This is a genomic window from Sphingomicrobium clamense, from assembly GCF_019264355.1.
Classification (GTDB): Bacteria; Pseudomonadota; Alphaproteobacteria; order Sphingomonadales; family Sphingomonadaceae; genus Sphingomicrobium; species Sphingomicrobium clamense.
Genome location: NZ_JAHVAH010000001.1, coordinates 1,997,175 through 2,054,845 on the forward strand (window position 1 = coordinate 1,997,175; position 57,671 = coordinate 2,054,845).

A 57,671-nucleotide genomic window follows, 5' to 3' on the forward strand; every position below is an offset into this window, starting at 1 on the left:
TTGCGATGGGCGCGATCATGCCCGAGGCACTCGCGGCGCACGAGGAGCTTTCTTCCGACATTCCCGGTCTCGGCCTCCTGTCCGTCACCTCGCCCGACCTGCTCCACCGCGACTGGACCGCCGCGCAGGCGAAGCGCTGGAAGGGCGATCACAGCCCGAGCCACATCGAAACGCTCCTGTCCCGCCTGTCGGGCGATGCCGGCCTCGTCACCCTGTGCGACGCGGCGCCCGCCTCGCTCAGCTGGATGGGCGGCGTGCTCGGCCAGCGGGTCGCGCCGCTCGGTGTCGAGACCTTCGGCCAAACGGGCAGCCTGTCCGAACTTTACGCCGCCTACCGCCTCGATCCCGAGGCGATTACCGAGGCGATGGCGGAAGTGTTGCTCACGGCATCTTAACCCTTTCAAGCTAGCCCCGGATGGATGACACGCGAAGTTACCCCGCTCGACGAGCGCCTCGCTCACGAACTCGACCGTGCCCGCCTCCTGCTGGAGGAAATGGGCGACGAGCTGGCGACCGATATCGAGGTCGTGAACAGCCATTATGTCGCGCTTCAGACGGTCGATATCGTCATGCAGATCGTCGGGCACATCGCCAATGTCGTGCGCGCCGAGGACCAGGTGGATGCGGTCGACAATATCGGCATGCACGAGCTCAAGATGAAGCTGAAGGCCGTGCTGGGCGAGGAAGCTTGTGAGAAGGCCGCCTAGCCCGTAAGGCTCAGCGCATGGCTGGACGTTATTTCGACGAATGGCAGGTGGGGGATACGATCACCCACGCCATCACCCGCACCGTGACCGAGACCGACAATCTCCTGATGTCGACGCTCACCCACAATCCCCAACCGCTGCACCTGGATCACGAGGCTGCCAAGGATACCGAGTTCGGCAAGCCGCTGGTCAACAGCTGCTTCACCTTCTCGCTGATCGTCGGCGTCTCGGTAGGCGACACGACGCTCGGGACGCTGATCGCCAATCTCGGCTATGACGAGGTCAAGTTTCCGGCGCCCGTTTTCGTCGGCGACACGCTGACCTGCGAGACCGAGGTTCTCAATGTTCGCGAGAGCAAGTCGCGCCCGACCGCCGGGATCGTGACGTGGGAGCATCGCGCCAAGAACCAGGACGGCAAGACCGTGTGCACCTTCAAGCGCTCGGCGCTGCTGAAGAAGTTCGACGCATGACCCTTCCCCCGCCCCGCAGCTGGCTGTTCGTGCCCGCCGACAGCGAGAAGAAGATTGGCAAGGCGGTTCAAGGCGATGCCGACGCGATTATCTTCGACCTCGAGGACAGCGTCGCCCCCGACCGCAAGGCCGAGGCGCGCGCGATCCTGAAGGAACTGTCTCGCGAAAGCGGACCGCGCTGGTGGATCCGCGTCAATCCGATCGATTCGGAATATCACCGTGACGACCTCAAGCTATTCGCGAAGTCGGACTTCGAGGGCGTCGTGCTGCCCAAGGCCGAAAGTGGCGAGGACATCCGCCACCTCGGCTATTCCACAGGCGGCATCCCCGTACACGCCATCGTCACCGAGACCCCCGCCAGCCTGTTCGGACTGATGAGCTATGCCGACGACAGCTTCCCGCTCGTCGCGATGAGCTGGGGCGCCGAAGACCTGTCCGCAGCGCTAGGCGCCTCGTCCAAGAGCGACGAGAATGGCGAGCTGAGCTTCACCTACAAGATGGCGCGCTCGTTTTGCCTCGCCGGCGCGGTCCATGCCGGGGCGCAGCCGGTCGATGGCGTCTTCACCGACGTGAAGGATCATGACGGACTTGCCGCCGAGGCTCGCGCCGCCGCGCGCGAAGGCTTCACTGGAAAGCTTGCCATCCACCCTGCGCAAGTTGCGATCATCAACGACGCCTTCACGCCCTCCGACGAAGAGGTCGCGCAAGCCCAGGCCATCGTCGACGCCTTCGCCGCCGAGGCGGGCGCCGGCGTGTTGATGGTCGATGGCAAGATGGTCGACCTTCCGCACCTCAAGCAGGCCGAGCGATTGCTCGTGCGCGCCAACCGCGAGGCTTGACCTAGAGCGAATATTCGCGACCATGCTCCCATGAGTGGGGGGATGAGCGACGCGCCGCTGCAGCGACGGTGGTTGAGGCTGGTTCCGAGCATCGTGCTCGGCGCCGTCATCTGGTTCTCGCCCGTCCCCGACGGCGTCCAGCCCGAAGGCTGGCATACGCTCGCCGTCTTCGCCGCGGTCATCCTCGGCCTGCTGCTCCGGCCTTTCGCGATGTCGACGATCGTCATTGGCGGCATCCTCGTGCTGGTCGTCACCAACACGCTCGGTTCCAAGTCCAAGGACGCGCTGCAGGTCGCCCTGTCGGGCTTCGCCAACACCACCGTCTGGCTGGTCGTCGCGGCGTTCCTGCTCGCGGGTGCGGTCATCAGGACCGGCCTTGGTCGTCGCATTGCGCTCACGCTGGTTCGCAAGTTGGGACGGAGCGAGGTCGGGCTTGCCTACGGTATCGGCGCGGCCGAACTGACGCTGGCACCCGTCATTCCGTCGAACACCGCACGTGGCGGGGGCATCCTCGCACCCATCGTCGACAGCGTCTGCCGCTCGGTCGGCGATGAAGGTAGCGAAGAGCGCGCCCGCGTCTCGCGCTATCTCGTCGCCTGCGGGGCGCATTTCAACCTCATCACCGCCGCGATGTTCCTGACCGCCATGGCCGCCAATCCTTTGGTGTCGGAGGCCGCCGATACGATCGCCGGGATCCAGTTCACCTGGAGCCTGTGGGCGCTGGGCGCGAGCGTGCCGGGCCTGATCGGACTCGCGCTTCTTCCTCAGCTGATGCGCTGGCTGGTCAAGCCGCCCACCATGGATGTCGCCGCCGCCCGAAACACTGCCAGCGACGAGCTGGCCGCGATGGGTCCGATGGCGCGCGAGGAGAAAATCCTCGGACTGACGCTCGCCACGCTACTCCTCCTCTGGGCCACCGCACCGCTGCACGGGCTGCATACCACCGTCGTCGCCTTTGTCGGGATCGCCATCCTGCTCTTCACCGGCGCCCAGCGCTGGAAGGACATGGCGGGCACCTGGGGTGCGTGGGATGCGCTGATCTGGCTTGGCGGGCTGGTCATGATGGCGGACTATATGCGCACGACGGGCGTGATCGACTGGTTCGCCAACGGCGCGGGCAGCTATGCCGAAGGACTTGCCCCGCTGACCGCCGCGCTGATCCTGGCGCTCGTCTATTTCTATTCGATGTACGGATTCTCGATGCTGACCGGGCACATCACCGCCATGGCCGGCGCATTCATCGCCGTTGCGATCGCCGCGGGTGCGCCGCCGCTGCTCACCATCGCGCTGATCGCCTACTTCTCCAACCTGTGCGGTTGCCTTACCCATTATTCGACCGGGCCCGTCGTCATCTATTTCGGGCTCGGCTATTTTACCGTGCCCGACTGGTTCCGCGTCGGCCTCATCGTCTCTTTATTCCACATGGCCGTCTGGCTCGGTGTCGGCCTCATGTGGTGGAAATGGCTAGGTTGGTGGTGAGACTCGACTACCTGATCCTGATCGGCCTCGCGCCGCCCTTGCTCTACTTGGGCGCGCGCACCTTCTCGCCTGCGATCCTGCCGCCGGTGCCGATCCCCTCGCCCGCCTCCTCGACACCCTTCGATCCGATCGACTTTTTCGAAGGCAACACGCAAGGGTCGGGCACGCTCTACGAGCTCGATGGCGATAGCCGCGATCTCAATGTCGCCAGCGTCGGGCGCCGCCTGCCCGACGGCGGGCTTGAAATCACACAGACCATCGCGCTCGAGGGCAGCCCCGAACGCACGCGCACCTGGACCATCCAGCCCGAGCAGGGCGCACGCTACTCGGGCACGCTGACCGATGCGAAATCGGGCGTGGTCGCCATGACCGGCGGTCGGCGCATGGTCATCGCCTACGAGAGCGATGGGCATAACGTCCGCCAGACGCTGACCCAGATCGACCCCAACACGGTGCGCAACCGGCTCGACGTCTATAAGTGGGGGATCAACGTGGCGCGGCTGGACGAAACCATCACGCGCAGTTAACGCATGATATAAGCCCGGTGGCGTTGGTCGGCCTATTCGTTTTCTTGCGAGGAGAAGAATCATGCCCAGCAAGGCCGTCGGTTGGGGCGTCGAGAATGCCAGCGACACCCCCCACCAACTGAATTTCGAACGCCGCGATCTTCGCGACAATGACGTGGCGATCAAGATCAGCCATTGCGGCATCTGCCACTCAGACCTCCACTTCGCACACGACGACTGGGGCATGAGCCATTACCCGATGATCCCCGGGCATGAGATCGTCGGCACCGTCACCGATGTCGGCCCCGACGTGACCCGATATTCGGTCGGCGACCGCGTCGCGATCGGCTGCCTCGTCGACAGCTGCCAGAAATGCGAATTCTGTAAGGGCAACCAGGAGCAATTCTGCGTCGAAGGCTCGACCTTCACCTACGGCGTCCCGGACCGCTACGGCGAGCTGACACAGGGCGGATATTCCGATCATATCGTCTGCCGCGAGGAATTCGTCTGCAAGGTGCCAGACGGCATGGACATGGCGCACGCGGCCCCGCTGCTTTGCGCCGGGATCACGACTTACTCGCCGCTCAGGCGCTGGGGCGTGAAGGAAGGCGATCGAGTCGCGGTCGCGGGGCTCGGCGGACTCGGGCACATGGCGGTCAAGCTGGCGGTCGCGATGGGCGCAGAAGTCACCGTGCTGACCACTTCGCCCGAAAAGGCCGAGGCCGCCACGGCGGTTGGCGCGAGCGACGTGCTCATTTCGACCGACGAGGCCGCGATGGAGGCCGCCATGGGACGCTTCCACTTCATCATCGACACGATCCCCGTCGCGCACGAAATCGACCCCTATGCGGCGCTGCTGAGGCCCAACGGATCGATGGTCATCGTCGGCGCGCTCGAGCCGCTCCCGGGCTTCTCGGGCTTCAACCTGATCTTCGGCAACCGCGCCATTGCGGGCTCTGCGATCGGCGGGCTCGCGGAAACGCAGGAGATGCTCGATTTCTGCGCCGAGCATAACATCTTGCCCGAGATTGAGATCATTACCGGTGAGCAGATTCCGGAGGCGTGGGACACGCTGGCGAAGGGCGACATGCCGCATCGCTACGTCATCGACGTCGCGGGCAGCGAGGCGGTTGCGCAATAGCGCCAACCCGCTAAACCTCTCCGCCAATATCTTTTTCCTGGGGAGGGGAAATCAATGAGCGATACGGCCAAACCCTGGTCGATGGCCAAGGTCGTCACCGCGTCGAGCGCGGGCACTGCCTTCGAATGGTACGACTTTTTTATTTTCGGCGCGCTGGCGTCGACCATCGGGCAGGTGTTTTTCGCCGGCCTTGGTGAAACCGCCGGTGTGCTTGCCGCGCTCGGCCTGTTCGCGGCGGGCTTCGCCTTCCGCCCGCTGGGTGCGATCATCTTCGGCGCGATGGGCGACCGGGTGGGCCGCAAGGCCACTTTCCTAACCACCGTCAGCCTCATGGGCGGCGCGACCTTCGCGATCGGCCTGCTGCCGAGCTATGCGACGGCGGGCATCATCGCTCCCATCCTCCTCATCATCCTGCGCATCTGCCAGGGCGCGGCGCTGGGCGGCGAATATGGCGGCGCGGCGATCTACGTCGCCGAACATGCCGATGACGACAAGCGCGGCGCGGCGACCGGCTGGATCCAGTCGTCTGCCGCCTTCGGCCTGATCGCGGCACTGCTCGTCATCTACTTCACCCGCACCACGGTTGGCGAAGAAGCCTTCCTCGAATGGGGCTGGCGCGTGCCCTTCCTCGTCTCGGTGCTGCTGCTTCTCATCTCGGTGTGGATGCGCCTCAAGCTTTCCGAGAGCCCCGCCTTCCAGAAGCTGCAGGCCGAGGGCGAAGTCACCAAGACCCCGCTTCGCGAAGCCTTTGCCGAGAAGGAAAGCCTCAAGAAGGTACTGACCGCCTTCTTTGCCTTCATGGCCGCTCAGGGAGCGCTTTGGTATTGCGCCTTCTTCTACGTGCAGGTCTTCCTCGAACGAAATCTCGGCGTGCCGGGCGCGGAGGTGAATTGGATCATCCTCATCGTCACGGTCATCTCGGCCCCGCTCTACGTCTTCTTCGGCTGGCTGTCGGACAAGGTGGGCAGGAAGCCGGTCATGCTCGGTGGCATGATCCTCGGCCTCGTCTCCTTCTGGCCGGGTTTCCACGCCATCGCCGACGCCGTGAACCCGCAGCTTGCACGCGCCAGCGCCGAAAACCCGGTAGTGGTCGAGACCGATCTTGCGACCTGCACCTCGCAGTTCAATCCGACCGGCACCGCCGAATTCACCAGCGCCTGCGACCTCGTGTCGAAGGCGGTGATCGACGCCGGCGTGGGATATGAACGTGTCGCGTCCGAGGACGGAATGACCCGCGTCAGCGTCGGCGACTATGTCATCACGCCCGCGAGCGATGGCGCGATTGCCGCCAACGAGCTCGATGCGGCTCTGACGGCGGCGGGCTATCCCGAGGCGGCCAATCCGGACGAAATGGATCATGCCACGCTCTATTTCTGGCTGATCGTCTTCACGGTGGCCGCCACGTCGCTCTACGGCCCGCAGGCCGCAGCACTGGTCGAGATGTTCCCGACCCGCACGCGCTACACCGCGATGAGCCTGCCCTACCACATCGGCACGGGCTGGGTCGGCGGCTTCCTGCCGGTTACCGCCTTCGCGATCGTCGCGGCGACGGGCAATATCTACGCCGGTCTCTGGTATCCGATTTTCTTCGTCGGTCTATCGGTGGTCTGCGCGCTGATCTTCTGGCGCGAAAAGCACGGACAGCCGCTTCACTAGGAGTTGCGATCCTCAGGCTTTCATGGCGGCGGCTGCGCGAGCGGTCGCCGCCACTTTTTTGAGGTCCGCATCGCCCTTTGGCAGGATCCAGCTGCCACCGACGCACAGCACATTGGGATGGTCGAGCCACTCCTGCGCCGTGTCTTCCCTGATGCCGCCCGTCGGGCAAAACTTGATCCCGCCGAACGGCCCGGCGAGCGATTTGAGCGCTGGCAGGCCGCCATTGGCCTCGGCGGGGAAGAACTTGAAATGATCGAGCCCCATGTCGCGCCCGCGCATGATGTCGGTAGCGGTGGCGACACCCGGCAGCAACGGCACGCGCTTGTCTTCGGCGGCGCGGGCAACCCCTTCGGTCAGCCCCGGCGAGACGATGAACTCGGCGCCATAATCCATGGCTTCGTAGAGCATGACCGCGTCGAGCACGGTGCCCGCCCCCACGACCGCGCCCTCGACGCTCGCCATCTTCTCCATGTCCTTGAGCGCGTTCTCGGTGCGTAGCGTGACTTCGAGCACGCGAAGCCCCGCGCCCACCAGCGTTTCGGCCAACTCGACAGGGTCGAAGCTGCCGTCGAGAACCAGCACGGGGATGACGGGCGAGAGGCGCATGACCTCCCCGATCTTGCGGCGGCTCATAGGGATTCCTCCATGGCGTGAAGCATCGCCGACCCGCCCTTTTCGGCATCGTCGGCATGATGGCGGAACAGCGCGAACAATTCGCGCCCGGTCCCCACCGGCTGCGGCGGCGCCTCGGCAGGCTCGCGTGAGTCGAGATCGGCAATGGTCGACAGGCTCCCGGTCGTCGCACACAGCTTGACCACATCGCCATCGCGCAGCCGCGACAGCGGTCCATCGCCGAGCGCCTCGGGACAGCAGTGGATCGCCGCAGGCACCTTGCCCGACGCCCCGCTCATGCGCCCATCGGTGATCAACGCCACGCGATGCCCGCGATCCTGAAGCACGCCGAGCGGCGGGGTCAGCTTGTGGAGTTCGGGCATGCCGTTGGCGCGCGGGCCCTGGAAACGCACGACGACCACGACATCCTTGTCGAGCTCGCCCGCCTCGAAGGCGGTTACCACGTCCTTCTGATCCTCGAACACGCGGCACGGCGCCTCGATGGTCCAGCGCTCTTCGTCGACCGCGCTGGTCTTGAAGCAGGCGCGCCCGAGATTACCGGTGACCAGCCGCATCCCGCCATCAGGCTGGAAGGCGTCGGCGACGCCGCGCAGGATGGTCTCGTCGCCGCTCTTTTCGACCGTCCTCCAGACGATATCGTCGCCATCCTCTTCGGGCGTCGTCATTGCGCCCTCGAAGCTGTCGCTGCCCGCCGACAAGATGTCGCCGTGCAGCAAGCCGTTCTCGATCAGCTCGCGCGCCACGAAGGCGAGCCCGCCGGCATGGTGGAAGTCGTTCACGTCTCCCGATCCGTTGGGATAGACGCGCGCCAGGAGCGGCACGGCTGCGCTCAAATCCGCGAAGTCCTGCCAATCGACGAAGATGCCCGCCGCGCGGGCGATGGCGGGAATATGCAGCGCATGGTTGGTCGATCCGCCCGTTGCGAGCAGCCCGATGATCGCATTGACGATCGCGCGTTCGTCGACACAGTGGCCGAGCATGCGCTTTTCCTCGCCGCTAATCTCGACAAGGCGATGGACGGCAGCCCGGGTCAGTCCGGGCCGCAGGCGGCTGCCCGGGTTGGCGAACGCCGCACCCGGGACGTGAAGCCCCATCAGCTCCATCATCATCTGGTTGGAGTTGGCAGTGCCGTAGAAGGTGCAGGTGCCCTGCCCGTGATAGCTCGCGCTCTCGGCCGCCAGCAGTTCGTCCTTGGTCGCCTTGCCCTCGGCGAAGAGCTGTCGGACCCGCTGCTTTTCCTTGTTCGCGAGCCCTGAAGGCATCGGACCGGCGGGCACGAAAATCGCGGGCAGATGACCGAAGCGCAGCGCACCGATGAGCAGCCCCGGCACGATCTTGTCGCAAATGCCGAGCATCGCGACTCCGTCGAACATGCCGTGGCTCAATGCGATGGCCGTGCCGCCCGCAATGTTGTCGCGGCTGAAAAGCGACAGGTCCATGCCGGGCTGGCCCTGCGTCACTCCGTCACACATGGCGGGTACGCCGCCCGCGACCTGCGCGGTGGCCCCGACTTCGCGCGCGAACAGCTTCATCTGCTCGGGGTAGCGATAATAAGGCGCATGAGCGCTCAGCATGTCGTTATAGGCGGTGACGATCCCGAGGTTGGGCCCTTGGAACGTCCGGATCGCCGTCTTGTCGTCGCCAGCCGCTGCGAAGCCGTGCGCGAAGTTGCCGCAACTCAGTGCCTTGCGGTCGATCCCCCGCGCTGCCTCGTCCGTGACATGGTCGAGATAGCGTTTACGCCCCGGCTTCGACCGCTCGATGACGCGGTCGGTGACGGCGGCGATGCGGGGATCGAGCCTCGGCATGGGTCAGGGCGCCCAGTGCACGTCGATGGGGAATTCGGTCTCGGCCAGCACGCGCCCGATCGGCAGCTTGGACGACTGGCCATCCTCGATCGCGCCTTCCAGGATCTCGCGCTTCTCCTGCCCCGTGATGGTGATGATGATGGTGCGTGCCTGGAGGATCGCCGAACGGGTCAGCGACAGGCGCTCGACTGCTGCCCCTTCGGGCATCGGGTCGGGCTTGATGCCCATCACCAGCTTGCCCTTGGGCGCGTCCATCGCATCGTCCAGATCGGGGCCGGGGAAGAGCGAGGCAGTGTGCCCGTCCGTGCCCATGCCCAGCCAGACGAGATCGGGCGGCCACTTGAGGCTCTTGAGCCGGGCATCGGCGGCGTGACCCGCCATGACATAGTCCTCTGCGCCCTCGGCATAGATCGGATAGACGCGCGCGCCGAGCGGGAGGAAAGTCTGCGCGATCCCCTTGATGTTCGATCGCTCGTCATCGACCGGCACCAGCCGCTCGTCGCCCGGGATGATCGTCACGCGCTTCCACGGCAGCTTCTTCTCGGCGAGCTTCTCGTAGACCGGCTTGGGGGTCGAGCCGCCGGGGAAGGCCAGCAGGCACTCGCCCCGCGCGTCGATCGCGCTTTCGATGATGAAGGCGATATCGCCCGCGACGGCATCGGCCATCTCGTCGACATCGTCATAGTCCCAGAATTCGACTTCAATCATTCCATTCCCTTCTATCGCGCGCGACGAGGCCGATCGCGCTGTCCGGCCCTCGGCTGCCCGCGTCATATGTCTCGGGTGTCATACCGGCCTGTTCCCAAGCCGCCCTGAGCCCGTCAATCCATTCCCACTGCGCCTCGACCTCGTCGCGGCGAACGAACAGCGTGGGATCGCCCTCGACCAGGTCGAGGATCAATCGTTCGTAGGCGATGCGCCGACGATAGTCGGCGAACGCACCCTCCATCGTCACGTCCATCGCCACCTCGCGCAGGCGGATGCCTTTGCGGTCGAGCCCCGGACGCTTGGCCATCATCTTGAGCCGGATATTCTCTTCCGGCTGGATCGAGATCAGCAGCTCGTTCGGATGGGTCGTCGCGCCCGTGCCGGCAAAGATCGAATGCGGCACGCATTTGAACTGGATATGGACCTCGGTCTTGCGGCGCGCCAGCTTCTTGCCGTGACGCAGGTAGAAGGGCACACCCGCCCAGCGCCAATTGTCGACATGCGCCTTGAGCGCCACGAACGTCTCGGTGTCGGACTTTTCGCCCAGCTCTTTCAGGTAACCGTCATACTGACCGAGCACGAATTCGTCCTTCGCCAGTTTCTCGGTCATCGGGCGCAGCGCTTTGAGCGCCTTCACCTTTTCTTCGCGCACCGAGGTCGGGTCGTAATTCGCCGGCGGCTCCATCGCGATCAGCGCCAGAAGCTGCAGCATGTGGTTCTGCAGCATGTCGCGCACCGCACCCGCGCCGTCATAATAGCCCGCGCGATCCTCGAGCCCGACTTCCTCGGCCACCGTAATCTGCACATGGTCGATATGCGACGCGTTCCACAGCGGCTCGAACAACGAATTGGCAAAGCGCAGCGCGAGCAGGTTCTGGACCGTCTCCTTTCCCAGATAATGGTCGATGCGGAAGGTGCGCTCCTCCGGAAAGGCCGTCGCCACCGCATCGTTGATGACCTTGCTCGATTCCAGGTCGGTCCCGAGCGGTTTTTCCAGTGCCAGTCGAACCTTGGGACCTGCGAGTCCCGATGCCTTCAAGTTCTCGATCGTCGGCTTGAACAACGACGGCGCGACCGAGAGGAAGATCGAAAGTCCCTTGTCGAGGTCGATCCGGCTTGCGAGCTCCTGATAGCCGTCGATGGTCGTCGCATCGATCGCCTGGTAGCTCAGCCGCTCGACGAAGCCGTCGGCCGTGTCCTTCGCGTAGAAATCTTCGGGCAGATGCTCGCGCAGCGCTTCATGCGCCTGCTCGCGAAATTGCTCATCGTCCAGCTGGCTGCGCGCGGTGCCGATGATCGTGACGTCTTCGGGCAGCAAGCCGTCGGCATAGAGGCCATAGAGCGAGGGAAGCAGCATGCGGCGCGACAGGTCGCCGGTCGCCCCGAACAGCAGCAGCGTCGAAAAGCGCTCCTTGGTCATGCATTCCCCATTTTGCGTCGCGTGTTGCGCCTTTCATGGCGAAACGTCACGCCCTTGTGAACCTTCACCGCGCCTCGCCGGCCGGTGAATTGTTAGAATATCGCGTATTGGACGTAGCCATACCAAGCGACGTAGGGCCGCCCCTGCGCGTCACGAGCCGGATTGAAGCGCACTTTCTGTTCGACCAGGCGGCAGACCCACGCGTCGATATTGGGATTGATCCCGCGATTGACCTTGCAGTCGGTAGCGCGACCGTCGACCTGGACACGAATGGCGACATAGACCGCCCCGTTCGACGGCCAGGCGCGCCGAATTTCCTTGGGGAAGTCGCGTTGCGTCAGCGTCGTCGACCGGATGACCGAGGGACGCGTGCCGCCGCCTCCACCCTTGCCGTCACCGCCAGCGCCCGCGCCGGTTCCGTCACCCTGTCCGCCGGCGCCCGTGCCTTCGCCTTCCTCGTCCGACGCGCCCTGCGTGGCATCATTGCCTTCATTGGGCGTCGGCGACGCGACGATGGGATTGGGCGTGGGCGTAACGACCACCGGATCGGGTGCGACGACAGGCGTGGCGTCGCTCTCGATATTCTTTTCCGATGCAGCGCCCTCTTCGCGCGGGGCAGCCTGTTCGATCTCGGGGATTTCCTCGATGATCGGCGGCGGCGGCTCGATCGCGACGTCGAACACTTCGATGCTGGCGCGGTCGGGCGGCCCCGTGACCACGGTCTTCGCAGTCATCGCCAATGCGGCCACGGCGACGTGCAGGCCGACGACGATCGCCACCGTGCCTGCCCGCTCTTTCCAGTCGATCTGCTCGCGATACATGAGCGACCAACGCCCGCGGGCGCCGGGGTTTCCTTTTAGTCTCTCGCGCGGATCCGAGCCGCAATCTGCTCGACGATGGACTTAGCCGCGTCTTCAGCGCTCATCGCGACCGTATCGACCCGGATTTCGGGGTTTTCCGGGGCTTCGTACGGGCTGTCGATCCCGGTGAAGTTGGGCAGTTTGCCCGCGCGTGCCTTGGCGTAGAGGCCCTTCACGTCCCGTTCTTCGGCCACTTCGAGCGGCGTATCGACATAGACTTCGACGAATTCGCCGTCGCCCAGCATCCGTCGCACCATCTCGCGCTCCGCACGGAAGGGCGAGATGAAGGCGGTCAGGACAATCAGCCCGGCATCGGTCATCAGCTTGGCGACCTCGCCGATGCGGCGGATATTCTCCACGCGGTCGGCGTCGGTGAAGCCAAGATCCTTGTTGAGCCCGTGGCGCACATTGTCACCGTCGAGTAGGAAGGTGTGACGCCCGCGCGCCGCCAACTCCTTTTCGACTAGGTTGGCGATGGTCGACTTGCCCGAGCCCGACAGGCCCGTGAACCACAACACGAGCGGCTTCTGACCCTTCAATTCGGCATGCGTGTCGCGACCGACATCCAGTTCCTGGTGGTGGATATTGAGCGAACGGCGCAGCGCGAAATGGATCATCCCCGCGGCTACCGTGCGGTTGGTCATCTTGTCGATCAGGATGAAACCGCCAAGCGAGCGGTTGGGCGGCCCGCCCTCTTCGTCCTTGTAGGGCTCGAACGGGATATCGCGGTTGGTCGCGATCTCGACCACGCCGATCTCGTTGAGCTCGAGCGTCTTGGCGGCCAGCTCGTCGAGCGTGTTGACGTCGACGCGATATTTGGGCGGCTGGACGCGCGCGGTGACCGTCTCGGTCCCCGTCTTGAGCCAATAGCCACGCCCCGGCAGCATCGCTTCTTCGTCCATCCACACCAGGCTGGCCTCGAACTGGTCGGCGGCCTGCGGCGGGTCCTTGGCGTCCGCGATCACGTCGCCACGCGAGCAATCGACCTCATCCTCCAGCGTCAGCGTCACCGACTGGCCCGCAATTGCTTCGTCGAGATCGCCGTCCATGGTGACGATCCGCTCGATCCGGCTGGTCTTGCCCGACGGCACGATGCGGACCTCGTCGCCCGGGCGCACGCGGCCACCGGCAATCTGCCCGGCAAAGCCGCGAAAGTCCTGGTTGGGGCGATTGACCCACTGGACCGGCATGCGGAAGGCGCCGCTGGCGGCCTCGTCGCTGTCCGCTTCCAGTTCGACCGTCTCGAGAATTTCGAGCAAATGCGGACCGTCATACCAGTCCATCGCTGCGCTATTTTCGGCGATATTGTCGCCCTTGAGCGCCGACATCGGGATCGCGGTCCAGTCCTCGATGCCGAGGCTGTCTGCGAAATCGCGATAGTCCGCGACGATCTTGAGGAAGGTGTCGCGATCGTCATCGACCGCATCCATCTTGTTGACCGCCACCACCAGCTTGCGAATGCCGACCAGGTTGGTGAGGTAGCTGTGACGCTTGGTCTGCGTGCTCAACCCCTTGCGCGCATCGACCAGCAGCACCGCCAGTTCGGCGGTCGAGGCGCCGGTCACCATGTTGCGCGTATACTGCTCGTGCCCCGGCGTATCCGCGACGATGAACTTGCGCTTCGGCGTCGAGAAATAGCGATAGGCGACGTCGATCGTGATGCCCTGCTCGCGTTCGGCCGACAGGCCGTCGACCAGCAGCGCATAATCGATCTCTTCGCCCTGCGTGCCGACTGCCTTGCTGTCGGACGCCAGGTCGTCGAGCTGGTCGGCATGGATCTGCTTCGTGTCATGGAGCAGGCGGCCGATAAGGGTCGACTTGCCATCGTCCACGCTGCCGCAGGTGATGAAACGCAACAGCGACTTGTCGCGCTGCTTGGCGAGATAAGCATCGATGTCCTGCTCGACCAGCAGCCGCTCTTCGTCGATCGGGCGCGCCATTAGAAGTAGCCCTCCTGCTTCTTCTTCTCCATCGAACCGGCACCCGCATCGCGATCGATCACGCGCCCCTGCCGTTCGCTGGTCGAGGTCAGCAGCATTTCCTGGACGACCTTCTCGATGGTGTCGGCCTCGCTCTCGACCGCACCGGACAGCGGGTAGCAGCCGAGCGTCCTGAAGCGGATCGAGCGCATCTCCGGCTCCTCGCCCTCTTCGAGACGAAAGCGTTCGTCGTCGACCATCAGGAGCAGCCCGTCGCGCTCGACCGTCGGGCGCTGCTGCGCGGTATAGAGCGGCACGATTTCGATGCCTTCCGCCAGGATGTACTGCCAGATGTCGAGCTCGGTCCAGTTGGACAGCGGGAAGACGCGCATGCTCTCGCCCGGCGCTTTCTTCACATTGTAATGCGACCAGAGTTCGGGGCGCTGGGCCTTGGGCTCCCAGCGATGATTTTTGGTGCGGAAGGAGAAGACGCGCTCCTTCGCCCGGCTCTTTTCCTCGTCGCGCCGCGCCCCGCCAAAGGCCGCGTCGAAGCCATATTTGTCGAGTGCCTGCTTGAGCCCTTCGGTCTTCCACATGTCGGTGTGCAAGGGGCCGTGATCGAAGGGGTTGATCTTCTTCTCGACCGCCTCGGGATTGCGGTAAACGAGCAATTCGATCCCGTCCTCGTTGCCGACCTTTTCGCGCAGCGCGTACATGTCCTGGAATTTCCAGGTCGTGTCGACGTGCAGCAGCGGAAAGGGCAACGGGCCGGGATAGAAGGCCTTGCGCGCCACGTGCAGCAGGACCGCGCTATCCTTTCCGATCGAGTAGAGCATCACCGGCTTTTCAGCCTCGGCGACGGTCTCGCGGAAAATCTGGATGGCTTCGGCCTCAAGCCGTTGAAGGTGCGACAAATTACTCATGATGGCGGGCTAGTAATGGGACTGGACTTGCGATCAACCCCAAAAACGAAAAGGGCCCGCCGTAGCGAGCCCTTCCCCTGTTGAACCCCGTCCAGCCCTAGCCACCCAGCGGGAGGCGAAGACGAAGACCGAACCCGTGGGTCGTTTCATGGCCGTTGAAAATCGCGTCGTAATAAGCGCGGAAATCGAGCTTGCCTGCCTTGCCGCCGAAGCTCACGCCCGCCAGCGCGCTGTCCGGGTTGGCTTCGGCCGAGACGATGTCCATGCGGCGATTGGTGCCGAGGAAATAGGTGTCGATGTCGCTGCGACGCCAGCCGATCATGCGACGCCAGCCGAGATTGGCCGAGGCCACTAGCCCGCCAATGTCGGTATTGAAACGCATGCCGAGCGTCGTGAAGAGACGATCGTCGACCGCATCATCGATGCGCAGCGCGGCGCTGCCGCCAGCCTCATCGAAGCCGTCCCATTCGTTGCGGACATAATCGATGTTGGCATAGGGAAGCATGGTCGCAACCCCGACCGCGAAGCGGACACCGGCGTGGGCACCTAGCGTGATCTGTTCGACGTCGATGTCGGCGGTCAGGTCTTGGTCGATCATGCCGAACTCGACCTCGCGGGACGCATCGATATTGTAGCGACCGTAGCTGCCGGTGACCTGGAAATAGGTGTAGCCGTTGTCGAGCGTGCCGTAGCCGCCGATCCGCCAACCGTCATAGTCGGTGTCGAGACCCGCACCGCCCTCCGAACGACCGATGAGATAAGTCAGCGCACCGCCTACGACACCGCTGTCTCCGATCGAGACGTCGGCACCGACCGAACCGCTATATTGCGACGTGTCGATGCGATCTGACTGCATACCGCCGTCATTCTCGTAGCGCGCGCCATCGACCCCTGCGTAGAGACGCAACCCTTCGGCGCAGGCGACTTCATAGCCGTCGAGGTAAGGTACTTCGCACTCGCCGGCGAGGCCGAGCACATCGGGCGCACGCATGCCGATGGGCGTGAAGCTGTAGAAGAGCTGCGCATAGTCCGATCCCGATGCATCGTTGATCGCGTCGGGTTCGGCATCGGTCCCGTCGAGGGCTAGCAGCTGCGCGGCGATGTCGGCAGGCGCGACGGACAGCGCGTCCATGACCTCGCCCTCATTGTCCTGCGCGAGCGCCGCCTGCGGGACGAGACCCGCAAGAGCCGTTGCCGAAAGGCACAGCGCAGCCTTTCTGGAAAGCGAATAAGCCATTAAAACCGTCCCCCTTTTAGCCGGTTCCGCGAGGGGCTGCGGAGCGGCGACTCACCCAAGGATCGTTTAATAATCCTTAACCCGAATAGGCTGTCGAGGTGCATTGATCAATGTTTCCGGCGCAATTGCACAATACAACTCCGCATTTTCACGCGGCTGGTTCTTCGGCAAAGTGGAAGGGAAAAGCTACCGGTCTGCAGGTCTGCAGATCTGCAGTTCTGCAGGATCGCTCGGCATGCGGCGAGCGTAGACGATGGCAGGCCCCGCGCAAGAGCAACGAAAAAGGCCGCCCCGGTCGGAGCGGCCTTTTCAAATGGCGGTGCTATCAGAATAAATCGCACTTTCCTACGTTCCTCTACAGTTCGGGCTGTGAGACCGGGAATTAGCCCATTGGCTGGTGCCACTAGGTGCGGGCAGCCAAGCGGCGCTGTTTGTTAATAGTGCGATCTAACAAAGCCGGGGACGCAATTGTGTAACCACACGCGAATTAGCCTCTGTCGCGTCTATTTGGTGTCCAAACCGCTCAAAGTAGTCGTCAATGCAATCTTTCATTCTCCGAAGCGTCGATGGGTTCAACGCGACGCAATGTCGGTCGCAGTTGTCGACAGTGATTGTAACCATATTGCGCCGAGATAGGGACTTGATAATTCGCGATATTGTATGACCAGAAAGACGCAACCGAGTTCCAATTCCATGAATCTTTTCGTTCTGGCCCGACAGGAATGTCGCGAAGATCTCCAGAAGAATAATTGTTTCCAGAACCTCCTCCCCGCACTCACGCGAAGCCCACTGAAGCTGCAAAAGGTTCTGAATTTGTGAAACGTAGCCGCGACGACTTGAGAGCCTGCTTCTGACTTCGTTCTGACAAGATAGATAGTCACGAACTATTGGATTCTGCACAGCATGCTCCACTGAAGATTAGAATTCCTCTACCTGCTAACCACAGCGCGAGCCGATGCTACTCGACCCGAACCGGCAGGCCGGGTAAATTAGGTGACCCGGCCTGCCTCGAAGAAATTAGAAATTAGAAACGGTCGCATTTCCCGGTCGGGTTCTGGTTTGGATGCGCCCGCCCGTTTGGAAGCAATCGGAGAATAAAGTCTACTTCAGAGTCCGGACAGGTTGCGCGATACGGTCCCGTTTCGGGGGGGCCCTTGTTTTCAGAGTAGGGAGAAGGGGCGGCCATGGCGGTTGTAGGAATCAAGACCGCCGCAATGGTAGCAATAAACTTTTTCATTGATTGTCTCCTGCATGGGCGAGCAGGATAAATATGGTAGAATTTATCAACTGTTGCTGTAACAACCGCAATGGATACTATTGTAGTTAACTCGCTAATTCTGCAGGATTAAATGCATGGCAGTGGGCATGAATGCTAGACTTGGAAGCCTGTTTTGCAATGGCGCTATGGCGAGCCATTAATCGACGATAAAGAGTTCGAAAACAGGTTCCAAATCCTGCAATTAGGAGGCCTTGCGTCGAACTAACTCATCCTGAACCGCGCTCGCATCAAACGTAACACAGATTGTGGCTCCAGTGCGCTCGGATTCTTCGATCCAAATATCGCCACCAAGTGCCTCGACCACAGTCTTCGTTAGCGCCATTCCAACGCCAAGCCCGCCCTCTTTGGACGAGGTGAACAGCTCAAATGGATCGGTTTCACTGCTGAAACCCTTACCATTGTCGCACAACGTCAATTTGACCATGCCTCCAGCAACGGATTGCGCCATAACTTCAATCTGACTCCGCCGCCCATCCGGCGTGGCTTCAATACTGTTCTTAAAAAGATTGAAGAAAATCTGCTTCGCTTGCGACAGCGTTCCTCGCGCGAATCTTGCATCGTTGTCGGCGTGGAATATGATCTCGAATTGGCGATCTTCGTAGAAGTTTTTCAGAAGCTCTTCAGTCGCACGCACTGCTTCGGTGATTTCGAAGTATTGGTCCGCCCCGCCCCAACTTTGAAGCTCGCGCCGAGCGTTCAGGATTATATCCGAAACAAAGCGCATCTGTTCGTGCGAGCGCTCGATAAGCTCATCCGCCTTCGCCAGATCGTTCTGCGACAAGGCTCTTTTTGAAGCCGTGATTAAGCTCTTGGCCGCGCTAAGCGGCTGACTAATTTCGTGTGCTATCGTTGCTGCGAGAGCGCTCATTGCATCGAGCCTGGACATTATTGCCAGTCGTGCGCGCAAGGCGCCTATGCGCTTGTCCCTCGAAATGTCCCTGTCGAGCGCGTGTAAACCAATTAGTTCGCCATCGGATGAAAGTATTGGGCCAATTGTAATCTCTCGATAAACATTCTGGCCTGCATCCTCAAAATTGACTTCGACGCATCGAGGATCTCGAAAAACCTGAACATCGTTCATCGTGAAATGCAAATCGCGCGTGCATCGTTCTCCGAGCTTCTCGGCGAAATCTTTTATAGTGAAGTTCGCACGGGTAGGAAAACCGTATACGTCTCGTAACACCTCGGAAACTTCGAATGTCTTGTTCTCAATGTCGTAATCCCAATCTCCGATCCCGCCCATGATCTGCGATGCTCGCAATCGTGTGATATTCCGTTCCAGCAATCTGAGTTGCGCATGCTGCTTTCGGAAGCTGCGAAGAACGGCTAACGTCGCAATGCCAACAATGCTGGCAGCAAGCGTTAACATCAGCCAAAGAAACCTGGCGCGATCGGAAGCGGCTATTTTCACGCGATCAATCGTGAGACCGCTCGTCGCAAAAACTCCATAATCTGCAATGCGGCGATGGGAGAAGACTGAAAGATCGCCGGTCAGTGCGTTGGGACCTGAGTAGGTCACATTGGGGTCCGCAAGCTGACGCTCCATAACGAGTTTGCCGCTTAAATCCTCCCCACTACTGATCCGATCTCCTGTTTTACGAGCGCGAGTGATACCATCAAGGCCGATTAATGAGATGAGATCGCCGTCAGCAAAGTTGATCTGATCGGCGAAGCTCAGGAAGAAACTTGGAGCAACAAGAATGTAAGTGGTCTTGCCGCTGATTGCGGCTCCATTGCCCCTTCCAAAAACTAAGACTTGCTGACCATTTGCGGCTTCAAATGGTGGTGAGAGAAATCCGTTACCATTTTGCTCGCGAATATAGGCTGAAACATTTTCCGCCGTCGCTGAGTCGAAATCTAAAGTCGAAAAGACTACGCGCGACGATCGGTCCGTCACCAAAAAGCCCCAGATTCCCTCGTCAGCGAACTTGTTTAATTGCGACATTCCGTCGTCGATTTCGGAGCCGGTGCTAAAATCATCTGTTGTGCGCTCGAGATAATCTAAGCTCCGCGAAACGAACGAAGCAAAAACAGTCACACGATCTTGATTACTCAATATAGCCGATTGTAGCTCTGCCTCCCGAGATTCCTCGACACGCGACATCACGATTAAGACAAGGAGAGCCACCGCCGAAATCGCGGCAACAACCGTGAGGATCTGCGGCCATTTTGATAGATTTTTCGCCGGCAATAGATACAGTGAGAATGGCTTCTCGGTCGACATACGTGGAACTCACTCATTCCGTCCGACGCTAAACCCTTCCTCTCCAATCGACACAAAATTTCAGACGGAAGGAGGCTTATCTCACCGATCGGACAATTGTAACCGAGCGACGCGATAATGCACAAATTGGTGTCTCACGTCCAGTGCTCGCCAAGATGTAACTGATTCTAGACCATCTCTGCGACAGCCAAGATCAAAAATGCGACGCCAGAAAAGGCTTTAACCATCGACTTCTGGCAAGTTCTCATCAAAGCTCTGCGTGACAAGCGACTGAGACATACGCACAACGTTGCCACATGCTCTCTACACTCGATTGACATCGTTTTATGGCGCCGAAAACTCCATGGCGAACTGGATCGGAAGAAAATACGAAAGTGACGATTGCGCCCGCATCGCCATCCTTAGCCGATACGACCGAATCGATGGTATCCACAATTTGCAGAAACAGTTCGTCATCAGGAACGGCTGAAAACTCTTAAACAAAATTAACCAAACCGCTTCAAATCACGCTCGCTAAGCCTATTCGTTCGAGAAATTACCGTAAATATACGGTAGCAAAATAGCGGAATGTCCAAAGTGTTCAAATCCAATCATCTTTTCTCCTGAACCCAGGAGACGATCATGAACGCCTATTCCCAATGTTTTCCCGCGACGTCGGAGCTGCGGCCGCAGAACGACGCCCTTCTTTTGCCGAACGAGTTCGATCTCGTCCAAGAGATCGAGGCCCGCCGTCGGCGTAGCAAATTCTTACCAAGCAAGCTTTTCTCCGAACCCAGCTGGGACATGTTGCTCTATCTTGCGCTACGGACCGTTCAGCAGCGTCGCGTTACAACAAGCGAGTTGGTGAATGCTTCGGGAGCGCCCTACACTACCGGACTGCGTCACTTGCAGAGCCTGAGCGACGAAGGGATTGTTGAGATTCGGTGCGACCATTTAGATCGCCGTCGCAAATTTATCTCGATGTCACGCGAGACCTTGGGCCGCATTTCCCTTGCCATTGGATGTGCGCAAGCAGCCTAACCAGGCATCTTATCGGCCAATACGGTCAATTGGACCAGTTCGGCGAAAGAGTTTACGCCTAAGCGCTCCATTCCACGCTTCCGGTACATTTCGACAGTGCGTACGCTCAAGCCGAGATCGAATGCTATTTGCTTGTTGGCCTGACCATCTGCCAAACGATCGACGACCTGGCGCTCCCTTCTTGAAAGAGATGCCAAGGCTCTGTGAGCGTTTATTCTTCTTTGCTCGAAGCTTGTCGTGTCACAAACCGCCTTCATCTCGCGCCGGATGATGTCAATAAGTTCGACTTCATCGAATGGCTTTTCGACAAAGTCCGCGGCCCCGTTCCTTAAAGCCTTTATCGCCGCTTCAAGCTCACCATCGCCGGTTACCATGACCGCCCGGATATCTGGTCGTCTATTAGCGATTTTCGCAAGTACGTCATGTCCATCTCTACCGGGCAGATGGAGATCCACGACGGCCACCCCACGCGGGCACGTACTTAAGTCATGAAGGAATTCTTCGGCCGAGGCGAAGGATCGATAATCCAACTTTTCCGATTCAAGCAACGCACCGATGGCAAGCCGCATGTCTGGGCTATCATCTACGATGTAGACAACAGCACTATCTGTATCGGCGGTTTCAGAGGTCATTTAAAGATAAACGCTCCAACTCTAGCGGCATTGATGACAGTCAATCATCCATCCTCACGAAGCCGAGCACGTCGAATTCTACCGGCAATCTACAAAGAAACAAGTGTGTTGCAAAATTCCCCAACGTTGTTGACGCCATTTTGGACACGTTCGTGACCTTTCATACACAGAGAGAACCCATTCTCAAAGAATGTTAAAGGTGATCATCTGGCTAGGCATATTTCAGCCATCTGGCATAGCGACACAGGCACAGGATGCATCCGGGCCTGGATCAGGATCTGCGTCTGTACAAATCATGAAAGCGGCTAGGATTAATGCTGAGACATTTCATAGTGCCTCTCGAGAGCAGCGAACACATTCGGTCGGCTTAGAGGACGGCAGACTGGTTGAATACCGCCTCATCGAATTTGAATAGCGGCGAGTTCATCCCGTCCGTGCTGGCGAGCGCCAATAAGGACATCAAATTTTACATCGATCAATCCACGCCCGCCAGTCCTGAGATTTGGAGTTCGACGTTTTCAGCACCCTACAAACGACGATCGCACCGCTTTGCAGAGGGCAAATCACAATCTGGAGGGTTCCCGTATCGCAGATCCGAGACTTAGCGGTGAAGAAGTCAAATCGCCGCGAATCTCTTGGCGCTGAGCGACACGCCCCCCCTGCTCCTTATTCAATAAAACATTCGAGCACGCTAGGTTTCACGTCCATTCGATAAGATTGTAAAGTCGATTTGCCTGTCCACTTCCAGATCGGACAAAATCTTGACTTTTCTCTTAGGCATCGATGGTAAAAAGGGTCTCGGATTCAAACCCAACATCTCGTCGAAAGTTCGCGCACACGGAACTACGATTTGCGAGCTCAAATTAGCAGACCGCCCAATTCTTACGTATGGAAACATCATGATCCAATTAGTGTATGTAAGCAGGGCGGCCTTTCCGAAGGACGAGGAGGACCTTGTCCTGAACGCGATCGTGGATACGTCTCGAGTTCGCAATGCAAATGGTAAGGTGACCGGCGGTCTCGTTTACTGTGATGGCTTCTTCGCCGAGCTGTTGGAGGGGGAAACAGGCGCGCTCGAAGAATTGATGAGTTCAATCTCAAAAGATTCCCGACACTGCGATCTGACCGTGCTCGGGTCTGTAGAAAGCCAAGACAGGAAAACGCAAGATTGGCGACTGGCATATTGGGGCAATGCCACGTTTATCAATAAGAAAATCAAGACGCTCGTAGGGTGTACAGATAAAGAATCGCGAACCAGTGGCTTTCATGTCCTGAAGCACTTAATTTCCGATTTGGTGGCGTAGCTCGAGATCTACTTCTAGCGGCCCGCTTTGAAAACTAGATGGTCTGACGTGCGACATCTCCTCGCGTCCGGATGAAAAGGGCGAGCTCCAGCCATGCCTCTCTCGCTGCAGCGCTCCGCGCTGCTTCCGCTTTCGCCAGTGCAAACTCGAATTCCTTCTTCTCGCACGCAATCACTCTAAAGCTCCGAATTGCTATTCATTCACGAAGAAATACGATCTCAGGCATCATGCACCATATCGTATTTCTACTTACAAGCTTTATGCTGACGTGGCACGACGGCCCTACTTCTCAGACGCTCCTATCAGTCACAAACTAAGAAAGGAGCACTGGCACAAACGTGTCCACCTAAGAAGATATAGGGTCTGCCACCAACGGAGTAGGCCAGCTCACCGATTAACACATTGCGTTCATTGGCCCGGAAATTAACTCCGTTTCGGATGCTTTTCTAACGATGACATAGCCGATCCATGAGAGACTTCATGCTGTTTTCAATAGGAGTTACACTTGGCTCGGATTATTATTGCCGACGATGATGAACTTCATATCGGGTTGGTGAGAGCTGCACTCGAACCAGACGGTCACCTATTGGGCGCACTACCCGACGGATCTCAGGTCGTTGACGTCCTCCAAAAGAAGGACCCCGACTTGCTTATCATTGATTGCGCCATGCCTAAGAAATCAGGGATTGTGGCACTCAGAGAGATCCGATCGATCATCGGCAAATCGCTCCCCGTCCTAGTACTCACTGCTCGTAAAAGCGTATCGGACGAGCGCCTGGCATTTTCTGCTGGAGCAGACGATTATCTCCGCAAGCCATTCCATCCAGAAGAGTTGGCCTTCAGGGTCAATGAACTTCTTAAAGCGGCCAAGCATCGCAAATCAGCGTGATGACGTGCGGGCGCATATCGATTTAAAATCAGGGGCCCCACGTCTTATCTTAAGTATGAAACGAAGCGCCTCAGGTTAGCGCGAATCCATTTCTAATTCGACATCGAACGGTCGATCTTGCATGACTTTATCTATGTAGAATCCTTGGATGCCATCACATGCGGCCGCCACGGCGATCTCATATTGGCTTTCGGTCTCAATGCATTCAGCTACGCATTGCATTGCCATCGAATGAGTGAGAGCGACAACCCCGTGAAGCAACTCACGGTCGTGTGACGAATTTGTAACATTGGTCACAAATGATCCGTCGAGTTTCACAGTGTCGAATTGAATTTCCCGGAGGTAATTCAGCGATGAATTCCCGGCTCCGAAATCGTCCAAAGCAAGTCGGCACCCTACCTCTTTCAGACGCGCCAAATGATCCCTTGCTACATCGAAATTTTTCAAAAATGCTGTCTCGGTAACCTCGACTTGAACCCTTTCAGGCGAAAGGCCACCCCGGTCTAATTGAGCAATAAGCCATTGCGACATCCGAGGATCGCACAACTGCCGGGCGCTAATGTTCAGAGATAGTATTTGATCATTCGGCCAGAGAATTGCTGTCCTACATGCTCTCCGCAGGATCTCTTCGGTCAAGAAATCGATTGTGCCTAACTGCTCAGCGAGAGGAATAAACTCGGACGGCTGCACTTCGCCTAGTTGACTATCGTTCCACCTCGCCAGCGCCTCAAATCCGCTAATACGCTGCGTCCGACAGCACCAAATGGGCTGAAAGTGAACGTCGAGATCGCCCCTGATGTCAGCACTTGAAAGCTTGTGTTCGATTAGCGTTCGGCGAACCTCGCATTCCATCAGTGCTTCATCGAAGAAGCAGGACACTTGCAATGGGTCCGATTTCGCTCGGTAGAGGGCGATATCAGCACGCCGAAGCAACTCTTTGGATGTCAAATGGCGGTCATCCAAGAGAACGGTTCCGCTACACGCTTCAATCTTGAGAGCTCGCCCTTTCCAATTCAGTTGGACTCCGAGTGCCTTTTCAATGGCTCCTGAGAGATTTTCCATGACGACACTTTGGTCGGATAATATAGCGAACTCATCGCCTCCCATACGCGCGACGAAACCATTAGGAAACTGCGCAGTAAGTTGGTTGGCCGCTAGTCGTAGCATTTCGTCGCCCGCCTCATGTCCGAAAACATCGTTAATGGGCTTAAAACCGTCCAGATCAACCAACGTCAAAGCAGCATATTGGGTTCTTTTTTCGTCTGATAAACTGAGTTCCAGTTCTTCGATTAAGGCGCGGCGATTTGCGACCTTCGTCAAGAAGTCTGTTTTCGCAAGCTTGGTCGCTTTTCGTTCAGCAGCTCGGGCTCTACGACGCTCATTGCGCTCGGAAAGACGAACTCGCATGTGACGGTGCAGGTGTAAGTATTGCTCGAAAAGCATGCGAGCGACGGCGGCCAGGACGATTGTTAAGCTCAAGCCAGCCCATTGGAGCATCTTGTCAGCTGAAAGAATGAGGTTAAGGGCTATCGGTAGACCGAGTATTGACAGGGGCATCAGAGCTGCCACGGGCATACAGTGCAATCCGTAGGCGCACCCAATCGCTGCTAGAGTTCCGAAAAGGATCACAAACTCTCGGGCATCCTGAACCGTTAGGAAAAGATACTGGCCCCATATTGAGAATAAGAACGAGATAACTGTCGCTAGGTAGCACGTTTTCTTTAGTTCCTGCCTCATTATCGCGGTTGTGACATCCGATTGCGCAAACATGGCCCAATGAACGCCGCGCCAGACGATTAGAACGAAGAGCAAATGAGCGGGGCTCGGGCGAAGGAGATCGCCACCCGAAGCTGTCGCATGCATCCCAACGAGGTTCACTGCAGCAATAAGATACAGGAACGGAAGCTGCCGCTTGAGGCTGTGGTATGTGTCACGCACCAGGCTATGGTCATGCTCGCCCACGTCGGAGAAAGGGAAGGGTATGGGCAACGGTTACTTATCCTTCGACTTCGTTGGAAAACAGCGGCGGAAGAATTTTGCAGCAGGACTAAACGATCTGGGCGAATAAACGGTTAATGAGTCGAACGAGGCGGTTTCGAGAGGCTGGCATCCTAGAGAGTTATCCGTCTTGGGTCCTCGACAAGTATTGAATGCTTGATAACGGAGCCGGTTAATTCTCAAGGTCCTTTTTCCGCTCCCGACTTTCAATAATCCTCGCACAGCCTGATCAGCACCCGATCAGGAAATTGGCCGTGAACGAAGGACATAACAGGTTATGTCAAACGGGTCGGGTCTGTCGGTTTTTTACAAGGCTGCGGGGATTCGTTTCTTCATGCAAGTTCACTGCATGGCTTATGCCGCTTTCAAAATTGCGGGCACCGCTGCCTTGATGACCGCCAAGCGTTGGCCAGGATTTTCAACGCGCAAGCGCTCTTCCAATTCCATTGCGAGATTGCCAGCGGCTGCTTTTCCGAAGTTCGCCGCGGTTCCAGCATAGTCATGCAGTTTCCGACACAGTGTTTCGTATCTGATGTTCGAGATCTCATCGATCTCCATGGTTTCCTTCAACAACTCACATAGTGCGTTTTGATGCTGCTCAAAAAGATTCACGAGGTCGTCAGTGAGGAAGTCGTAGACTGGCTTCTCGTCAATCTGACTGCACCAAGTTGCAACGATGTCTTCCATAGTATCGAGAGAAAGCGGCTTTGAGTAATGGGCTTGCATGCCTGCTGCCAGGCACGCGGCGCGATCGTCCGCGAACGCATTGGCAGTCAAAGCGACAATCGGAAGGGTGCCTTCTTCAATGCCAGCGGAGCGTATTCGCCTTGCAGCATCAAGCCCGTCAACGACTGGCATTCTCATATCCATAAGGATCAAGTCATAAGGGCTATCTTTTTCTGCAGCCGCTAACGCCATTTCGACAGCCTCAAGCCCATTGCGGGCAATTTCAGCTTCAAAGCCGCAACGCTCTGACAATGCGAGCATAAGGTTCTGATTGAGCTCGTGATCTTCCGCCACAAGTATCCGTACCTGCTTGCGGTTTCCATCCGATCGAGCCGTTTTTCCTGATTTTGGCGTTGCAAGCTCGTTTTTAGAGGTAGCCTTTAGCGGCAAGACCAGTCGAAAAGTCGATCCTTGTCCATACTCGCTTTCAACACTCAAGTCCCCACCCATAAGGCGCGCTAGCTGAGCGCTAATCGCTAAGCCAAGGCCCGACCCTCCGTAAAGATGCGCAGTATCGTCAGAGGCTTGAGTGAACTGCGTGAAGATCTCTTCAAGCATTTCTGTTTTAATCCCAATGCCGGTGTCGGAGACACCAATCTCGATAAACCTTTCTCCGGATAGCTCAACTAAGCTTGTAGAGACGCTGATCTTTCCTTGTTCGGTGAACTTTATCGCGTTGCCCAGGAGATTCAGTACGATCTGGCGGAGCCTAAGTGCGTCCAACGTCACCAAGGCAGGAAGTCTATCGTCATGGACAAAATCAACCCGTAGGCGATTTTGACTAGCAACCGGCTCCAGCATGGTCACTGTGTTCCTTAAGCAATCGAGCAAATCAACCGACTCTTCATTAATCGTTATTCGGCCAGCTTCGATTTTAGAATTATCGAGAATGTCGTTGAGAAGCGCCATCATGGCTGTTCCCGACTCACTAATGCTATCGACGTATTTTTTCTGTTCCGGGTTCAATCCGCTGTCTGACAATAGTTCTGTGAATCCCAACACGCCGTTCATGGGCGTTCGGATCTCGTGACTCATATTGGCAAGAAAATTTGATTTCGCTTCTGCGACGATAGCGGTCCTGTCCCTCTCCGTGGCCAACTCGTTTTCCAACCGCTTATGATGCGTGATATCGATCAAAACACCGATGAAACCGATATGCTTGCCGTCTTCGTCAAGCTCAGGGGTGCTTGTGGCATGAACCCAGCGAACATCTCCATCGCGATGAACCCAACGAAATTCCCAAGAGAAGTCGGCCCGCTTCTCAACTGTGGCGCGCCAGGCCAAGGCGACGTCATCAACATCGGCCGGGTGAACCGACCTTGCCCACCCATCTCCCGTTGCCTCATCTTTCGTTAATCCGCTCATCTGTTCCCAAGCAGCGTTAACGTACGTGCATTCTCCCAGCACATTTGTCTGAAAGATTCCGGCAGGTGCTAGATTTGCCAGGGTCTGGAAACGACGTTCACTTTCTTTGAGTGCGCGTTCGGCTCGACGTTGTTTGGTGACATCGCGAATATATCCCGTCGTGCCAAGAAACTTTCCACGTTCGTCAGTGAGTCGACTGACATTGACCTCAATAAATCGTTCTTCACCTCGAGCATCTCGGTACCGCTGATTCATGATAGTGCGATCGACTTCACCAGAAGCAATTTTGGGATACAGGGCGGCCGCGTGTGCACGATCTTCCGCGTGGAGAAGCCGTGTAGTAGACCAACCAAGACTTTCAGCTACCGAAAACCCTGTCAGGCGTTGCCACGCCGGGTTCAAGTATGTCCACCTACCACTCGCATCGGTACGAAATACAATATCGTGAACGTTGTCTAAAATCGTATTCCGAAAGTCCGTTTTCTCGGCCAGGTCTTCTTTGGCGCGATCGCTCTGCCTCAGCTTGATTGCAACCGGCAGTCCCATGAAAAGATTAGCCGCGAGAAAAAGCTGAAGCGCGATGACCTTGTCACGAAAATTCCCTTCGCCAAGCATGATCGGGCCGTTGCCGGATGCCGTAGCTATCGATGCGACCGCCGATATGATGACCACTGCCAATGCCGTTCCAACGGTCCGCGCTTGAAAGGCAGCAAAAATTACAATCGGACTTATAAGAAAAAGAAAGGGATAGTTGGATTGCAAAAAGACTAGAGATGTGGCTGTGGCAACAAAGATGCCCAAGAAAACGTGACGGCTGGTTACTGCCCGGTCCCTTTGAGCTTTCCAATTATCCACAAAAGTAAGCACGCAAGGCGTGAAGATCAAAAGTCCGAGAGCGTCGGATGATGCCCATGACCACCAAATCGCTAAGAAATCACCCTGTGCTGACAGAATAATTGCCGCGAACGTCCCCGAAATGGATGCTGCGAGGATTGCCGAGACGAAGAATGTTGCCAGGTGGCGAATGGAGCTTGGCTTCCATCGCACACCGGAAATTTTACCCAAAAGGACCGCCATTATCAGAACTTCCGCCGAGTTTGCGGAGGCCAAGAGCATGGACTTTGAAAGACTGTCTCCGACGAAAAGATTAGCCGAGACATTTGCTAGGAAACATGCCGGAAAAAGTGCTGCCTTCGTCCGATGATCTTGGATCCGTAACAGCGCACTCAAAAGAATTGCATTCGGCAACCAAAAAGCGGCTATCCGCCCACCATCACGCGTGAAGGTAATCGAAAGCCAAGCCACCACGCCGAATAGGGTCGCGACGATTAGTACCCGCAAAATCGCTATCCGCGTGAAGCGGTAGTTCTTTGCGGCCTGGTGCATGAACATCGATCCCTTAGTGTTAGTAGCCTGGAATCGTTGTATGTGTTAGCGGTTAGTTAACTAACAATTTTGGATCCGATATGGAGCGTTTCTATCGACTAAAAGGGATGAAGATCAATACGATCGCCGGATCTTGTCTATGGTCCGAGCAATAAATATCGACAGCCGGTTTAGTCATGAAAATCGGCTAGAACCATCGCTCCCGCCACATAAAAAATCAGTCCGGCCAACCATCCCAAAACTAAATGAAGTGGAGGTTTTCCGTTCCAACCGACTAGGCGGTGGTAGAGAAAGAGGCAAATCGTGCAAAATATAACGATTGCGAAGCCGCCCGCCGAGACCAACAGGATAAACTTGACCGGCTCGGATATGCTTCCAACGTCTACGATTAGCTGACCCTGCAAATTGGAAGTTCAACGATCGAAGGTTAGTCGTTTTCCGACTCATGAACAATAAGCCGTACCCTGTTCGAGAAAAAAGCCCCCGTTCGCAATACGATGGAGGCCTCTAAATTTTTTCTGACTAGCGCTAAGTAGTTATGATGCCGACAAGGACTCATGACAGGCTACGCCATTAGTTGCCTTGTAACGCCTTGGATAACTTAGCCAATCAAGTCGGATTGGTTTGAAATACTAGGCAGCAGCTGTTCGATCTACTGTAAATGAGCAACCGGCGAAGTTACCTTTGACCCATTCAACCACGAGTTTTTGGCGCTCTGTTCTCGTGACTAGAGTAAAGGTGTCGCCAGAACACAGGACTTCCTCACACTGTATCAAGACCCCTGTGCTCGAAACGTTCTCAACAATAATCGGTACGTGAACGCCAGTAGAATCGACGAGATTAGCAAGATGACTCCATTCCACCCGGGGCCCCCGTGCTCCACGTCGTCTGCGTTCGGATTCCAAGCTTTTTTGCCAAGTGTCCACCACAAGCCTCCTGTTGAATCCTTACGACGATGACATGAAGGTCTACCATTTAGATCAACAATACAGTCATTTTGAACCAATCCGTCCCTGCTTAAGATCAAGAATGTTGAATGTTTGGTTGAACTACAGGCACCATCGGCGCGATAAAGTTTACTAGCACAAACACACTCTTAATCAGTTGCGGCTCAAGAGATTTATTGAGAAAATTAGATTCAGCTCCGCTATTCCGTGCTGGTCCGGCGTGCACACACCTCCCCGACGGTGCTGTGAGACTAAAACGAACTTTCTGCTTTTTTCGAAGCGAAGGCTTTGACCTCAAAATAATGTCGCCGAGCATGCTTCAGTAAGGGAAGTCTCGTCACGATGTGGCGAGGCTTTTCGTTTCTTGTGCGCAGTGAGTGTTCCGGCCGTGATCTCTCCTAGCGAAACTGAGACATGACGTGGCTCAAAACCGCGGGATATATCGGCTTCTCGAATTCCAGACCGGCTTCGAAATTTTCGCACCAGCAAACATAGGCCGGAATAGCTTCTAACCCCGGGAACCTAATGAACACACGGGTGTCTAACTTGACCCGGCTGACCAATGAGACCCGACAGCCGAGCGGGCTGACGTCTAATACCTTTAATTTCTGAGGATGCGCCCCTGGCTCACGAACTTCAACAGTCGCAACAAACGGTCGGCGTGGGGCTCGGCGTTCGGTCGTCATAGATCGGCTAACGCATTAATCAATGACAGATACCTTCAGAGAAATGGGAAATGGCCAACGCGAGATGTTCTGGCTAGTTAATCATTGAGAACCGAAATACTCTGGACCTGTCGCCAGATACCGACGTCTGCATCATTTCTAACTTTGCAAGGCGTTTGTCGAAGTGCCGGTCGAACTCCGCCTCCGCCGCAGCGGTTACGACAACAGAATGACTACCATCGTGCGTAGTCCGATATTCGATTACACCAAGACGACGAAGGGTTTCCGTAAAAATGGCGGCCTTTCGATGCGAAGAGCCGAAGTGCCTGATGAGGTCCTGAACTTTCGTTTGGTGCCCAAATGCTTGGGCCTGATAGATGCTTATCAGGGCAACGATCGGCCCAATCTCCGTACCGTCCTGGCGTTCGTGGTGATAAAGCTCTTCGAGCAATTTCCCCACGAACGCTTTTCACCGTGCAATCCGCTCACCGTGCGGCACGCCAGAGGTTTTAATTCTTGTGAGCGAGTTAAGAACGGACGGCCCCCAAACAAAATTTGGTGGTACCGAGCAAGCCTCACCCTAGCGCCATACGAGCGCAAGACAAGCGACAAATGAAACTACAACCTATTCGACCTTTCGTTTCGATATGATCACTTCGGCCGGACCGAATGCAAAAAGAGGTACCGGTCAAGCCAAGCCCCTCCAAAAACTTGACCAGGGTTAAAGACCATTGTCTTAGCAATCTGCCGAATCTATGGGGAAAGTTCCGTGTTTCGATCGATTTGGCTCGCGCTCTGTTTGCCGATTGCCTTGGGGGAGGCCTTGCTATTTGCCCTCCCCGTACATCCTGGCGGCCTTAACAAAGTCATCGACTGTTACGACGACGGTTGCGAATGAAACAAGATCAATTCGGGGCGCTATCCATAGGCTGCAATGTTGTGGAGATTGGCCCCCAAGCCTTAAATCTCGATGCTATCACCAATATCCCTATCGAGACAGAGACTGTCCGCAAAGGGAACGCTTTGCTGGTTACGCGACTGTTTGCTCTGGTCGGTGGGCTGGTCTTCCTAACTTCACCGTCATGGCTGGAATCAGTTATCGTTGGCGCCATAGGCATCGTGGCCTATCAGGCTTGGCTGGAGAGCTCCGCGCCAATTATCATCTTATCCTTGAGACAGGGTCGGCGCGGGTCCGGGTTTACAGTTCGAGGTCGAAAGAGCAGGTGTTAGGTTTTCGCGATGCCGTTGAGGAAGCGCGCGGTGCGCCTCTTGAGGCGGAGCTTTGTGTTGACCATACCTTGCCTGCGCAGGTCGTCGCGGCAGGATCGGCATTCCAGTGCACTCAATGAGAATGCAAGGTACGAACCGAGACGAAATGAAAGGGACTCTCGTCGCATAGCGACGAGAGTCCCTAGGCTTTTCAGGACCAGTGAAAAGCAAGTCGAGCATCGGGGGGAGAGTTGATGCCCTTCGTGACCAACCCTCATTAAATCCAGACGGCTTAAGCAAAGACCTATAATCTATTCGTTCTGGCGGGACATTGGAGCGTGAAGCGGATGCTTCATAAGGGAAGTCGTATCTACGTCGTCGGCTCTTGCGAGAAAACAACAATCGGATTTCATTTCATGTTCGTCACGGCTGACTGTGTCTGTCGCAGCCAGTTTTCCTGACGCCGCATTTCGAACGCTAGCGCTAGATAGGATTCTTTAGTCGCAACGCTCGTCGCCGCTTCAGCCTTCGCCAAGACTTTCTCAAAATCGTTGTCCATGTACATTTTCAAGACCCATATTCATCAACAACATTGTGTTGTGTGAACGCTCATATTTTACGGCGCACAACTTGCGCTATCTCGTAAAACTACGACAATGACCGAAATACGAAAGGGCCCCCGCTGCGATGCAACGAGGGCCCTTTCGCCTTTTCAGGACCGGTGAAAAGTTTGTCAGACATCCGTGGGGTGATGTCGTTCGTGACCAACTCTCATATAAAAAGAAGGTGTTTCGCGAAAATCAACAATCGGTTCGTTCTGGTGGAACATTGGGGAAGAATTGGCCTGACGAGGCATCTCGGTGCCAAGTAAACTCAAGTCGTAAGCCAATATGTGCGTCACGCTAAAGCGGGGGGCGCTTCCATCCGACTACCCAAGACCTGGACTAGGACATCTTTTGTCCTGAGAAAACGCCGTTCAATTGCGCTATAAGGGGAGGCCAAGCAACAATGCGAAGGCCTCCCCTCCTCGCGTCGCAAATCACTAATAAACCAGAAAACCAAATGAAGGAAAGGGGGCTGACCGCTGGTCCGCTTCCACTCGGCAACCGACCAAGCGGCCATCAACCCATTAACGGTCATTCACGACAAAAGCGGACCGGTGTCAGCGTTCCCGGCTTCCAATGTTGAAAGCGTGCGGTCAGGGACGGGCCCGAACATTAGAAAAGTGAGACTCTCGCTGCATGGCAACGAGAGCCTCTTAGACTATCTATGACCAGCCAGAAGCGACTCTATCGAAACGACTCCAAAATCGAGCCGCTCCCGCACATACAAAGGCTTATTCGTTATTCGTTTGAGCGTCGCTCGACGCGTGTGCCGAACCGCTGACGAGCACCGATCCGTTGACCGGAACCTTATTATTGCGAGCATCCGCCAATACCTGCGCGCCCTGTCGCGACGTCGCGGCAGCGCTCTGACGCGAACGGACGGCAACCTGCTGCGTGATCTGCGTAGCGGCACTGCGGGCCGAATTTGCGCGACTGGCTGCACTAGCGGTCGCTTCGCTGGTAGCCGATTGCCCGCTAACGATCACGCCCGTGACGTCGCTGGTCCCGAGCGTGTCAACGCCGAATGAGGCATACTCATTAGCCGACGCGCTCCCCGAGGCGCCGCCCTGACCCCCGAAGCCAGCGGTCGAAGTCGCCCCGTTCGCAACCGCGTCGACGGTGCCCGCGAGGCCAGCATCTCCGCGCACCGAGCCGTCATTCGTGTTGACGCTTCCGATGGCATTGCCGGATCCACTGCCCGTCACGGCGCCCGACACGCTGTTGGAAATGCTATCGGCAACGCCGAGCGAACCGGAACCCGTTAGGCGGTTTGTCAGCGAACTCTGACCTTGAAGCGTGTTGCCGGCAACCGAGTTGATCGCGCCATCGACGGATCCGCCGAGGGTCTGGTTGATGGTGCCGCCGATGTTGCCTAGCACCTGAGCGGATGCCGGTGTCGCAACGAACATTGCCGGACTGGTGATGGCGAACGCGAAAATCATTCTCTTCATGTTCTTCATGGATCGTCTCCTCTTGTCAGCTAGGGGTAAATTCACCCCCGATCCGTGATGAAAACGACACCACTCAGTTACTTCATCCCAGTTTTTTGCGAAATTATTTCGCGCCTACGGTTTTCGGCGAAATTGCACAGGTGCTGCAGACGATTCCGCGCCCAACCTTGCCCTTGCCGTCAACCGCTTCGCGTGACAGATTTTCGATTGACCCGATAGCGGCAAGCCGCGCGGCTGCCAGTGGTGCGGCAAAACTCGTGCCCCGCACCTCGGCATAGCCGCCCGCAGGAAGCGCCGCAGCCATGTCGGCACCAGGCGCGGCGAAATCGAGATGCTTCGCACGTCCCGCTTCGCGAAGTGCGCGGCCTTGGGCGTCGACACCCGTCACCGCTACGACACCATCGTAAGAGGCCGGATATTGTGGAGGAGCGGCGGGCCCGTCATTTCCCACTGCAGCAACAACTCTGATTTTACGCGTCTGAAGTTGCGCAATTGCCTTCTCAAGCAGCTTGTTGGGCGGCCCCACCAAGCTGATATTCACGACTTGAGCATTGTTTTCCTCTGCCCAGCCTAGCGCCCGAACGATTGCGGTCGCCGACCCCGCAGCGGGATTGCCACCATAGACGTCTGCCACCAACAGCCGCGCTCCGATCGCCGCGCCCTTAAAACGCCCCGCGTCGCCGACAAGTAATGAGGCGACTGCCGTACCATGGCCAGTCGGGACGACCTTTCCGACAAAGCCGCGCTGACGAATCGCCGCGCCTTTCAGCGACTCGTGTGCAGCGACGCCGCCGTCGATCATTGCGATCAAGCTTCCTTTCGCAGTTAATGAGGCGCCAGAGGCCAAGGCGACAGAGTAGGTAGTTGCAAGCGGCCCGCCAGCGGGTTCGAAGACATGGTTGTATTCCAAATCGAGGCCAGACGCTGCCTTAGCCAGCCGTTTCATGGCTTTGCGGATGTCACCACCCCTGTCCGGAATCGACAGGACCACGAAGCGTAATCCGAGCACCGCCTCTTCGCGAAGCGGGACAAATCCCGCCGATGCCACATCGGCGAGGGCCTGGGCGTCGGGATCGATTACGACCAATTCACCGCGACGTACGGGATTGCCGTTCTTGTCGCGGTCGAGCTGCTCCGAAAATTGGAGTATCATCGTGCGCAGCCGTTGATCGCGCAAGCGGGCGAGCGGCTTGCTTCCGAATGTATCGATGACATTGCCCACGCCGATCCGGTCGAGCGATGGCTGCGCCAATGCGCTCGCTGCCATTTCCTGCCGTTCCTGCTCTTGCTGCTGGTTCGGTAGGACGGCACCGACGACTGGGAGTCGCTGGGTCGGCAATGACGGGATCGCCTGCCCCAGCGGCCCGAGGGCTCCGCCGGGGTTAGAGAGAATCTGAGCCGAAGCAGGGGTAGCCACACCGATCAAGCTCAAGGCGACTAGGATTAGGATACGTCTGGACATGATGGCTCCTCGAATTATGCACGCTTGAGGATGAAACGTCATGGCTGCATCGTTTCATCCCCATGAGGAATGATGAATCTGAAAAAATCGTCTTTCGAGAGGCATCTGAGCCCAGTATACCCGCGCTTGCGGCGATTTGCCTACAGCCTATCGCGCGATGCCCACGACGCCGACGATTTGACGCAGAGAGCCGCGATGCGAGCCATGAGCAGTTTCGACAAGTTTCAAGAAGGCACAAATTTCGACAGCTGGGTGTTTCGGATCACGCGCAATCTATGGATCGATACGGTTCGGGCTCGCGGGCGACGGGGAAAACACGAAATGCCCGAAGAGGCCGGCACGTCAGTTGGCTACGATCCGCTGCCTGCGACCGAAGCCGCGCTAGATCTCGGCAAGGCGATGGCGGCGCTCGAGAAGTTACCCGAAGAGCAGCGCGAGGTCGTCTCTTTGGTCTTGATCGATGGCATGGCGTATCGCGAGGCTGCAGACTTGCTCGAACTTCCGATCGGCACCATCTCGAGCCGTGTGGTGCGTGGCCGCAAGGCGCTGCTCGACCTACTTGGCGAGACGCAAGATGACTGAGGAAGAAGAGTTTTTTGCCTGGCTGGACGGCGAATTGGAGGGCGAAGCGGCTGCGGCAGTCGCGGCGCGCGTCGCCGCAGACCCCGAGTTGAAACAGCTCGCCGAGCAGCATCGCACGATGACTGAAGACCTGCGCGCTGCGTTCGACCCCATCATGACCGAGTTGCCGGCGCCTGAGGCGGTTCTGACCTTTCCGTCGATGGCCGCAAATGACAATAGCCATTGGTTCCGGTTCGGCGGGATGGCGGCAAGCTTGGCCTTCGCGCTGTTCCTCGGCATCCTAATCGGCCAACCCGGTGAGGGCCTGGTCGTGACAAGTACGGACGGGCGGTTGATCGCTGCATCCGCCTTGAGTGACACGCTCGACAATCAGCTTGCCTCTGATGAGCAAGGTGCGATCCGCGTAGGGGTCAGCTTCATCAATACCGACGGGCACTATTGTCGTAGTTTCGCGGCACCTGAAGCAGAGGGCGTCGCTTGTCGAATAGAGGGAGGCTGGCAGTTGGAAGGGCTTTTCGCCGGCAAAGGGGAGTCGGGAGAATATCGGATGGCTGCAGGGACCGGACGCCATATCGCTGAATTGATCGATGCCCTCATCGTCGGTGAGCCTCTCGACGCCGAGAGCGAAGCCGAGGCGCAACGCAGGGAGTGGCAAATCCCGCCGCGTCCCTGATCCATTGAACGTGAGTTAATACGAGGTGCAAGGCGCGGAGCTAGTAGGCGGCTTGTTGCAAGTTCTACGCTGCAATCGGAAAGGCGAATTTCGACCCAAGTTTAGCCGTGCGCTGTAGCATCGGTAACATTGAGGGGGACGAGAACTCCTAGGCGGACGACAGTTTCTGCATCGCGGCGAGCATCAGACGATATAAACGCTCCGAGCCGTAGTGGCCGCTCAGGTTGACGATTTGTGTTCCGGTTTACCTTTCCGGGGGGTGCTCGCCATTTCCTCCAGTTCGCGTTCCGACATGGATTCGTACATCTCACGCGACGCCCCATCGAGTTCACTAGCCTTCGTGTCCCCTCGCCTTGCGGACAGAGCGGCGCCGGCCGCATTCTGCTGGGCTTTTGACTTGGCAGGCATCGGGCTTCTCCTTCTTCTGAGTAGGCGGCAGGGCCTCAACTCCCGACGTTAATGCCGCCATTTGGGTGCAACACCTGACCTGACATGTAGCTGGAATCCTCGCACGCCAGAAATAGGAAGGCGGGGGCTACCTCGTTGGGCTGCCCGGGCCGACCCATGGGCGTATTTTTGCCGAAATCATCCATCTCTTTGGGAGGTTGACCACCACAAGGATTGAGCGGTGTCCAGATCGGTCCAGGAGCCACGACGTTGACCCGAATGCCGTCTCCGACAAGATTCTCAGATAGCGAACGAGTAAAGGCTGTGATGGCCCCCTTTGTCGCGGAATAGTCGAGAAGATTGTCCGATCCCTTGTACATTGTAACGCTCGTGCAATTGATAATCGCGCTACCGCGTTTGAGATAAGGGCGCGCCGCCTGGACCAAATAGAACATGGAGAAAATATTTGTTTGGAAGGTGCGGCGAGGTGCTGTCAGACTAAGTCGCACTTTCCTACCTTTGGGCACAGCTCGGTCTTTGAGGCGCGGGTTTAGCCCATAAGCTGCCGCCACTCGGCAAGGGCTGCCGAGCGGCGTTGCTTGTAGGTGGTGCGATCGATGAGGTGACGTTCGGTATTGAAGTGATTGTGGACGTTGGCGTGGACGCTGGCGAACTTCTGCAGGCTCTTCATCTGTCGAAACCGCTGCATCGCCCGCTCCCGTCGTCGGAACGGTAAGTGTGAGTTCTCGACCCGGTTGTTGAGATGACGACCGACCTCCTGGCGGCCGGCATTGCCCATCTCCTGCATGGCGGCGCTGTAAGAACGCAAACCGTCGGTCACGATCCTCTCTGCCTTGCCGTGACGCTTGAGCGCTTTTCTCATGAACCGCAGCGCGGCCTTTTTGTCGCGTTCGACCGTCACGTAGCTCTCGAGGATCTCGCCTTCATGGTCCACTGCACGCCATAAGTAGCGACGCTTACCGTTCACCTTCACCACCATCTCGTCGAGGTGCCACTTCCACTGACGAAAGCCACGCATCCGGCTCACCCGCTGCCTCCGGATATCGCCCGCGAACATCGGGCCGAACCGGTTCCACCAGTAGCGCACCGTCTCATGGGCGATGTCGATCCCCCGCTCGAACAGCAGATCCTCTACGTTCCGCAAGCTGAGCGGGTATTTCACGTACATCATCACCGCCAGGCGGATGATCTCGGGCGAAGAGTTGAAACAACGAAACGGGCTCGGTGGCTTGGCTCTCGATTTGCGGCTCATCTCCTACCGCTAACAGCCAGTGCTCGACGCTGCCACGTTAGTCTGACAAGACCGTTTTCACGCCCGATTCGCTGTTTTTTCCCTGTTCCGGCCAACCAAGACCGAATGCATCGAGAACTGAGACGCATCTGACTGCGCGAGCGCAAATCCAGCCATGAGCTCACCAATCGTGATGCGTTCGTTCGCTGTTCGGGCGAAATTCTCGGGGAAGTACCGGAGGTTCTCGCTGCTGCTAGCAGACGAGAATCCTCGGTAAAGTCAGTGGCGGAGAGAGTGGGATTCGAACCCACGGTAGGGGGTTACCCTACACTGCATTTCGAGTGCAGCGCTTTCGACCACTCAGCCATCTCTCCGCGATCTGAAGGATGACAGGCGAGCGTTCGCCCGTGATCGGTGCGCGCCTCTAGCAACGACGAGCGAGCTTGAAAAGAGGGAACCTCGCCTTGCCTGTCGCGCTGACCGACCATGACTCGTTTTTCCAGGGCACTCATCATCGGCGACAGCGGCGGTATCGGTGGCGCCATCGCCGATCGGCTGCGCGAATTCGGCGTCGAGGTCGTCGGCCTCTCGCGCCGCTCGGACCCTCCGCTCGATCTTGAGGACGAAGCGTCGATCGAGCAGGCGATCGGTGCTCAGAAAGGCGAATTCGACCTGCTCTTCATCGCGAGCGGGCTACTCCATGACGGCGAGCACCAGCCGGAGAAAAGCAATCGCGCTTTATCCAAAACCGGCCTCGACCGCGCCTTCGCGGTCAACGCGACGGGTCCCGCGCTCGTCATCAAATATGCGCTGCCCTTGATCCCCCGCGACCGTCCCGCCGCCATCGCCGCATTGTCCGCCCGCGTCGGCTCGATTGGCGACAACCGCCTCGGCGGCTGGCACGCCTACCGCGCGTCGAAGGCAGCGCTTAACATGCTCCTCAAGACCATGGCGATCGAACTGGCGCGCACACACAAGCAACTCGTCGTCACCGCCATGCACCCCGGGACGGTCGACACGACCCTCTCCGAACCGTTCCAGGGCAACGTGCCCGAAGGCCAGCTCTTCACGCGCGAACAAAGCGCGAGGCACCTTCTCGACGTGCTCGAAACGCTCGGGCCCGAGGACACAGGCGGTCATGTCGATTGGGCCGGCAAGCTAATCGTGCCGTGACAATTTGCGACAAGGTTCGCGCTGGCCGACATGCGGCTGCGACAGGCATGATGCAGAACTCGTCTCATCAACGATCCCCCAAGGAGATTTTTCGATGACCAAATTCCTGCTTTCCGCCGCCGCCCTCGCACTGGCATTCCCGACCGTCGCCGAAGCGCAGCATCACGGCATGAAGGCCGATGCCGACGGCGACAAGATTGTCACGCTTGCCGAACATGACGCCGCCGTCGCGCAGCGCTTCGCCCGGATCGATGCCGATGGCGATGGCCTTGTTACCGAGGCGGAAATGAAGGCGATGCACGAAGCGCGCATGGAAAAGCGTGCCGAGCGTCGTGGCGAGCGTATGGAGCAGCGCCGCGAGCGAATGGAAAAGCGCATGGCCGAGGCGACGCCCGAGCAGCGCGCCCGCTTCGAAGAAATGCGTGAGAAGCGCGCCGAAATGCGCGAGCTGCGCCAGGACCACCGCGCCGAGCGCCATGCCGAAATGTGGGCCAAGACCGACACCAACGGTGACGGGGCCCTGAGCCTCGCCGAATTCCAGGCCCATTCGCGCGAACGATTTGCCAAGATGGACGCCAACGGCAATGGCCAGATCGATGCCGACGAACGACGCGGAAAGCGTCATCACGGTGGCCACGGCGGGAACCGCTAACCTTTCAACGCAACTCTCCCCTTTGTTGCGTGTCATGGGGGCTGGCCTTGCCGGTCCCCATGATCCATCGAGAATGGTAGATGACCAAGCCGCACCTTCTGCTCGTCGAAGACGAACCGGCAATCCGGACGCCGCTCAAGCGGTTTCTGGAGCGCGAAGGATTTCGCATCACCGACGTCGGCGACGCCAAGGCGGCACGCGACGCGCTCGACAAAGGTGCCTTCGCCCTCGCCATTCTCGACATTATGTTGCCGGGCGAGGACGGCTTGAGCCTTGCCCGTGCGATCCGCGCCGGGGGCGAACTGCCCATCCTGTTCCTTAGCGCGCGCGCCGAAGACATCGACCGGATCGTCGGTCTCGAAATGGGTGCGGACGACTACCTCACCAAGCCCTTCAATCCACGCGAATTGCTGGCCCGAATCAAGGCGATCCTGCGCCGCGCCGAGCCCAATGGCCCGGTCGAAGGTGACGATCACGTCTATCGCTTCGGACCCTTCAAACTCGATAGCAGCGCCCAGACGCTCTCACGCGACGGCGACGCGATCGCGCTGACGGGGGGCGACTATCGTCTGCTGCTGTGCATGGTCGAGCGCGCCGGCCGCACCCTGTCGCGCGACCAGCTTCTCGACCTGACCAAGGGACGCCAGGCCGATCCCTTCGACCGCGCGATCGACAATGCGGTCATGCGCTTACGCAAGAAATTGGGCGAAGACGGTCCCGAACTGATTAAGACGGTGCACGGTCTTGGCTACAGCTTTGCCGGAAAGGTCGAGACGGCATGAAGCGGCTGACCCTTGCCGGACAGGTCGCGCTGATCGTGGCGCTCGCCATCTTCGTGGTGCAATTCTTCAATCTTGCGCTGGCCATCGATCATCGCCGCGATCTCGCGCTGACGCAGTCGGTGGCGCCCGCCGCCCAGCGCCTGATCTTTGCGGCCGAGCGCCCCGAAATTCTCGAACGCCGTCAGGAGCGGCGCGAGCGACGCGCGCGTCGTCATGGCGGGCGCGATGGCGAGCCGCGCGACCGTTTCCTGCGCCCCCGCGCCGTTCCCGACGATCCGGTGCCCGGCAATGCACGCCGCCTCGTTGCAGGCGAACGGGTCCTGCAATCGCGGTTCGACGAAGCGGGAATCCCGACCCTCTCCACCAAGGTCGGCGTGCTCGAACCCCAGTTCCAGCGCGGACACCGCCAAATCCTGGTCTTCGGCGTCCAGCTCGAGGACGGCAGCTGGCTGACGACCCGCGCGCCCGGGCCACCATCGATGCGCCCCCTGATCGGCATCTTGCTGCTGCAATCGATCCTTATCGGCCTCGCAATCCTGATCCCGACCTTGCTGCTCTTGCGGCGCGTGGGCGGCTCGCTGACGAGTTTGCGCCGCGCCGCTGCCTCGTTCGACGGCGCCGTCCCCACGGACCCGGTCGAACCCAGCGGACCCAAGGACGTGCGCAGCCTGATCGAGGCGGTCAATGCGATGCAGGCGCGGATCGCCACCATGCTTGCGGAAAAGGACGTCATGCTTGGGGCGATCGGCCACGACCTCAGGACGCCCCTGACCGCGCTCCGCATCGAAGCGGAGAGCATCGATCATGAGGAGCAACGCGATGCGCTAATCGCGCAGGTCGAGGCGCTGCACGCACAATTCGAGCAGATCCTCGACTTCGCGAGGACCGGCAAGGCCGCCACCGCGCGCGAACCCCGCAATCTTGCGCCGCTGGTCGAGGAGTGCGTCGCGGCCGCGCACGAGCAGAACAGGGATGTCACGCTCGGAACGATCGAACCCGTGTCCGCCAAGGTCGACGGCGCCGCGCTGAGCCGCGCCATTTCGAACCTGATCGACAATGGCATCCGTTACGCCGGACCCGTGACGGTGTCGCTTGAAAAGGTCGACGGGACGGCGCGCCTCAGCGTCGCGGATACTGGTCCGGGCCTGACCGATGCGCAGAAGGAGCTAGCGCGCACGCCTTTCGGGCGGCTCGACCCCTCGCGCAACCGGGCATCGGGCGGTCACGGCCTCGGGCTCGCCATCGTCGAGGCGATCGCGCGGGCGCACGGGGGCGAATTGCTGCTCGAGGATAACCATCCCGGACTTCGCGCCGTCATCGCGCTTCCCGCGCTGGACTGAATCCCGTCTTGTCGCGCGCCAGCGAATCCCTACATTGAAACTATGTCCAAGACCGTTATCCCCGAAGCGTCCTTCACCATCGGAGAAGTGGTGCGCCACCGCCTGCTCGATTTTCGCGGCGTGATCTTCGACGTCGATCCCGAATTCGACAATAGCGAGGAATGGTACGAAGCGATTCCCGAAAGCATTCGCCCGGCCAAGGACCAGCCCTTCTATCACCTGCTCGCCGAGAATGCGGAGACGAGCTACGTGGCCTATGTCAGCCAGCAGAATCTGGTGCGCGATGAAAGTCACGAGCCGGTCGACCATCCGGCCATCCCGACCCTGTTCAGGGACTATGACGGCACGCGCTATCCGCTGAAGCCCGAACACCGCCACTAAGCGGTACGAAATCCTCCACGAAAATCCGCCCTTCGCGGTTGACACAGAGGTGTCATTTCCATAGGTGGCCCCATCCCCGCGCGAGGTCCCCCTCGTGGGCATCCTGCGCGGCCATGAGATTCGTTAGTTGAGAGAAAAGCCAATGTTCGCAGTCGTGCGCACGGGCGGCAAGCAGTATCGCGTCGCCGCCGGAGACAAAATCGTAGTCGAAAAGCTGGCCGGTGAAGCCGGGGACAGCGTCGACCTCACCGACGTGCTTCTGGCGGGCGAAGGCTCGGACCTGAAGTCGACCGACGGCCTGACCGTCGCGGCGAAGATCGTTGCCCAGGCGAAGGGTGAAAAGGTCACCGTCTTCAAGAAGAAGCGTCGCCACAACTATCGCCGCAAGCGCGGCCATCGCCAGCAGCACACGATCCTCGAGATCGTGTCGATCGGCGGCAAGGGCGGTGCCAAGAAGGCTGCGCCGAAGAAGGCGGAAGACAAGAAGGCCGACGACAAGCCTGCGGCGAAGAAGGCTCCGGCCAAGAAGGCTGCTGCACCTGCGAAGAAATCGACAAAGTCTGCTGCACCTGCTAAGAAGGCAGGGACCAAGAAACCTGCGGCGAAGAAGGCTCCTGCGAAGAAGCCTGCCGCCAAGAAGACCGAGAAGAAGTAACCATGGCACATAAAAAGGCTGGCGGCTCGTCCAAGAACGGTCGCGACTCAAATCCTAAGTACCTTGGTGTGAAGAAGTTCGGTGGCGAAAACGTCGTCGCCGGCAACATCATCGTGCGCCAGCGCGGGACCAAGTGGTACCCGGGCACGAACGTCGGCCTCGGCCGCGATCACACGCTTTTTGCGCTTATCGACGGCAAAGTCGCCTTCCGTGACGGCAAGCTCGGTCGCAAATACGTGCATGTCGAAGCGATGGCAGACGCCGCGGAATAATCGGGATCAGTCGATGACGGACGGTCCCTGGGGGACGGTCCGGAAAGTCTGAAACGATTTTCGAAAAAAGGGAGAAGGGCCGGTCCCTCCTCCCTTTTTTGCATTCTGAAAGACCCTTCTCCTCAAACTGTCACGATCCGCCCCTAGCGGACGGATCGCGCAAGTGGAGGAGACGAGTAATGTTCGCGCGGACCGAACGATTATTGTTGAGACCGGGCTTCCCGGAAGACGCCCCGCAACTGGCCCGGGCCATCGGCGACGAGCGGATCGCCCGCAACGTGGCGCGCATGCCGTGGCCCTATTGCCTCAGCGATGCCGAGCGCTTCCTCGAGAAGTTCGAAGACGCCAGGAACACGACCTTCCTGATTTTCGAACGGACCGACGCGGCGCCCAAACTCGTCGGAGGCTGCGGCTTCGATCACCGGCTCGATGGGTCGCTGCAGTTCGGATATTGGATCACGCCGGCAAAGTGGGGTCGGGGCTTTGCCACCGAGGCGGGTCGCGCCACCCTCGACATTGCGCGCACCCTTCGCGTCAAGCGGCTCCAGGCAGGCCACTTCATCGACAATCCGGCCTCGGGCCGCGTGCTCGAAAAGCTGGGATTTCGGCCCACGGGCCGGACCGTGCCCTGCTTCAGCCTCGGCCGGGGTCGAGAAAGCCAGACCCGCATGTTCGCGCTCGATCTTGTGGAGGAAGAGACGCCGAGCGCCATTGCGGCCTGACCCGAAATGCGAAGCGCCCCGGCAGTCCTCCCGCCGGGGCGCCCTTCGCGCAGCCTGTTTCGAGCGTCAGGCCGCGTAGCGAACTTTCTTCGCGAACGTATCCGCTTCGTCCGGCACGCTTGCTTCATAGGCCGCGATCAGCTTGCGATCGTCATGCTGCCACGGGTGGAAGCGCGGCAGGAAATAGGTCAGCCACATGCCGAACACGCGGCGCGCCATGCCCGGCGACAGGAAGGCGTATTTGAACATCTTCCATTTCGCGCCCGCACCTTCGATCCCGTCCTGGCGCAGCAATTCCATGCATGCCTGCGCGCGCCCGGCGGTGAAGTTCTTCGTCACGTCGAGCATCACCAGCGTCTTCACCTTCCACCGCTTCCAGCGGCTCCAGTCCTTGGTCGCGTGAAGCCAGGTGTCATAGGCGACGCCCTTATGCTCGATCTCTTCCGCGGCATGCCAGCGCCACAGGTCCGCGCTCGCCTTGTCGGCACCCGCCAGATGCTTCGGGTTAGCAAGCAGCTCGTGAGCGAGGATTGCGGTGAAATGCTCGAGCGCCATCGTCGCCGCCAGCTGCACGACCATCGGCCGCGACTTGGCGATCGCCATTCGCTCGTCGACATAGGCGTCGAGCGGCGCGACGTCGTAGCCGCTGTCCTTGACGCGATTGTTGAACGCAGCATGCTCGCGGCTGTGGATCGCTTCCTGCGTCGTGAACGCCTTGATCTCCTTGGCCAGCTGCGGGTCGGCCCCTTCGCGAAAGGCGCGCACGCTTTCTACGAAGAAAGCCTCGCCCTTGGGAAAAGTCACCGACAGCGCATTGTAGAAGGCCGTCGCGTACGGATCGCCGCCATGCCAGTGGCGCGGCGTCTCTTCTTCGCGCCCGAAACGGCGGTCGCGAGGGGTGATGGTCAGATCCGCGGGACTTGCGGCCATGATGCGCTTCCTCCAAAGCAAGTTCGAGTCTCAATAGAGACGTAACTGACAATAGTGTCAATAAGGTTACCATGGCGACGCGCAAACGCATGTCCCCCGAAGAAAGCCGCAAGGCCGCGCTCGATGCGGCCCGCGACCTCCTGCGCGAAGAAGGGATGCGGGCGATCACGCTCAAGGCGGTGGCCGCGAAGATCGGGCGCACGCACGCCAACCTCCTCCATCATTTCGGCTCGGTCGACGAGCTGCACGGTGCCCTCGCCGACCAGATCGCGCACGAGGTCGCCGCCTCGATTACCGGGTCGATCGGGCAGTATCGTCTCGGCAAGACCAAGCTGCGTCACGTCGTCGAGGAGATGTTCGTGGCATTTCGCGAGCAGGGCATCGGCCAGATGATCGCCTGGGTGGTCCTCTCGGGCCGCCGCGAAGCCTTGGAGCCGATCCAGAATGCCGTCGCCAAGGTGGTCGAAGACATCTCGGGTGAAGGCGACGAACGCCCGCTCGACCGCGCCACGCTCGGTCTCGTCCTGCTCGCCGTCGGCGACAGCCTAGTTGGCGAGGAAATGGCCGACGCCACCAGTCTCGAACACGAGGCGAGCTACGACATTGCAGTCAAACAGGTGCTTGCCGTGCTCGGAGAATATCAGGCGACAAAACCGCGCCTGGTGCGTTAAGGGCCCGCATGCATTTTCTCGACCAGGCCAAGATCTATATCGCCTCGGGTGCAGGCGGCGGCGGCGCCGTCAGTTTCCGGCGCGAAAAATATATCGAGTTCGGCGGCCCCGACGGCGGTGACGGCGGCAAGGGTGCCGACGTCATTTTCCGCGCCGTGGGCGGCCTCAATACCCTCATCGACTTTCGCTACACCCAGCATTTCCGCGCGCCACGCGGCAAGGGCGGCTCGGGCCGCAACATGACCGGCGCGGGCGGCAAAGACCTGGTGATCGAAGTCCCCGTCGGCACCCAGATCCTCGCCGACGACGAAGACCGCTCACTGATCGCGGACCTGACCAAGGAAGGCCAGGAAGTCCGCCTCTTGAAGGGCGGCATGGGCGGTCGCGGCAACGCCAGCTACAAGAGCTCGACCAATCGCGCCCCGCGCCAGCACCAGCCGGGCGAGCCGGGCGAGGAAGCCTGGGTCTGGCTGCGCCTCAAATTGCTCGCCGATGTCGGGCTCGTCGGCCTGCCCAATGCGGGCAAGTCCACGCTGCTCAACGCGGTCACCAACGCCAAGGCGAAGGTCGGCGCCTACCCCTTCACGACGCTACACCCCAAGCTGGGCGTCGTCCTTCACAAGGGTCGCAGCTTCGTGATGGCCGACATTCCCGGCTTGATCGAGGGCGCGGCGGAAGGCGCCGGGATTGGCGATCGTTTCCTCGGCCATGTCGAGCGCACCAAATTGCTCGTCCACCTGATCGACGCCGATGGTGGCGACCCGGCCAAGGCCTACGAAACCGTGCGCGACGAGTTGGCCGCCTATGGCGCAGACCTCGATGAGAAAGAGGAAATCCTCTGCCTCAGTCGTACCGACACGGTCGACCAGGAAGTGATCGACATCGCGATCGAGGAAATCGAGCGCGTCGCGGGCCGCAAACCGATGCTGGTCAGCGCGATGGCGGGCGAGGGCATTGACGAATTGCTCGACAAGGTCATCGAGAAATTGCCCGAAAAGCCGGCGCCGACCTCGGCCGATGACGAGGAAATCGAGACGGACTGGTCGCCTCTATGAGGCTGGCGCTGACGGGGGCGACCGGCTTCGTCGGCAATCGCCTGCTCGAGCGCGCCCTAGCGCGCGGCCATAGTATCGCCGCCCTCACCCGCCGGCCACAAGCGCCGCTCGAGGGCGTCGACTGGGTCGAAGGCTCGCTCGAAACCCCTGGTCCGCTCAGCCGGATCTGCGCCGGGGCCGATGCCGCCATCCACGTCGCCGGTGTCATCAACGCACCCGACAAGGACGGCTTTGAAAAGGGAAATGTCGTCGGCACCGAGGCCATGCTCGCCGCCGCCAAGGGCGCGAACGTCCCCCGCTTCGTCCACGTCTCCTCGCTGTCCGCGCGCGAACCGTCGCTTTCGCTCTACGGTGCTTCGAAGGCACGCAGCGAGACCAAAGTGCGCACTGCCGGCATCGACGCCGTCGTCGTGCGCCCGCCCGCCGTCTACGGCCCCGGGGACCGCGAGACGCTCGAATTGTTCAAGATGGCCAAGCGCGGGCTCGTGATGCTGCCTCCCGAAGGTCGCCTATCGCTGATCCATGCCGACGACCTGTCCGACCTCTTGCTCGAACTCGCCGAAGGAAAGGGTCCGGCGGGCGCGCTCTACGAGCCCGATGACGGGCAGGAGAAAGGCTACAGCCACAAGCAGTTCGCCGAGGAACTCGGCCACGCAGTGGGGCGCAAGAATGTCGCGCTCTCCATGCCGGGTGCGGTGCTTGGCGCTGCCGCCCGCATCGACCGGCTTGTCCGCGGCAGGAAGGCAAAGCTCACTCCAGACCGTGCCGCCTATTTCGCGCATCCCGACTGGGTCGTGTCCGCCGACAAGCGTCCGCCGGCAGAGGTCTGGACGCCCAAGGTCGAGACAAAGGCCGGTTTGAAGAAGACCGCCGACTGGTATCGCGCGCAGGGCTGGATTTAGCCCTTTTTGCGCCGCACTTCGTTGCTTAAGCGTTTCGCGACCACTAAAGCGAGGACCCATGACCGACCGCAATGATGTGAAGACCAGCGTCTTCAAGCTGATCGACCAGTTCAACAAGAAGGGCGTCGACGTCACCGAAGAGACGCGCTTTGCGCAGGATCTCGAGTGGGACAGCCTCACCGTCCTCGATTTCGTCGCCGAAGTCGAAGACGAGTTCGACATTCTCATCACCATGAACCAGCAGGCGGAGATCGAGAAGGTCGGCCAGCTCGTCGACGCGGTTCACGAAATGGCGAACAAGTGACCGATCTTTTTTCCAAATTCGATCCGATCATCGCCCAGCATAAGGGGCTGATCGACAGCGGGCTCACCGATCCGTTCGGGCTGGTGATGGAAGAGGTGCTCTCGCCCACCGTCGCAATGTGCAACGGGCGCGAGACCATCCTGCTCGGCACCTACAACTATATGGGCATGACCTTCGACCCCGACGTGATCGCGGCGGGCAAGAAGGCGCTGGACGAATTCGGCTCGGGCACCACCGGTAGCCGCGTATTGAACGGCACCTATTCGCTCCACAAGGATTGCGAAGCCGCGCTACGCGAATTTTTCGACATGTCGGGCGCAATGGTCTTCTCGACCGGCTATCTCGCCAATACCGGCGTCATTTCGACGATCGCGGGCAAGGACGATTACATCATCCTCGACATGGACAGCCACGCGTCCATCTATGACGGCTGCGCGATGGGCAACGCCAATGTAGTGCCCTTCCGCCACAACGACATCGAAGCCCTTGAAAAGCGCCTGAAGCGCCTGCCCGAAGATGCCGGCAAGCTGGTCATCCTCGAAGGCGTCTATTCTATGCTCGGCGACACCGCCCCGCTCGACAAGATGGTCCCGCTGGCCAAGAAATATGGCGCGATGGTGCTGGTCGACGAAGCGCACTCGATGGGCTTCATCGGCGAGAATGGCCGCGGCGTCGCCGAGGCGCAGGGCGTCATCGACGATGTCGATTTCATCATCGGCACCTTTTCCAAATCAGTCGGCACGGTCGGCGGCTATTGCGTCTCCAACCATCCCAAGTTCGAGATCCTGCGCCTCGCCAGCCGCAGCTACATCTTCACCGCCTCGCTTCCGCCCAGCGTCATGGCCACCGCCGCCACTTCGATCCGCAAGATCATGTCGGCCAAGGACAAGCGCGATCACCTGTGGGAAAACTCGAAGCGCCTTCACAAGGGCCTGACCGACATGGGCTTCGAGCTTGGCACCAAGCAGCCCGAAAGCGCGATCCTGTCGGTCATCATGCCCGACCTCGAACGCGGCGCGGCGATGTGGGACGCGCTCCTCAAGGAAGGCCTCTACGTCAATCTCGCGCGTCCGCCCGCGACGCCTGCGGGCATGACTTTGCTCCGCTGTTCGCTCTGCGCCGAACATAGCACCGAACAGGTCACCGAGATCCTCGGCATGTTCGAACGCGCGGGCCGCGCAACCGGCTGTATCGATTGACTCTTTCGCGAGTCCGGCAGGGACGTTAAGATAGACGCATGACGGGTGGGGATAACAGGGCAGTGTCCTTGCGTCGCGTCGCAGCGGTCAGCGGCGCGCTATTCGTCACCCTCGCGCTCCTTTTCATGGTCTACATGGTCTCGACGACCAACGATGCGCGCCTCGCCGCGCAGGACCGCGAACGCCACGCCTACGACGTCACGCTGCTGACCCGCTCGCTCGACGCCACCATCTCCAATTCCGAAGCCGCGCTCGGCCGCTTCGTGCTCGACGAGCAGGAAGAGACGAGCGGCAACATCTATTATGGCGAGTGGCGCAAGGCACGCGTCCAGCTCAACGAGCTCAACCGCCTCGTCGCGCGCGATCCGGCGCAGCGCGAGAGGGTCGCCGAGCTGCGCGAACTGTTCAATCGCCGCGACACCGAACTGGCACGCGCCGCCCGCGCCGCCGCCGCGCAACAGGGCGAAGGCGGGGTCAATCTCTTCTACACCGCCGGCCTGTCGCCGACCGGTCCGGCGCTTTCGGCCAAATTGTCCGACATTGCCGCGGCCGAACGCGACAAGCTCACCCGCTCGATCGAGACGACCCAGTTCTTCTCTACCGAGGCCGATCGCCTGACCGACTATCTCGGCTGGCTCGGCATCCTGGTGGGTGGCATCGCACTGATGCTCGGCCTCTCCAGCTACAGCACGCTGCGCGCCTATCTCGCGTCCAAGGAAGAGGCGGAGACCGAGGCCGAACGCGCGGGCGAGCTCGAGGTCGCGGTCGCCGAACGCACCGCCGAACTCGTCGCCGCCAACGAGGCGCTCAAGGCCGAGGCGGAAGAACGGCAATTGGCCGAAGCCCAGCTCCGCCAGGTCCAGAAGATGGAAGCCGTCGGCCAGCTTACCGGCGGCATCGCGCACGACTTCAACAACATGCTCGCGGTCGTCGTGGGCGGGCTCGACCTCGCCCGTCGCCGCATCGACGGCCCGCGCCGCGAAGTGATGGGCCATCTTACCAACGCGATGGAAGGCGCCACGCGCGCTGCCGCACTCACCCGCCGCCTGCTGAGCTTTGCACGTTCGGAGCCATTGCTCCCCGAACGGGTCGAAAGCGCGACGCTCATCCCGTCGATGCGCGACCTGCTCGACCGCACGCTCGGCGAGCGAATTTCGATCCATCTCGACCTGCAGGACGATGCCTGGCCCGTCTTCGTCGACCCGCACCAGTTCGAAAACGCGCTCCTCAACCTCGCGGTCAATGCGCGCGACGCGATGCAGGGCGTGGGCGACCTCACGATCGAGAGTGCCAACGTGTCGCTCAAAGCCGGCGAAGTCGGCGACAACCTCAAGGGCGAATATCTGCGCATCTCGGTCCGCGATACCGGCTGCGGGATGACCGACGAGGTTCGCGAACGCGCCTTCGAACCCTTCTTCACGACCAAGGATGTCGGCAAGGGCACCGGCCTCGGCCTGTCGCAGATTTTCGGCTTCGTCCACCAGTCGGGCGGCGAGGTCGACATCGACTCCACCGTCGGCGAAGGCACCACCGTCTCGCTCTACATCCCTCGCGCGCAGGCGATCGCCAACGAGGACAAGGTCAAGGTCCACCCGGCCGCTGCCTCGCTGAGCGAGGAAGACGATATCGTGTGCGCCAATGCGCGCATCCTGCTGGTCGAGGACGACCCGCGTGTCCGGACCGCGACCGTCGGCGCCCTTGAGGATCTCGGCTATGATCCGCGCAGCTGCGGCAGCGGCGCTGAGGCGCTCGAACTGTTCAAGCCGGGCGAATTCGACCTCGTCATCACCGACGTGGTGATGCCCAAGATGACCGGCCCCGAACTGGTCAGGGAACTGAAGGCGATTCAGCCCGACCTCAGCATCCTGTTCGTTACCGGCTATGTCGGCGAAGGTGACAATGACGAGCTGGTCGGCCACGAAATCTTGCGCAAGCCGTTCACGATTGGCGGGCTGAGTAGTGCAGTTGCGAACGCGCTGCGAGCGGGTTTTACTTCACAGCCCCCGAGCGCAGGAGCCGCGGCAACAGGGTGAAGGCCGCGATGATCGGGTGACGCCGCTGCCACGGCTTCACCTCGAGCTCGGTACCGGCATGCCGGTTGATCTTCCACGCGATGTAATCGATTCCGCCCGCGAAGGTCGTCGTCGCCTTGGCGAGCCGCGCCACCGACAGCCACTTGCCCTTGCGTTGCAGCGCTTTCCATTGGCGCGCCATCGCGCGCGCGGACGGAAGCGCCGACCGGTCGACCGCATCGAGCGCCGCCTCGCCGAACAGGCGATAGCGCGCAGGATCGGTGTCGATGATCTTCGAGCCCCTGCCCTTGCGTTCGGCACGCAACTCGGCGCCATAGGTCATCTTGAACCCACGATCCCATACGCTCATCGGGTCGGGATCGGTATCGGCGATTAGCGGCAAGGTCTTGGCGAACAGGGTCGCGGGCGCGTCGGCGACCGCCTGCACGACGCAAGCGCGCGCCTTATCGTCCGCCGCCCACACCAGCCGCGTCGGTTGCGCAAACCGCGCCCAGACCGAGACGCTCCGCGCCCGCACGCTATTCTCGCGCAGGAAATCCTCTTCGCTGAGCACGGCATATTTGGCGGCCAATCCTTCATGCTCGAACGGGAAGACGTTGGGCGGGATCAGCGCATTGGCCTTCGCCATCCACCCCTTGTCATAGGCCGCCTTGTAGTCGGAGACGATCAGGTAGAAGTCGAGCATCAACCCGTCGAGCTGCTCCTCGCGCAGGCAGCTGCCGTAAAACAGCACCGCGCGGCTCGCCTCGCCATGTCGCGCGGCGACCGCTTCGGCCATCGCCGTCACGCGAGGGTCGACCGGAATGGCCAGTTCGGCCGCAGTCAGGCCTTCGAGGCGCGCATTTCCGGTCATGTCAGGCCGCGATTTTGACGAAACGGATCGGATTGGCGGTCTTGAGCACCAGCGCCCCGCCTTCGGGCGCCACGAAGCTTTCGCCGTCAAGGATCACTTCGCTCGCCTCGCCCGCGATCGTGATACGATCGGTCGCCTCGATGTGCACACCCTTGACCGGCTGCTTGCCCAGCTTGCCCATCAGGCTCGCCCACAGCGCGCCGAGCACCCGGCGACGGCCCTGCTCGACCGCGACGATCTTCAACCCGCCGTGCTGCCCGTTGGCCAGCTCCTGGTTGAGCAAGAGCTTGTCGAGCGTGGTTACCATCAAAACGGCAAAGCGCTCGGTCATCGCCTTGGCCTTGCCCAGCCCCAGCGTCGTCGGACGCGGCGCGGGCGGCAACGCCTTGCCCTTCAGGCCCAGCAGCTGCTGCGCAACCACGGCGATGGCGGTCAGGAAATGGCTGACACCGTTGGGCAGCCCCATCGGGTAAATCTTGTGGCGGCAATAGAGCATGATGTCGGCCAGCCCCGCACCGCCCAGGAACATGCCGATCACCGGCTTGTCGTCCTCTTCGCCCTCGCTCAGCGCGATCAGCTCACGGCTGACGATATGGTCCTCGATCCCGCCGGCCACGATTTGCTGCAGCTTCTTGAGCATCTCGATCGGTCCGCCCTCGGCGCCCAGGTCGAGCGCGATCAGGTTGGTCTTGCCGCTCGGCAGCACCGCAACCGGCGGCACGTCGTCGCCAAAGGCATCGCCATTGTGCAATTCGGTCAGCACCGCCTGTACCGTCCCGTCGCCACCATTGATGATCAGCAGCGCCGGCTTGATCCGCGCGATGGTGCGCAGCGCTTCCGCCGTCTGTCCGGCGGCATCGACTTCATAGTGAAAGATGTCCGGCTGTTCGGCGCAGAAGTCGCGGATCATCGGCAGGCGCGCCATGTTCTGCGTGCTGTTGGGGTTGCTCAGGAGCGCGATCCGCGCACGGCATGGCGCCTTGCCGATCATCTCGTCGGTGCATTCGACGCCGGCAACCGTGCCGACGCCGCGCGCGGCATCGGTGAGATTTTCATGGGGCACGGCACGCATGAGGGACATGACTTTCCTCGACTTCTCGCTATAGCACTGGAGCCCGTCGCCAAGTCGGGCGGCCGACAGGCATGGCTACGTGCCTGACGTTTTCGTGGCCCAATGCGGCCAAAACATGGTGGAGGCAGGACAAAAGCGTGCAGCTCGGGCTGATCGACCGCTATCTGGCCAAGACCATCTTCGTGCCCCTCGTCGGCACGTTGATCCTCGCGGCGATGCTGCTGGTGCTCGACAAGATGCTCCGGCTGTTCGACTTCGTCGTCTCGCTGGGCGGACCGGTCAGCGTCGTGTTCCAGATGCTCGCCAACTCGCTGCCCAACTATTTCGCGCTCGGCATCCCGATCGGCCTCCTCCTCGGCTGCCTCCTCGCCTTCCGCAAACTGGCATTGACGTCGGAGCTCGACGCGCTGCGCGGCATCGGCGTCGGCTATACCCGGATGCTGCGCGTACCCTACATATACGCAATCGCGATGATGTTCCTCAATCTCGCCATCGTCAGCTATGTCGAACCTTATTCGCGCTATGCCTACGAAGGGCTCAGCTTCGACCTGCGCTCGGGTGCGCTCGGTGCCTCGATCAAGGTTGGCGAACATAACAGTTTGGGCAGCGGCGTGACGCTGCGGATCGACGAGAGCGAAGAGAACGGCACCCGCCTCAAGGGCATCTTCATCGCCATGGACAAAGGCGGGCGCGACAAGGTCGCTGCCTCCGCGACCTCCGGCCAGTTCCTTGCCACCGACGACCCCGACACGATCATCTTCCGCCTGCGCGATGGTCGCCTGATCCAGGATTCGCCCAATTTCGCGACCCCGCGCACGCTGGCCTTCGACAGTTACGACCTGCCTATCTCGCTGCCCGAAATCGACGCCTTCCGCGGACGCGGTAACCAGATTCGCGAGCTGACACTGCCCGAGGTGTTCCGCTTGGCTTATGTCCGCGACGACGTGCCGCGCGACGTCAACCTTGCCGCGCGCGCCAATGTCGGCTTCCGCCTCGTCGAAGTATTCATGATGCTGATGCTGCCGATGCTCGCGGTCGCGCTCGCGGTGCCCTCCAAGCGCTCGTCCAGTTCGCTCGGCATTTTCGTCTCGATCGTGATGGTCGTGACCTATCACAAGATCAACCAATATGCCGAAGGCGCGGGAGCGCAGGGCCGGCTGCAGCCCGAACTCGCCTTGTGGGGCCCGTTCGTCGCGCTCTGCCTGTTGATTCTCTGGATGTATCACGTCATCGCCCACCGCGTCGGCGGACAGCCGATCGGCGCGCTCGAGGCTTTCTTTGCGAAGATCGGGAAGGCAATCCGCAAGATCGTTCCCGATCCACGCGCCAAGGCGCTCGCCGCACGCAAGGCCGCGCTTGAGGAAGCGCAGGCGGACGCGGCATGATCAACACCAACTTCCTGCCCTCGCGCCGCATGGCGACCTACATGATCAAGCTGTTCATCACGCGCAGCCTCGCCGTGCTCGTCGCGCTAGTGATGGTGCTGATGATGCTCGATCTGCTCGGCGAAAGCGGCAAGATCCTCGCGGTCGAGGGCAATGGCGAAGCGCAGCTCTGGGACTATGCCCGCCTGCGCTTGCCGCTGCTCATCGCGCGCTTCCTGCCTTTCTCGGTGCTGCTCGGCACGCTCATCGCCTTCACCAGCCTCAACCAGCATAGCGAGGTCGTGGCGATGAAATCGGCGGGCCTGTCCGCCCACCAGATCCTCGCGCCTTTGATCATCGCCAGTGCGGGCGTGGCCGCGGTCCTGTTCGTGTTCAACGAAACCATCGTTGTCAACAGCGCGCGCACCGTGAACGCCTGGAGCGACAACGACTACGAACCCGTCCCGCCCGAAAGCAACGTCCACACCAACGTCTGGCTGACCGTCGGCGAGGATCAGCTGCACGCCGATTTGGCGGTGGGCGACGAGCGCAATTTCCGGATGGAAGACGTCACCATCTACGAACGGCGCGGTGGCGCGCTCACCCGCATCGTCGAGGCCGAAGAGGCGCGGCTGAACGAGGCCGGCACGTGGGACATGACGGGCCTGCGGACCTACGACAGCTCGATGAACCTCGTGACGACGGGCGAAAGCGCGATCGGGCTCGGCGAAGTCGGCCCAAGGCAGATCACCCTCGCCAAGGTCGATGCGACCGCGCTCAACATCTTCGAGCTAGGCGAAGCGATCGAGGACCTCGAAGCGGCGGGACGCCCGACCTCCGCCGCGCGTGCCGGCTGGTGGCACAAGATCGTCAGCCCGCTTTCCACGCTGCTCATGCCACTACTGGCCGCCATCGCAGCCTTCGGGCTGGCGCGTTCGGGGCAGGTGCTGCTGCGCGCGGTCATCGGCATGGCGCTCGGTTTCGCCTATTTCGTCGCCGACAATTTCGCGCTCGCGATGGGCAATGCAGGCGTCTATCCGCCCATCCTCGCAGCATGGGGGCCGTTCCTGCTCTTCTTCCTTGTCGGTGAGACGATCCTGATCCGCTCCGAAGAGTAGACCGGCGACCCTAGGCCGCGCGACGCTTCATCGTCGAGCGGGCGATCCGGCCGACCAACGGCAACAGCGCGCGGTGATGCGAGGCGTGGTAGGCGCTATCCGCCTCCAGCTCGCGGCTCAGGCGGCGATGCGCCTCGCCCAGATTGTGATAGGGCACGCCCGGCAGCAAGTGGTGCACACCGTGGTAGCGCAGCCCAACCGGCGCCCACAGCGCGGGCAGGGTCGCGGGCGGCGGCACATTGACGCTGTCGAGATACTGGTCGGTCACGCTCATCGGCTCGAGGCTCTCATTTTCCCATAGATGTGCGACCAGCGTTCGCACCTGGTTTAGGAACATGACCCCCGAAATCACGCCGAGCACGATGAGGAAGATGCGGATCGGCAAAATGCCGGTCGCCATCATCCCGATCAGCGACATCGCCCAGGCGCTCGCGGCGATTTCCTGCCAGCGCCAGTTGCGCGCCTGCTGTCCTTCGGCGGGATCGCGCACGAAGAGCGGGTTGATCTGCAGCCCCGAATAGCGCCCGACCACATGGCGGCGCAGCCACGGCCAGACCGCCGACAGCGGTGCGAGCACGGCAAAGCGGAACAACAGCCCGATCGGCGCCAGCGCGGCGGCAATCAGAAAGAGCGGCAGGCTCCACGGCTTCATCGAGGCGAGCGGGAGATATTCCGGATCGTCGACCGTGCCATATTTGGTCTTGGCGTGGTGCTGGTTGTGCACCCCCTCATACATGAAGCTGGGCGCCAGCAGCGGCACGCCGACCAGGATGTTCCAGACCAGCCTGAACCAGGGCAGGTCGCCCTTCTTGATATGCGCCAGTTCGTGGATGAAACTGCCCGCGCGATAGAGCGCCAGCACCGCAACGGTCCCCGCGATCCACGGCACCCAGCCGGGCACGACCGCAAAACACAGCGCCAGCGCGCCATAGCCGATGATTACCGACGCGATGAGGTCGGCCCAGTAAATGCGTGCATCGGGCCGATTGAGATCGCGCGTCAGCGTCGCTGCTGCCTTGAGCATCGCCTTGTCGTCGCCGCGTTTTGCGGCGCGCGCCATGTCGGGCGTCTCGCCGCTCGCGGCGGGCACTTCCAGTTTCATCGTTTCGCTAGCCATGTCAGCCATTTACCTGAGCCTTCCATATAGGGAAGATTTTGTCCGCAACATGGCGAAAACGCCCCCATCTGTGACGGGCCGTGCATGTCGCGTGATGACAAGCCGCCCGTGCTGGGGTAGCGCAAAGCCCATGACGATCGAAATATCGCCCGTAGCCGGTAGCGCGGACCGCAAGGCATTTATCGATTTGCCGTGGGATCTCTACCGCGACGATCCGCACTGGGTGCCCCCGCTCAAGAGCGAGGTCCGCGCCTTGCTCGAAGAAAAGGTCAATCCCTGGTTCGACCATGGCCGCCTCCAGGCCTTTCTCGCCCGCCGCAACGGCAGGGTCGTCGGCCGCATCACCGCACAGATCGACGATCTCGTCGAACGGGAAATGGGCAAAGGCACCGGCCAGTGGGGCATGTTCGAGGCCGCCGATGCCGACGTCGCCGCCGCGCTCATCCGCGCTGCCGAAAACTGGCTGCGCGCGCAGGGCATGACCCGCGCACTCGGGCCCTTCAGCATTTCGATCTGGGATGAGCCCGGGCTTCTCATCAAGGGCTTCGAGGAGGACCCGATGGTCATGATGGGCCATCACAAGCCCGCTTATGCCGACTGGATCGAGGCTGCCGGCTACGAGAAGGCCAAGGACCTCTACACCTACAAGCTCGACATCACCAAGGACCTGCCCCCCGTCATCGACAAGCTCGTCACGATGGCGGACAAGTCGAA

The 57,671-nt window shown here is 60.0% G+C and carries 53 protein-coding genes and 1 tRNA gene (2 of these 54 cut by a window edge); 30 read left to right on the top strand and 24 right to left on the bottom strand.

Features of this window, described 5'->3' with window-relative positions; all coding sequences use genetic code 11:
* The 8 genes from KTQ36_RS10225 to KTQ36_RS10260 form a co-directional block, all read left to right on the top strand.
* Positions 1-395: the final stretch of a transketolase-like TK C-terminal-containing protein gene (locus KTQ36_RS10225; protein ID WP_218633556.1), read on the top strand. The gene continues 1,921 nt to the left of window position 1, outside the view; the window shows 395 of its 2,316 coding nt (coding positions 1,922-2,316); the start codon falls outside the window, past its left edge; it ends in the stop codon at positions 393-395.
* A gap of 24 nt (positions 396-419) precedes the next feature.
* Positions 420-707 (top strand): hypothetical protein, encoded by a 288-nt coding sequence (locus KTQ36_RS10230; protein WP_218633557.1) that lies wholly within the window; start codon positions 420-422, stop codon positions 705-707.
* A gap of 17 nt (positions 708-724) precedes the next feature.
* A complete protein-coding gene (locus KTQ36_RS10235) occupies positions 725-1,177 on the top strand; it encodes a MaoC family dehydratase (RefSeq protein ID WP_218633558.1) in 453 nt (150 codons plus the stop codon).
* On the top strand, positions 1,174-2,016 hold the full coding sequence (locus KTQ36_RS10240; protein WP_218633559.1) for an HpcH/HpaI aldolase/citrate lyase family protein: 843 nt from the start codon (positions 1,174-1,176) through the stop codon (positions 2,014-2,016). The genes KTQ36_RS10235 and KTQ36_RS10240 overlap by 4 nt, the downstream gene beginning before the upstream one ends.
* A gap of 42 nt (positions 2,017-2,058) precedes the next feature.
* Positions 2,059-3,495 (top strand): DASS family sodium-coupled anion symporter, encoded by a 1,437-nt coding sequence (locus KTQ36_RS10245; RefSeq protein ID WP_218633560.1) that lies wholly within the window; start codon positions 2,059-2,061, stop codon positions 3,493-3,495.
* Positions 3,492-4,022 (top strand): DUF3833 family protein, encoded by a 531-nt coding sequence (locus KTQ36_RS10250; RefSeq protein ID WP_218633561.1) that lies wholly within the window; start codon positions 3,492-3,494, stop codon positions 4,020-4,022. The genes KTQ36_RS10245 and KTQ36_RS10250 overlap by 4 nt, the downstream gene beginning before the upstream one ends.
* 61 nt (positions 4,023-4,083) lie before the next feature.
* Entirely contained in the window at positions 4,084-5,142 is a 1,059-nt protein-coding gene (locus KTQ36_RS10255) for an NAD(P)-dependent alcohol dehydrogenase (protein ID WP_218633562.1), read from the top strand.
* Positions 5,143-5,196: 54 nt separating this feature from the next.
* A complete protein-coding gene (locus KTQ36_RS10260) occupies positions 5,197-6,798 on the top strand; it encodes an MFS transporter (protein WP_218633563.1) in 1,602 nt (533 codons plus the stop codon).
* 12 nt (positions 6,799-6,810) lie between these two features.
* On the opposite strand, the gene eda is transcribed toward KTQ36_RS10260, so the two are convergent.
* From eda to KTQ36_RS10305, 9 genes are all read right to left on the bottom strand, one after another.
* On the bottom strand, positions 6,811-7,431 hold the full coding sequence (gene eda / locus KTQ36_RS10265; protein WP_218633564.1) for a bifunctional 4-hydroxy-2-oxoglutarate aldolase/2-dehydro-3-deoxy-phosphogluconate aldolase: 621 nt from the start codon (positions 7,429-7,431) through the stop codon (positions 6,811-6,813).
* Positions 7,428-9,239, bottom strand: coding sequence for a phosphogluconate dehydratase (gene edd, locus KTQ36_RS10270; RefSeq protein WP_218633565.1), 1,812 nt, complete (start codon positions 9,237-9,239; stop codon positions 7,428-7,430). Before edd ends, eda begins: the two co-directional genes overlap by 4 nt.
* 3 nt (positions 9,240-9,242) lie before the next feature.
* A complete protein-coding gene (gene pgl / locus KTQ36_RS10275; RefSeq protein WP_218633566.1) occupies positions 9,243-9,947 on the bottom strand; it encodes a 6-phosphogluconolactonase in 705 nt (234 codons plus the stop codon).
* Positions 9,940-11,367, bottom strand: a complete 1,428-nt coding sequence (gene zwf, locus KTQ36_RS10280) for a glucose-6-phosphate dehydrogenase (protein ID WP_218633567.1) — start codon at positions 11,365-11,367, stop codon at positions 9,940-9,942. Before zwf ends, pgl begins: the two co-directional genes overlap by 8 nt.
* Positions 11,368-11,459: 92 nt before the next feature.
* Positions 11,460-12,188 (bottom strand): energy transducer TonB, encoded by a 729-nt coding sequence (locus tag KTQ36_RS10285; RefSeq protein ID WP_218633568.1) that lies wholly within the window; start codon positions 12,186-12,188, stop codon positions 11,460-11,462.
* A gap of 35 nt (positions 12,189-12,223) precedes the next feature.
* A complete protein-coding gene (gene cysN, locus KTQ36_RS10290; RefSeq protein ID WP_218633569.1) occupies positions 12,224-14,167 on the bottom strand; it encodes a sulfate adenylyltransferase subunit CysN in 1,944 nt (647 codons plus the stop codon).
* Positions 14,167-15,069 (bottom strand): sulfate adenylyltransferase subunit CysD, encoded by a 903-nt coding sequence (gene cysD / locus KTQ36_RS10295; RefSeq protein ID WP_218633570.1) that lies wholly within the window; start codon positions 15,067-15,069, stop codon positions 14,167-14,169. The genes cysN and cysD overlap by 1 nt, the downstream gene beginning before the upstream one ends.
* A 97-nt stretch (positions 15,070-15,166) precedes the next feature.
* On the bottom strand, positions 15,167-16,306 hold the full coding sequence (locus KTQ36_RS10300; RefSeq protein ID WP_218633571.1) for an autotransporter outer membrane beta-barrel domain-containing protein: 1,140 nt from the start codon (positions 16,304-16,306) through the stop codon (positions 15,167-15,169).
* A 1,460-nt stretch (positions 16,307-17,766) separates the two neighbouring features.
* Positions 17,767-19,809: an ATP-binding protein gene (locus KTQ36_RS10305; RefSeq protein ID WP_218633572.1), complete on the bottom strand. Its 2,043-nt coding sequence runs from the start codon at positions 19,807-19,809 to the stop codon at positions 17,767-17,769.
* Between the two features lie 621 nt (positions 19,810-20,430).
* Here KTQ36_RS10305 and KTQ36_RS10310 point away from each other — a divergent pair.
* On the top strand, positions 20,431-20,829 hold the full coding sequence (locus KTQ36_RS10310; RefSeq protein ID WP_218633573.1) for a hypothetical protein: 399 nt from the start codon (positions 20,431-20,433) through the stop codon (positions 20,827-20,829).
* Here the strand turns inward: KTQ36_RS10310 and KTQ36_RS10315 are convergent.
* A complete protein-coding gene (locus tag KTQ36_RS10315; protein ID WP_218633574.1) occupies positions 20,826-21,461 on the bottom strand; it encodes a response regulator transcription factor in 636 nt (211 codons plus the stop codon). The genes KTQ36_RS10310 and KTQ36_RS10315 overlap by 4 nt on opposite strands.
* A gap of 899 nt (positions 21,462-22,360) precedes the next feature.
* Here KTQ36_RS10315 and KTQ36_RS10320 point away from each other — a divergent pair.
* Both KTQ36_RS10320 and KTQ36_RS10325 read left to right on the top strand, forming a co-directional pair.
* Positions 22,361-22,765, top strand: a complete 405-nt coding sequence (locus KTQ36_RS10320) for a BLUF domain-containing protein (protein WP_218633575.1) — start codon at positions 22,361-22,363, stop codon at positions 22,763-22,765.
* Between the two features lie 505 nt (positions 22,766-23,270).
* Entirely contained in the window at positions 23,271-23,654 is a 384-nt protein-coding gene (locus KTQ36_RS10325; RefSeq protein WP_218633576.1) for a response regulator transcription factor, read from the top strand.
* A 75-nt stretch (positions 23,655-23,729) separates the two neighbouring features.
* Here KTQ36_RS10325 and KTQ36_RS10330 read toward each other — a convergent pair whose 3' ends face one another.
* The 6 genes from KTQ36_RS10330 to KTQ36_RS10355 form a co-directional block, all read right to left on the bottom strand.
* Positions 23,730-25,643, bottom strand: a complete 1,914-nt coding sequence (locus KTQ36_RS10330; protein WP_218633577.1) for a putative bifunctional diguanylate cyclase/phosphodiesterase — start codon at positions 25,641-25,643, stop codon at positions 23,730-23,732.
* Between the two features lie 363 nt (positions 25,644-26,006).
* Positions 26,007-29,129: a PAS domain S-box protein gene (locus KTQ36_RS10335; RefSeq protein ID WP_218633578.1), complete on the bottom strand. Its 3,123-nt coding sequence runs from the start codon at positions 29,127-29,129 to the stop codon at positions 26,007-26,009.
* A 1,345-nt stretch (positions 29,130-30,474) separates the two neighbouring features.
* A complete protein-coding gene (locus KTQ36_RS11570; RefSeq protein WP_218633579.1) occupies positions 30,475-30,762 on the bottom strand; it encodes a PilZ domain-containing protein in 288 nt (95 codons plus the stop codon).
* Positions 30,763-30,835: 73 nt separating this feature from the next.
* Positions 30,836-31,201: a hypothetical protein gene (locus tag KTQ36_RS10345; protein WP_218633580.1), complete on the bottom strand. Its 366-nt coding sequence runs from the start codon at positions 31,199-31,201 to the stop codon at positions 30,836-30,838.
* A 2,085-nt stretch (positions 31,202-33,286) separates the two neighbouring features.
* Positions 33,287-34,015, bottom strand: a complete 729-nt coding sequence (locus KTQ36_RS10350; RefSeq protein ID WP_218633581.1) for a hypothetical protein — start codon at positions 34,013-34,015, stop codon at positions 33,287-33,289.
* Positions 34,016-34,109: 94 nt separating this feature from the next.
* Positions 34,110-35,468, bottom strand: a complete 1,359-nt coding sequence (locus KTQ36_RS10355) for a S8 family serine peptidase (protein ID WP_218633582.1) — start codon at positions 35,466-35,468, stop codon at positions 34,110-34,112.
* 72 nt (positions 35,469-35,540) lie between these two features.
* On the opposite strand from KTQ36_RS10355, the gene KTQ36_RS10360 reads away from it, so the two are divergent.
* Entirely contained in the window at positions 35,541-36,050 is a 510-nt protein-coding gene (locus KTQ36_RS10360) for an RNA polymerase sigma factor (protein ID WP_218633913.1), read from the top strand.
* Positions 36,043-36,723, top strand: a complete 681-nt coding sequence (locus tag KTQ36_RS10365; RefSeq protein WP_218633583.1) for an anti-sigma factor family protein — start codon at positions 36,043-36,045, stop codon at positions 36,721-36,723. Before KTQ36_RS10360 ends, KTQ36_RS10365 begins: the two co-directional genes overlap by 8 nt.
* A gap of 219 nt (positions 36,724-36,942) precedes the next feature.
* Here the strand turns inward: KTQ36_RS10365 and KTQ36_RS10370 are convergent, their stop codons facing one another.
* The 4 genes from KTQ36_RS10370 to KTQ36_RS10385 form a co-directional block, all read right to left on the bottom strand.
* Complete coding sequence (locus tag KTQ36_RS10370; protein WP_218633584.1) at positions 36,943-37,131, bottom strand: DUF3008 family protein; 189 nt, start codon at positions 37,129-37,131, stop codon at positions 36,943-36,945.
* Positions 37,132-37,166: 35 nt separating this feature from the next.
* Positions 37,167-37,637 (bottom strand): SDR family oxidoreductase, encoded by a 471-nt coding sequence (locus KTQ36_RS10375; protein WP_345777706.1) that lies wholly within the window; start codon positions 37,635-37,637, stop codon positions 37,167-37,169.
* 23 nt (positions 37,638-37,660) lie between these two features.
* Positions 37,661-38,383 carry an IS6 family transposase gene (locus tag KTQ36_RS10380; RefSeq protein ID WP_218633585.1) on the bottom strand — a complete coding sequence of 241 codons (723 nt, stop codon included), beginning with the start codon at positions 38,381-38,383 and terminating at the stop codon, positions 37,661-37,663.
* Positions 38,384-38,645: 262 nt separating this feature from the next.
* Positions 38,646-38,736: transfer RNA gene (locus KTQ36_RS10385), tRNA-Ser, on the bottom strand.
* Between the two features lie 112 nt (positions 38,737-38,848).
* On the opposite strand from KTQ36_RS10385, the gene KTQ36_RS10390 reads away from it, so the two are divergent.
* The 8 genes from KTQ36_RS10390 to KTQ36_RS10425 all read left to right on the top strand — a co-directional run bounded on the left by KTQ36_RS10390 (position 38,849) and on the right by KTQ36_RS10425 (position 44,339).
* Positions 38,849-39,535 carry an SDR family NAD(P)-dependent oxidoreductase gene (locus KTQ36_RS10390; protein ID WP_218633586.1) on the top strand — a complete coding sequence of 229 codons (687 nt, stop codon included), beginning with the start codon at positions 38,849-38,851 and terminating at the stop codon, positions 39,533-39,535.
* Positions 39,536-39,629: 94 nt separating this feature from the next.
* On the top strand, positions 39,630-40,187 hold the full coding sequence (locus KTQ36_RS10395; RefSeq protein WP_218633914.1) for an EF-hand domain-containing protein: 558 nt from the start codon (positions 39,630-39,632) through the stop codon (positions 40,185-40,187).
* 80 nt (positions 40,188-40,267) lie between these two features.
* Positions 40,268-40,969, top strand: coding sequence for a response regulator (locus tag KTQ36_RS10400; protein WP_218633587.1), 702 nt, complete (start codon positions 40,268-40,270; stop codon positions 40,967-40,969).
* Positions 40,966-42,309 carry a sensor histidine kinase gene (locus KTQ36_RS10405; RefSeq protein ID WP_218633588.1) on the top strand — a complete coding sequence of 448 codons (1,344 nt, stop codon included), beginning with the start codon at positions 40,966-40,968 and terminating at the stop codon, positions 42,307-42,309. Before KTQ36_RS10400 ends, KTQ36_RS10405 begins: the two co-directional genes overlap by 4 nt.
* A 42-nt stretch (positions 42,310-42,351) precedes the next feature.
* Positions 42,352-42,690, top strand: coding sequence for a heat shock protein HspQ (hspQ, locus tag KTQ36_RS10410; protein ID WP_218633589.1), 339 nt, complete (start codon positions 42,352-42,354; stop codon positions 42,688-42,690).
* A 142-nt stretch (positions 42,691-42,832) separates the two neighbouring features.
* Complete coding sequence (gene rplU, locus KTQ36_RS10415) at positions 42,833-43,345, top strand: 50S ribosomal protein L21 (RefSeq protein ID WP_218633590.1); 513 nt, start codon at positions 42,833-42,835, stop codon at positions 43,343-43,345.
* A 2-nt stretch (positions 43,346-43,347) separates the two neighbouring features.
* Entirely contained in the window at positions 43,348-43,617 is a 270-nt protein-coding gene (rpmA, locus tag KTQ36_RS10420) for a 50S ribosomal protein L27 (protein ID WP_218633591.1), read from the top strand.
* Between the two features lie 179 nt (positions 43,618-43,796).
* Entirely contained in the window at positions 43,797-44,339 is a 543-nt protein-coding gene (locus tag KTQ36_RS10425) for a GNAT family N-acetyltransferase (protein WP_218633592.1), read from the top strand.
* A 66-nt stretch (positions 44,340-44,405) separates the two neighbouring features.
* Here KTQ36_RS10425 and KTQ36_RS10430 read toward each other — a convergent pair whose 3' ends face one another.
* Complete coding sequence (locus KTQ36_RS10430) at positions 44,406-45,269, bottom strand: metal-dependent hydrolase (protein WP_218633593.1); 864 nt, start codon at positions 45,267-45,269, stop codon at positions 44,406-44,408.
* Between the two features lie 71 nt (positions 45,270-45,340).
* Here KTQ36_RS10430 and KTQ36_RS10435 point away from each other — a divergent pair, with 71 nt between their 5' ends.
* The 6 genes from KTQ36_RS10435 to KTQ36_RS10460 all read left to right on the top strand — a co-directional run bounded on the left by KTQ36_RS10435 (position 45,341) and on the right by KTQ36_RS10460 (position 51,433).
* Positions 45,341-45,940, top strand: coding sequence for a TetR/AcrR family transcriptional regulator (locus tag KTQ36_RS10435; protein WP_218633594.1), 600 nt, complete (start codon positions 45,341-45,343; stop codon positions 45,938-45,940).
* An 8-nt stretch (positions 45,941-45,948) separates the two neighbouring features.
* Entirely contained in the window at positions 45,949-46,995 is a 1,047-nt protein-coding gene (gene obgE / locus KTQ36_RS10440; RefSeq protein WP_218633595.1) for a GTPase ObgE, read from the top strand.
* Positions 46,992-47,897, top strand: a complete 906-nt coding sequence (locus KTQ36_RS10445) for an NAD-dependent epimerase/dehydratase family protein (RefSeq protein ID WP_218633596.1) — start codon at positions 46,992-46,994, stop codon at positions 47,895-47,897. Before obgE ends, KTQ36_RS10445 begins: the two co-directional genes overlap by 4 nt.
* A 58-nt stretch (positions 47,898-47,955) precedes the next feature.
* A complete protein-coding gene (locus tag KTQ36_RS10450) occupies positions 47,956-48,201 on the top strand; it encodes an acyl carrier protein (protein WP_218633597.1) in 246 nt (81 codons plus the stop codon).
* The gene (gene spt, locus KTQ36_RS10455; protein ID WP_345777707.1) at positions 48,198-49,400 is read left to right on the top strand and encodes a serine palmitoyltransferase; all 1,203 of its coding nucleotides are present in this window, start codon (positions 48,198-48,200) and stop codon (positions 49,398-49,400) included. Before KTQ36_RS10450 ends, spt begins: the two co-directional genes overlap by 4 nt.
* 68 nt (positions 49,401-49,468) lie before the next feature.
* Positions 49,469-51,433, top strand: a complete 1,965-nt coding sequence (locus tag KTQ36_RS10460; RefSeq protein ID WP_255554551.1) for an ATP-binding protein — start codon at positions 49,469-49,471, stop codon at positions 51,431-51,433.
* On the opposite strand, the gene KTQ36_RS10465 is transcribed toward KTQ36_RS10460, so the two are convergent.
* Both KTQ36_RS10465 and KTQ36_RS10470 read right to left on the bottom strand, forming a co-directional pair.
* Positions 51,390-52,286, bottom strand: a complete 897-nt coding sequence (locus KTQ36_RS10465; protein WP_218633599.1) for a hypothetical protein — start codon at positions 52,284-52,286, stop codon at positions 51,390-51,392. The genes KTQ36_RS10460 and KTQ36_RS10465 overlap by 44 nt on opposite strands.
* 1 nt (position 52,287) lies before the next feature.
* Positions 52,288-53,277, bottom strand: coding sequence for a diacylglycerol/lipid kinase family protein (locus tag KTQ36_RS10470; protein ID WP_218633916.1), 990 nt, complete (start codon positions 53,275-53,277; stop codon positions 52,288-52,290).
* Between the two features lie 218 nt (positions 53,278-53,495).
* Between KTQ36_RS10470 and KTQ36_RS10475 the strand changes: the two genes are divergently transcribed.
* A complete protein-coding gene (locus tag KTQ36_RS10475) occupies positions 53,496-54,743 on the top strand; it encodes an LptF/LptG family permease (RefSeq protein WP_345777708.1) in 1,248 nt (415 codons plus the stop codon).
* Positions 54,740-55,840 (top strand): LPS export ABC transporter permease LptG, encoded by a 1,101-nt coding sequence (gene lptG, locus KTQ36_RS10480; RefSeq protein ID WP_218633601.1) that lies wholly within the window; start codon positions 54,740-54,742, stop codon positions 55,838-55,840. Before KTQ36_RS10475 ends, lptG begins: the two co-directional genes overlap by 4 nt.
* Positions 55,841-55,850: 10 nt before the next feature.
* On the opposite strand, the gene KTQ36_RS10485 is transcribed toward lptG, so the two are convergent.
* Positions 55,851-56,957, bottom strand: coding sequence for a fatty acid desaturase family protein (locus KTQ36_RS10485; RefSeq protein ID WP_218633917.1), 1,107 nt, complete (start codon positions 56,955-56,957; stop codon positions 55,851-55,853).
* Positions 56,958-57,087: 130 nt separating this feature from the next.
* Here KTQ36_RS10485 and KTQ36_RS10490 point away from each other — a divergent pair, with 130 nt between their 5' ends.
* A protein-coding gene (locus tag KTQ36_RS10490; RefSeq protein WP_218633602.1) for an N-acetyltransferase crosses the window boundary here: on the top strand, positions 57,088-57,671 show its 5' portion. The gene runs 547 nt beyond the window's last position; 584 of the gene's 1,131 nt are visible here — the first part of the coding sequence; it begins with the start codon at positions 57,088-57,090; its stop codon lies beyond the right edge, outside the window.

Coding starts and splice junctions, on each gene's coding strand:
- KTQ36_RS10230 (WP_218633557.1), top strand. CDS start 420: ATGACACGCGAAGTTACCCCGCTCGACGAGCGCCTCGCTCACGAACTC.
- KTQ36_RS10235 (WP_218633558.1), top strand. CDS start 725: ATGGCTGGACGTTATTTCGACGAATGGCAGGTGGGGGATACGATCACC.
- KTQ36_RS10240 (WP_218633559.1), top strand. CDS start 1,174: ATGACCCTTCCCCCGCCCCGCAGCTGGCTGTTCGTGCCCGCCGACAGC.
- KTQ36_RS10245 (WP_218633560.1), top strand. CDS start 2,059: ATGAGCGACGCGCCGCTGCAGCGACGGTGGTTGAGGCTGGTTCCGAGC.
- KTQ36_RS10255 (WP_218633562.1), top strand. CDS start 4,084: ATGCCCAGCAAGGCCGTCGGTTGGGGCGTCGAGAATGCCAGCGACACC.
- KTQ36_RS10260 (WP_218633563.1), top strand. CDS start 5,197: ATGAGCGATACGGCCAAACCCTGGTCGATGGCCAAGGTCGTCACCGCG.
- eda (WP_218633564.1), bottom strand. CDS start 7,431: ATGAGCCGCCGCAAGATCGGGGAGGTCATGCGCCTCTCGCCCGTCATC.
- edd (WP_218633565.1), bottom strand. CDS start 9,239: ATGCCGAGGCTCGATCCCCGCATCGCCGCCGTCACCGACCGCGTCATC.
- pgl (WP_218633566.1), bottom strand. CDS start 9,947: ATGATTGAAGTCGAATTCTGGGACTATGACGATGTCGACGAGATGGCC.
- zwf (WP_218633567.1), bottom strand. CDS start 11,367: ATGACCAAGGAGCGCTTTTCGACGCTGCTGCTGTTCGGGGCGACCGGC.
- KTQ36_RS10285 (WP_218633568.1), bottom strand. CDS start 12,188: ATGTATCGCGAGCAGATCGACTGGAAAGAGCGGGCAGGCACGGTGGCG.
- cysN (WP_218633569.1), bottom strand. CDS start 14,167: ATGGCGCGCCCGATCGACGAAGAGCGGCTGCTGGTCGAGCAGGACATC.
- cysD (WP_218633570.1), bottom strand. CDS start 15,069: ATGAGTAATTTGTCGCACCTTCAACGGCTTGAGGCCGAAGCCATCCAG.
- KTQ36_RS10300 (WP_218633571.1), bottom strand. CDS start 16,306: ATGGCTTATTCGCTTTCCAGAAAGGCTGCGCTGTGCCTTTCGGCAACG.
- KTQ36_RS10305 (WP_218633572.1), bottom strand. CDS start 19,809: ATGTCGACCGAGAAGCCATTCTCACTGTATCTATTGCCGGCGAAAAAT.
- KTQ36_RS10310 (WP_218633573.1), top strand. CDS start 20,431: ATGAACGCCTATTCCCAATGTTTTCCCGCGACGTCGGAGCTGCGGCCG.
- KTQ36_RS10315 (WP_218633574.1), bottom strand. CDS start 21,461: ATGACCTCTGAAACCGCCGATACAGATAGTGCTGTTGTCTACATCGTA.
- KTQ36_RS10320 (WP_218633575.1), top strand. CDS start 22,361: ATGATCCAATTAGTGTATGTAAGCAGGGCGGCCTTTCCGAAGGACGAG.
- KTQ36_RS10335 (WP_218633578.1), bottom strand. CDS start 29,129: ATGCACCAGGCCGCAAAGAACTACCGCTTCACGCGGATAGCGATTTTG.
- KTQ36_RS11570 (WP_218633579.1), bottom strand. CDS start 30,762: ATGACGACCGAACGCCGAGCCCCACGCCGACCGTTTGTTGCGACTGTT.
- KTQ36_RS10350 (WP_218633581.1), bottom strand. CDS start 34,015: ATGAAGAACATGAAGAGAATGATTTTCGCGTTCGCCATCACCAGTCCG.
- KTQ36_RS10355 (WP_218633582.1), bottom strand. CDS start 35,468: ATGTCCAGACGTATCCTAATCCTAGTCGCCTTGAGCTTGATCGGTGTG.
- KTQ36_RS10360 (WP_218633913.1), top strand. CDS start 35,541: ATGAATCTGAAAAAATCGTCTTTCGAGAGGCATCTGAGCCCAGTATAC.
- KTQ36_RS10365 (WP_218633583.1), top strand. CDS start 36,043: ATGACTGAGGAAGAAGAGTTTTTTGCCTGGCTGGACGGCGAATTGGAG.
- KTQ36_RS10370 (WP_218633584.1), bottom strand. CDS start 37,131: ATGCCTGCCAAGTCAAAAGCCCAGCAGAATGCGGCCGGCGCCGCTCTG.
- KTQ36_RS10380 (WP_218633585.1), bottom strand. CDS start 38,383: ATGAGCCGCAAATCGAGAGCCAAGCCACCGAGCCCGTTTCGTTGTTTC.
- KTQ36_RS10390 (WP_218633586.1), top strand. CDS start 38,849: ATGACTCGTTTTTCCAGGGCACTCATCATCGGCGACAGCGGCGGTATC.
- KTQ36_RS10395 (WP_218633914.1), top strand. CDS start 39,630: ATGACCAAATTCCTGCTTTCCGCCGCCGCCCTCGCACTGGCATTCCCG.
- KTQ36_RS10400 (WP_218633587.1), top strand. CDS start 40,268: ATGACCAAGCCGCACCTTCTGCTCGTCGAAGACGAACCGGCAATCCGG.
- KTQ36_RS10405 (WP_218633588.1), top strand. CDS start 40,966: ATGAAGCGGCTGACCCTTGCCGGACAGGTCGCGCTGATCGTGGCGCTC.
- hspQ (WP_218633589.1), top strand. CDS start 42,352: ATGTCCAAGACCGTTATCCCCGAAGCGTCCTTCACCATCGGAGAAGTG.
- rplU (WP_218633590.1), top strand. CDS start 42,833: ATGTTCGCAGTCGTGCGCACGGGCGGCAAGCAGTATCGCGTCGCCGCC.
- rpmA (WP_218633591.1), top strand. CDS start 43,348: ATGGCACATAAAAAGGCTGGCGGCTCGTCCAAGAACGGTCGCGACTCA.
- KTQ36_RS10425 (WP_218633592.1), top strand. CDS start 43,797: ATGTTCGCGCGGACCGAACGATTATTGTTGAGACCGGGCTTCCCGGAA.
- KTQ36_RS10430 (WP_218633593.1), bottom strand. CDS start 45,269: ATGGCCGCAAGTCCCGCGGATCTGACCATCACCCCTCGCGACCGCCGT.
- KTQ36_RS10435 (WP_218633594.1), top strand. CDS start 45,341: ATGGCGACGCGCAAACGCATGTCCCCCGAAGAAAGCCGCAAGGCCGCG.
- obgE (WP_218633595.1), top strand. CDS start 45,949: ATGCATTTTCTCGACCAGGCCAAGATCTATATCGCCTCGGGTGCAGGC.
- KTQ36_RS10445 (WP_218633596.1), top strand. CDS start 46,992: ATGAGGCTGGCGCTGACGGGGGCGACCGGCTTCGTCGGCAATCGCCTG.
- KTQ36_RS10450 (WP_218633597.1), top strand. CDS start 47,956: ATGACCGACCGCAATGATGTGAAGACCAGCGTCTTCAAGCTGATCGAC.
- KTQ36_RS10465 (WP_218633599.1), bottom strand. CDS start 52,286: ATGACCGGAAATGCGCGCCTCGAAGGCCTGACTGCGGCCGAACTGGCC.
- KTQ36_RS10470 (WP_218633916.1), bottom strand. CDS start 53,277: ATGATCGGCAAGGCGCCATGCCGTGCGCGGATCGCGCTCCTGAGCAAC.
- lptG (WP_218633601.1), top strand. CDS start 54,740: ATGATCAACACCAACTTCCTGCCCTCGCGCCGCATGGCGACCTACATG.
- KTQ36_RS10485 (WP_218633917.1), bottom strand. CDS start 56,957: ATGGCTAGCGAAACGATGAAACTGGAAGTGCCCGCCGCGAGCGGCGAG.